Genomic DNA, 55,646 nt, shown 5'->3' with positions numbered 1-55,646 from the left:
AGCCAACGGCAAGCGTGCCTGGTTCGGCTGGCCGGAGGATGCCAAGCTCGAGCAGATGCGCGACGCCTTTGCGCGCGCGACCTCGCCTGAGGAGCAGAAGAAGCTCGCGATCGACATCCAGAAGGAAGCCTACGAGCAGGTGATCTTTATCCCGCTCGGCCAGTTCCGCTCGCCGAGCGCGTGGCGCAAATCGCTGACCGGGGTGCTGGAGGGCCCGGCGCCGCCGGTGTTCTGGAACGTCGACAAGACCGAATAGAAACGGACTCGTCCGCAGGGTCCCTGCACCTCTCCCGCTTGCGGGGGAGGTCGCATCGCAGATGCGATGCGGGTGGGGGCTCTCTCCACGATGTGACTCGCGGAAAGAGCCCCCACCCCGGCCCTCCCCCGCAAGCGGGAGAGGGAGCACACTTCCTTCGCGGCTGATACTCGCCGCACTATCGCAACGTCACTGACCGTTGGGCCTGCGCGCGGCCTTCGGCGCCTCGTCCTTCAGCTTCTCCAGCGCACCGGGCATCATCTGCCCGAACATCGAGCTCAGCATCGCGGTCGGGATCAGGCCCGCGTTGCTGCCCTCCTGCCCCTGCGTGCCGGACATCAGGAATTGCGGCACCAGCGGCTGATTGATCCGGGTCAGGGCGTCGGCGAATTTTGCAAAGTTCTGCTCGGCGAGCCTGAACTCCGGGCCGCCATAGGCATCGACCGACAGTTTGGTCGCCTGCGCATTCGCAGTACCGATCGCCAGCACCCGGTCGGCCTCGCCCTGGCCTTCGAGCCGCGACTGCTCGCCGACCGCGGCTGCCGTCACCTTGCGGCTCTCGGCATCCTTTTGCGCGCGGGCGAGCGCAGCGGCACCCTCGTTCTCGTTGACCCGGACCTGGATCAGCGATTGCGTCAGCGCCGACTGCGCCGCCGCCGTCGCCTTGGCCTCGTTGAGCGTGCGCTCCTGGACCGCGGCCTTCTCCTGCTCCTGATAGGTCTCGATCTGCTCGCGCGCGATCTGGCGCGAACGGAGCTGGATCAGGATGTTCTCGATCGTATGGTCGCCCGCCGCCGCCCGCGGCGTGCCGATCAAGACCTCCTGGAGGTCGAGCGAATAACCCTCGAACTTCGCCTTCATCTCGGCGGCGGATTCCTGCTGGATCGCGGCGCGGTTCTGCAGCAATTCGATCAGCGTCATCTTCTGCGCGATGTTCTTGAAAAACGCAGAGACCATCGGGTCGAGCGTCTGCTCGACCAGCTTCTTCACGTCGCCGAAGCGCTGGATGATCATCGGCGCCTTCTTGTAGTCGATATGCATGACGACCGAGAGCGGCAGCGTCGGCTCGAACGCGTCCTTTGTGATCAGCGAGATCTCCGACAGGTTCTCGTCGAGCTTCATCGACCCGACCTCGCCGCGCACCCATTTCAGGATGAAGTTGACGGTCGGGATGATCTCGATCTTGCCGGCATAGGTATTGAAGGCGTATTTGCCCGGCAACAGCGGGTCCTTCCAGACGCCGCGGCTGCCATTGAGCACGAGCTCGCCGTGGCGATACTGCTCACCCGACACATCGTCGGTGCGCGGGCCGGTGTAGAAGATGACGACGCCGACATTGCCGACCGGGATCACGGTTTTCGGCACCGCCTCGACGGTCGCGAACAGACGATTGATGTACCAGGTGCCTTCGACGATGACCTGTAGCTGCCGGCCGCGATAGCCTCCAGCCCTGAGGAATTTCTCTGGCTCCTGAAAATTGTTGTGAAAGCTCGCCCCGTCGCCGAGATCGGTCCCGACCTCGGGCGCAATGATTTCACCTGACGGCAGCGACGGACCGTCATGCACGGTCACGACACCGACCAGATCATGATCGGCCGCCAGCACGACCGGCGCAAAGCCCCAGCGTTCGGAGATCGTGAGCTGCATGCCCTCGAGCACGCCGCGCTCCTGCTGGCTCAGCGCGTGGCCAAAGACGCGATCGTCGGTGATGATGGCGAACTGCGTCGTGTTGATCGCATAGGTGCCCTCACGCAGGACTTTGCGCTGCGGGCCCTTCTGGCCGCCGCCGAGCAGGAAGCGACGCGCGTTTCCGAAGTCCGACTTGTCCTCGCTGTCGTTGGCAGCGAGCACCTGCGATGGCTCGAGCGGTGCACCGTCGCGCGCGAACACATAGGCGATCTTGCCCTGGCCGACGGTGACGAGATCCGATTTGTGGATCCGGTACATGAAGGGGAACAGCACGTGCAGGCCGCCGCGCAGCACTTCGGGCTCGTAACCGGCCTCGCCGTTCAGCGCGATGAAGCCACCTTCGATCGAGCCTTTGGTCGTCCACAGCTTTTCGACGATGCCGACCTGATTGTTCGGAATGTAACGAAATACGTTCGATATCCGCAGCAGGACGACAAACGCGACCGCTGCTGCGATCCAAATGGCCGGTTGAAGATAGCCAGAGCCATTAAGAAAACCAAGGAAGTCCATAGTCCATCTCCACAATTCGCAACCGGGCGGTTTGGGAAGCCAAACCGACATCCCAGAATTGCGGAGCGGAAATGTGGTGCGCGGCGATGGCCGTGCAAGCCGGTGTGCAGAGCGGATCGTGCCAATCTTTTTTTGATCACAGGATGAACCGCACAACGAATCGCGCGACGATCACGTTGCTGCAGTTGCGCATCATTCGCAAAGCGAATGCATGATTTCGGAATAATGGAAGAATACCGCTGAGTTGCCCGACGTGTCAAGTTGCCGTGTCAGCCGCCGGCTACTTTGCATGGGGTTGTTTTCGATATTTTGGCGGTGCGGCCCTGCGGCGGCAGCGCATCGATCACTTCGGATGCCACCAGCGGCCGCCGATCACGACGCCTTCGGACACGATCTTACGATCGCCCATCAGGTGCTCGCCGACGACGTCGACATAGTCGAACTGGCCTTCCTTGATCGAGATCAGCGTAGCGTCGCCGACGCAGCCCGGCTTGAGGCTGCCGAGCTCCGGGCGCCGCAACGCCATCGCGGCATTGACGGTTGACGCCGCGATCACATCAGGCAGCGACATCCCCATGCAGAGGAATTTCGACATTGTCGTCACCTGGTCGAAGACCGGGCCGTCGATGCACAGCAGATGGATGTCGGAGGAGATGGTGTCCGGATAGAAACCGTTGGCGAGCATCGCGCGCGCGGTCTTGAAGGCGAACGAGCCCTTTCCGTGACCAATGTCGAACAGCACGCCGCGCTCGCGCGCCTCCAGCACGACCTGCTTCACCGTGCCCTGCGCGGTCGCGGGCGTATTGGGGAACGGCCGGAACGCGTGCGTCAGCACGTCGCCCGGACGCAACCGCGACAGCACGTCCTCATAGCTCGGCGGCGGATGATCGATATGCGCCATCAAGGGCATGCCGACCTCTTCAGCGACCTCGAGCGCGATCTCGAGCGGCACGATCCCGGACTTGCCGGAGGCGTGGAGGCCGACCCGCACCTTGATGCCGACGATGAGGTCGCGGTTCTCGTCCGCGACGCGCGCGGCGTCGATCGGGTTCATCAGCCGCAGCTCCTCGCTCTCGCCGACCATCACCCGGTTGGAGAAGCCGTAGATGCCGGCATGCGAGACGTGCAGATAGGCGAGGATGCGGACCTGGCTCGGCTCGATCACGTGCTTGCGGAAGCCGGCAAAATTGCCGGGACCGGCGCTGCCGGTATCGACCGAGGTGGTGACGCCAGAAGCGCGGCAGAACTCCTCGGCATCGATGCCGAGCGAGGTGCCGCCCCAATAGACATGGGTGTGCAGGTCGATGATCCCCGGCGTGACGATGTATTTGGACACATCGCGGACCTCGGTCGCGGGATCGGCCTTCAGGCCCTGTCCGACTGCGGCCACCTTGCCGCTCGCAAACGCCACGTCGGTTACGGCGTCGAGTTTTTGCGACGGGTCGATCACCCGTCCGCCGCGCAGGATCAAGTCAAACGGCATCGTCATCTCCGAATATTGCGAAAGACGCTGTCGCCTGTAGCAAGTTTCTTGCCGGTTACGCAAATTGGCCGGGCAGCCGCGCCGCCGACGTCATGTCGACCGGCGCGGCGATGCCAGGCGCCTCATTTCGTCGGCTCGGTCGTCGACCACAGCACGGTATCGGCGCCCTTCTCGTAGGCCATGCCCTTGGGGTAGCTGATCAGCTCCATCTGCAGTCCCCACGGCGTCAGGAAATAAAGGATCGACTGGCCGGCCGCGGGACCCTCCTTGAGCGGAATCGGCCCCTGCATGGTCTTGACGTTCTTCGATTTCAGATAGGCCGCCGCGGTGTCGATGTCGTCGACGTAGAGCGCGATGTGGTGGCCGCCGAGATCGCTGTTCTTCGGCAGCGTCTTGGCCTGGTCGGGCGATTGATACTGGAACAGCTCGATGTTGGAGCCATAGCCGCAACGGACCATGCTGATCTCGTCGATGACCGCGCGCGGATTGACGTTGACGACGTCCTGCATGAACGTCCCCTTGTCATCCGAGAACGGCCCGAACGACATCGCGTGCTTGCAGCCGATCACATCGGTAAAGAAAGCCGTCGCCGCTTTCACATCCGGCACCGTGATGCCGGTGTGGTCATGCCCGCGGAGCCCCGGGATGGAATCGGCCGACGCCGGCAGTGCGGAGGCGCCGATAACACATGCGGTGAAGGCAAGCAGGACTCTGGACTTTGACATGGTCATTTCCTTTGGTGCGCGACAACTGAAAAATCCGGCAATCTCTTGATGCGTCCGGTCATGCGGCCGATCCCTGCAGGTGCTGAATCGACGCCGGGCCTGCGTCGTCCAGCCAGCCCGGCTCGACGTCAGGCAGCGGAATCGCGGCCAGCAGGCTGCGCGTGTACTCGTGCTGTGGCGAGCTGAAGATCCGCTCGACCGGCCCGGATTCGACGACCTCGCCAGCCTTTAGGATCGCGACGTCGTCGCAGAGCACGCGGACGACCGAGAGATCGTGGCTGATGAAGACCATGGTGAGGCCGAGCCGCGCGCGCAATTCCTTGAGCAGTAGCAGGACATGCGCCTGTGTCGAAACGTCGAGGCCGGACACGATCTCGTCGGCGACGATGAAATCCGGCTGCAGCGCCAGCGCACGCGCAATGCCGGCGCGCTGGCGCTGGCCGCCGGACAATTCATGCGGATAGCGATCGACGAAGCCGGTCGGCAGCCCGACCAGCTCGAGCAGATCAGCTGCGCGATCGCGGGCGTCCTGCCGTCCCTTCAGGCGACCGAACACCTTGAGCTGGCGCGTCAGCGTCACGCCGAGCCGCAGGCGTGGATTCAGCGAGGATTGCGGATCCTGGAAGATCATCTGGATGCGCGCACGCAACGGCCGCATCTCGACCTCACCGAGACGGCCGATCTCGGCGCCGTCGAACTGGATGCTGCCCGAGGTCGGTTGCAGCAAGCGAACCATCAGCCGGCCGAGCGTGGTCTTGCCGGAACCGGATTCACCCACAAGGCCGAGCACGGAGCCGCGCGGAACTGCGAGATCGACGTCCTTGACCACCTGCCGCATCGCCGGCCGGGCGAACGGCGACGAGCCGCGCTCCGGATAGGCGAAGCTCAGACCGGCGGTTCGCAGCAATATATCGCTCATGACGGCAACCCCGCGTCGGCGAGCCGGTCGAGCCGATGCGCCTCCGACCACAGGCTCTCGATCAGAGCTGGGGGCACCGGACGCAGCGCTTCCGCGGGGCGGTCGGCGCGCGGCGTCGCGGCGAGCAGCGCGCGGGTGTAGGGATGGCGCGGCCTGGCCAGCACGTCGGCGGTCATGCCGTCCTCGAGCACGCGGCCGGCGTGCAGCACGGTCATGGTCCGGCAGATCTTGGCAACCACGCCGAGATCGTGCGTGACGAACAGGATCGCCGCGCCGTGGCTTTGCCGCAGCCGCTCGACGAGCTGCAGGACCTGGCGCTGCACGGTGACGTCGAGCGCGGTGGTCGGCTCGTCCGCGATGATCAGGCTCGGATTGCAGGCGAACGCCATCGCGATCAGGACGCGCTGCCGCATGCCGCCGGAGATCTCGTGCGGGTAGAGATCGAGCACGCGCCCCGGCTCGCGAATGGCGACCTCGGCCAGCAGTTCGCCCGCCCGCGCGCGCGCCTGGCGCTTCGACAGCCCAAGGTGATGCGACAGCACGGCGGCGATCTGCGCGCCGACGCGCCGGACCGGGTTGAGCGAGGTCATCGGATCCTGCGGGATCAGCGCGATGCGGCGGCCGAGCAGCTTGCGCCGCTCCGGCTCCGGCATCGCCAGCAGATCGCGGCCTTCGAACGCGATGGTGCCCGCCGTGATGACCGCGTTGGCCGGCAGGAGGCCGAGGATCGCGCGACCCAGCATCGATTTTCCGGCGCCGGATTCGCCGACCAATCCCCTCACCTCGCCTGGTTCGACGTCGACGCTGGCGCCACGCAACACATTGGCGGCGTGGCCGCGCCGGCCGATTGCAACATGCAGATCGCGGACGGCAAGGATCGCGGTCATTGGCGGTGCACGGGGTCGAGCGCGGCACGCAGGCCGTCGCCGAGGAGATTGAAGCCGATCACGGTTGCTATCACCGAGACAATCGGCAGCGCCATGATCCACGGCGCCTGATAGACGATCTGCCGCCCCTCGACGATCATGCCACCCCAGGTCGGCGTGTCGCCGGCCACCGAAATGCCGACAAAGGACAGGATGACCTCGACGAGGACGGCTATTCCCATCTCGACCGCGATCAGCGTCACGATCAGTGGCACCAGATTGGGCAGGATCTCGAACCGCAGGATCTGGCCGCGCGTCAGGCCGAGCACGCGCGCCGCCGCAGCGTAGTCACGCTGCAATTGCGACAGCGTCTCGGCGCGCACCACGCGCGCAAAGCGGGTCCAGTCGACGACGACGATGGCGGCAACAACGGAGGTCAGTCCCGCACCGATCACCGCCGCCAGCACGATCGATAGCAGCACCGGAGGAAATGCCATCCAGACATCGATCAGGCGCGACACGCCTTGGTCGATCCAGCCGCCGAAACTTCCGGCGAGGAGACCGAATGCGATCCCGATCGCCGCCGCAAGCGAGGCCGCGATCGCCGCCACCTCGACGGCCGTCCGTGCCGCGAAGATCAGGCGTGACAGCACGCAGCGGCCGAGACTGTCAGTGCCGAGCGGATGGGCCCATTCGCCGCCCGTCATCCATGCCGGCGGCAATTGCGCCGACATCAGGTCCTGCTCGACGGGGTCGTGCGGGGCGAGCAGCGGGGCGAATATTGCGATCAGGAGCAGAACGGCAACCAGCGCGGCGCCGAGCCAGAGCCGCGCGCCGCCGCGGGCGCTCGCCAGACGCCAGCGCGAGGGGCGTTCGGTCACGCCGGTGAGCGCCAGATCAGCCATGACGCAGCCTCGGGTCGAGCAAGGTAACCAGCAGGTCGACCGCCAGATTGAGCGCGATGAAGAGGACGGCAAAGGTCAGGATCAGGCCCTGGATCAGCGGAAAGTCACGGTTGATCACCGCGTCGATCGCCATATTGCCGATCCCCTCGTAGGAGAAGATACGCTCGACCAGCACGGTGCCGCCAAGCAGCAGCGTGATCTGGACGCCGCCGAGCGCGACGGTCGGGATCAGCGCGTTTGGCAGCACGTCGCGCAGCAGGATCGCCGGGCGCGAAAACCCGCGGGCGCGTGCGACCTGCGCATAGTCCTGATCCTCGGCTTCCGCGAGTTGCGCCTTCAACAGCCGCGCCACCAGGGCGGCAAACGGCAGCGCGAGCGCCAGTGCAGGCAGGATCATGTGCTGCAGCAGCGCGGCCGCCACGTCGAGCCGTCCGGTCAGCAGGCTTTCGATCAGATAGAAGTTGGTCCCGAAGGCGATATCGAGCTGCGGATCGATGCGGCCTGAGATCGGCAAGACCGGCAATATCACGCCGAGCAGCAACAGCAAGATCAACGCCCAGAGGAAATCCGGAATGGCGAGCAACAGGCCGACGCCGCCGTCGATCGCCCATTCGGCACGCCGGCCGCGCAGATAGGCGCCGATCAGCGCCACGACTGTTCCGAGCAGCACGGCGATGACCGTCCCAAGCAGCGCCAATTCGAGCGTCGCCGGCAACCGCGCCAGCACCAACTCGAAGACGCGCTGATGCAGGCTGATCGAGCGGCCGAAATCACCCGTCAGCACCTGGCCGGACCAGACGACGAATTGTTGCAGGATCGGCTGATCGAGTCCGTACAGCGCGCGCAGCCGCGCGATATCGGCAGCCGAGGCACCCGGCGGGATCATCATGGCGATGGGATCGCCGGGCACGACGCGCAGCAGGACGAACACGATGAGGCCGACGCCGGCCAGCGTCGGTGGAATCAGCAGCACCCGCCTGATGATCTCGCCCCATCGCATGAAGGTTTCGCCTCGGCTTGAGCCTCACGCCGGGTGATGAGGCATGCGCCTCACACCGGGGTGATCAATTGCGGAAGGATCATGCCGTTCGACTGCGCCACGACCTTCAGCCCCTTCTTGTGGATGATCGGCTGCACATATTGGAACAGCGGAATCACCTCGCCCTCCTCGGCGATGTACTTGTCGACCGCCTTGTAGCCGGCGATCCGCTTGGCTTCGTCCTTCTCGCCCCACAGCGGGCCGATGCGCTCGATGAGGTCCTTGCCCTTCCAGGCGCAATGGGGCGATGGGCCGAACATCGCAAAGCCGGTCGAGGTCGAGGGATCGCCGATCGCATTGCCCCAATTGTAGAACGCCGCCGGCGCCAGTGCGTGACGTGCGCGCAGCTCGAAATGCTGCGCGATCTCGTACACCTCGATCGTCGCCTCGATTCCGACCTTTCGCCACATCCCGACGATCGCCTGGATCATCTCGTAATCCTTCGGCTTGAAGCCGCGCGTGGTCTGAATGGTGAACTTGACCGGCTTCTCCGGCGAGTAGCCGCTCTTGGCGAGCAGGCTCTTGGCCAACTCCGGATCGTAGGCGACCTTGATCGACGGATCGAAGGCGGCATAGCCCGGCGCTTCCAGGGTCGAGATCGGAACGCCGTAACCCTTCAGCAGACGATCGACGATCGCCTTCTTGTCGATGGCGTGGCTGGCGGCCAGCCTGACATTGCGATCGAGCATCGGATCGATGTCGGTGATGAAGATCATCGCGATGTCGGACACCGGCTTGGTCTGGCCGACCAGCCCCGGCTTGGCCTTCAGGCGATCGAACTCCTCATAGGGGATTTCGAAGGTGAGGTCCGATCCGCCGGATTCCATCTCGGCGACGCGGCTGGTCGGATCGGTGACGAACTTGAACACGACGGTCTCAAAGGCGGGCTTGCCGCCCCAATAGCCGGCATGTGCCTTCAACCGCAGGAAAGCGTTGCGCTCGAACGCGTCGATCTTGTAGGGGCCGGAGCCGATCGGCGCCTTCTCAAACCCATCCGCGCCAACCTTCTCATAGTAGGCCTTCGGCAGCACGTAGCCGGTGAGGAACGCCATCCACTTGAACAGGGTCGGCTCGAATTCCAGCACGTCGCCGGTGATGGTGTTGCCGTCGATCTTGTAGTTGCCGACCTTGGACCAGACGAACTGGATCGGATTGCCGCTGTGCGGATCGGCGGCTCGCTGCAACGACCACACCACGTCCTCCGGCGTCACCGGCGAACCATCGTGCCAGGTAGCGCCCTTGCGCAGCTCCAGCGTGACCTTGGTGCGGTCCTCGTTCCAGCCCCATTTGGTCAGCAGGCCGGGCTTGAAGGAGAGATCGGGCGCCTGAGCGATATAGGGATCGAAGATTGCCTGGTAGATCGACTGTATCGTCGGATTGACCGCCGACAGGCCGATCGTCGGATCGAAGGATGGCAGGTTGACGTTATAGGCGATGGTCAGCGTGCCTGCCGCCGCCGCCTGCGCGGCACCATCGCCGAGGAGACCGGATGCGAGCGGCAGCGCCGCGGCGCCGCCGGCGAGTTGCAGGATCGAACGACGAGACAGTGAGGACATGTTCATTACCCCTACCAGATGAGCCATGTACGAAAAGCAGCGTGCGAAAAGCGGATGCGAGAACGGCGCCGCGAGCGGCGCCGTCAACCAGTTCAGATCATGTGCCGGCGCTCTCGGACCAGCGCGCCATCAAACTGTTGGACGGCAGCTTTTCATCGACGAGTTTTTTCGCGGTCTCGATGCCCGCCACCGGGAATTTTGTCGGGTCGAGCAACCCGACCTGCACCAGCACCGAGGCCTGATCCCAGTAAATGTGCTCGTTGTAGAGCTTGTCGCCGCGGAAGCGGACGATCGCGATCAAGGGGATCTCGACATACTTGCCGGTCGGCGCCACGCCCGGCAGCATCCAGTCGATCTCGATGTCGTGGGTGAAGCAGAACAGCATCTCGTCGACGATGCGGTCGGCGCCGATGGTGCGCGAGATCGGCACCAGTTTGGTGTCCTGCGGCGTCTTCGGGATGAAGTGGTTTTTGTAGAACCGCAGCAGGTCGCGATAGCCGACGCCCCCGGTCATGGTCGGGATGTGGTTGACATAGGGCTCGGCGACCATCGTCGTCATAGTCAGCTCTGCCGAGCGCGTCCCGAACTCCAGCTCGGTATGCCGGTCCCACAGGGTGGAGAGGTCGTAATGCGGACCGAGCACCTTACGGAACAGCGCGATCGAGCGGCTATGCGCCATCAGGGTCGCCGGCTTGTCGAAGCTCGCGCGCTCCGGCGCGGCGAAGGCGTGGTCGCAGCCAGGATAGAGATAGAACTCGATCTCGGGGCGCCCGGCAAAGGCCGCCTTGATCTGCTCGCGGGCCGGTGCCGGCGCGAAGCGGTCGAGCTCGGCGAAGTGGAAGACCATCGGGCCCTTGACCTTGGCGGCTTCAGCCAGATCGGCCTCGATGCCGACGCCGTAATAGCTGACGGCGCAATCGACGTCGGTACGCGCGGCAACGAGATAGGCGAGCTTGCCGCCGAGACAGAAGCCGAGCGTGCCGACCTTGCCCTTGCATTCTGGGCGCGCACGCAGGACCTTCAGCGCATCGGCCGCATCCTTGATCGATTGGTCGGCATCGAAGCGCTGGTAATAGCCCATCGCCTTGCCGAAATCGGCTTCGCTGTAGCCGAGCTCGATTCCGGGCTCCATTCGCCAGAACAGGTCCGGCGCGAGCACGACGTAACCCTCTTCGGCATAATAGTCGGCCACTTCGCGCATCGATCTGTTGACGCCGAAGATCTCCTGCAGCAGCAGGATGCCGGGGCCCGAACCCGACGCGGGGACACTGAAATATCCCTTGAACGTGCCGCCGTCAGCTGCGGCAATGTCGATCCACTTGCCCGTCATCGCATCGACCTCCGTATCGGACGCCCCTTGTGAGCCCGGGGGCTTGCCGTTTTCATCATGTGTTCTTAATTGTATTTTTAATGTAAGAATCGAACTTGTAAATAGCAGAGATTGGGCAGAATTTGCCCAGAGCCTGGGCGCAGGCCTGATATGGAGAGCATTTTGAAGACGACCCGGAAGACCGCCGTGAGGCGAAGCGGTGCCGCCGCCAAGCCAAAGAAGCAGCCCAAGACGCGCCCAATGGCCGCCGAGCGACCGGGATCCTGGCATCTCGCACGCACCGAGACCGAGCGGCAGCTATCCGATTACGAATTCAGGCTGGAGCGGCTGGCGCAGGCCTATTATCGCTGGAAGGCCGCCTGCCTTGCCGCCGTCTGCGATGTGCCGCTGACCGGCGACGATGTTGCCGTGCTCAACGTGGTGCGGATGGGTGACGAGCCGAAGCGGCTGTCCGAGATCGGACAATTGCTCAACCGCGTCGATGTCCCCAATATGCAATACGCCACGCGAAAGCTGGTGCGCGCCGGTCTGATCGAGACCGAGGGCTCCTCGTCGCGCAAGGAGACGCGCTACCGCGCGACCGAGAGCGGGCACGAGGTCACCGAGGCCTATGCCGCACTGCGCGCCACAACCCTGCCGCCGATGCTCGACGCGCTCGACGGCGGTGCCGCGAACCTGGCCACGACCAGCATCCAGATGGATATGGTGACGAGTCTCTACGGCCAGGCGGCGCAGGTCGCAATCACGCGGCGTCACCAGCCCTGAGCGGGAAAGCGACACTCCCGGCCGCATTGGCCGACGCGATGATGGCCGCAACCGCCGGATGATGCGCGGCCTCCATTGCCGCGATCGACTCCCGGGCCCAGAGGTAGGACGATTCGAAGATCTCCCGATGACGGTCGAAATCCGTCACGTCGATGCCATCAGGCGTTGGCGGGCGCATCACCATATCGAGCGGCGAGGTCGGCAGGGTGTCGTAGCGCTGATGCGCGACGAGACTCCGCCACAAGACGTTGATGGCGCTGGGCGCGGCCGGGAGCAATGTCTTGCGGAACGGCAGCAGCATCGACGCAAGCAGTTCAAGACGCCCGGGCAGCGCGGCATAGTCGACGTCGAACATCTCGGTTGCCGGCTCGCCGAAATGGACCACCAGATTGGGACCGCTCTTCAGCAGCTGCATCGGCGCCAGCGGAACGTTGTCGACGAGGCATCCATCGACCAGCATCGCGCCCTCCTTTGTGTAGAACGGCGGCAGCAGGCCCGGGATCGCGCTCGATGCGCGCACCGCCTGCCAGAGCAGACCGGTTCGGATCAATTCGAGACTGTGCGTCGAAAGGTTCGTCGCAACCGCCGCGAACGGCCGCCAGCAATCCTCGATCCGGCAGTCGTGTCCGTATTGATCGGCAAGCGCGGAATCGAACGCCTTGTGGTCCAGCAGCGCGTAACGCGGCCAGGTCGGGCGGCGGAAGCTGCGGCTGGAGACAAAGATATCATGTGTGCCGCGCTCGAGATGCTCGGCATCGAAGTTCTTGGCAAAGCCGGCCGCCATCGCTGAGCCGACGCTGGTGCCGACAAAGATGTCGAACATCACGCCGCGCTCGCGAAAGGCCTTGTAGATTCCGACATGGGCGGTGCCGAGGCTGCCGCCGCCGCCGGCGACAAATCCAACGGCGCGACCGCAAAGAAAGCGGATCAGGCTGTCGATATCGATCTGATCCTCAAGCGCAATGTGATGGTGCATGAAGCAGGGCAGCCGCGCGAGCCACGCCGCGGTGCCGCTGACCTCGTGGCGTCTGTGGTCATGAACGCGAACGAGACGCCGCGCCGAGACGGGGTGGACCTTGCAGGCAAAGCTCTCGATGTCAGTCAGATCAGGCGCGGGCGCATCGCCACGGCAGACGAACACGACGAGGTCGGCCTGCCTGATAGCTTTGCGCGCCCATTCCGATGCGTCACGACCGCCGAAATAAGCCACCAGCGGCGCGTTGTATTCAAGCTGGTTGAGCCAGTCGGAGATCTCGGACGCGTCCAGCGTACGCCCGGGAAACATCGCCTGAAGGCGCGCGAGGTCGACGATCTCGGCGCCGACCGCAACCAGACCTTGGCGCAACCGCTGTTCAAAGACTGACGGCACCGGCTCGCCGCCGCCGTCGATCAGAGCCACGGTTCGCGCCTTTGGCGACGCGCGAGCGGGCAGCAGGCGCGCGGTTTCGCGGGCAAATCGCCGCGCAAGAGCGGCCAGCAGCGCCTCGACAATCGCCGGCGCTTCCTGCGCAAGCGTCGCGTAGGCCGCACGCGTCAACACCAGCACGCTGGTGTCTCTGATCGCAATCACATTGGCGGTGCGGGGGATGTTGGCAAAGAATCCGATCTCGCCGACCAGTTCGCCGGCGCGAAGCTCGCTGATCGGTTCAGGATGATCGGCCCGGTGCACTGCGAGCGCACCGTGCAGCACCAAGAACAAAGCGTCCGAGGGTCCGCCCTGCTCGACCAGCAGCTGGCCGCGCACGAGGTCCTGGCGGGTCATTGCACCGAAGGCCCTCAGGCGTTGCTCCGCGCTGAGCGTCTTGAACAGCGCGAAGTCCTCCGACACATTTCCCCACGCAAATGTCGTGCTCGTCGGCTGCGCGGGCGGCACCCGGTTCGATGACATGCCCGGATGTTAGCGCCGCGCAACCGCCCCGGCGAGTAATATAAGGGGCATCGCCGCAGCGACCCATTTTTGGACGCACTGCAACACGATTTGCCGCGCCACAGTCGATGGGATTCACTCCACCAATTCAGGCCACGGTACGATGGTCGACTTCACCGTCTTCATCGCCATTGCGTCCGCCACCGCCTGACCGACGCCCTCTTCCGTAAACGGATAGATCGTCTGCATGTCGAGCCAGGGATATTTGTTGCGGGTGCGGTAGAGCATGTCGACACCGAGCGGCAGGTCGTTGCCGGTAAAGCCCCAGGAGCCGAGCACGTTGAGGTCCTTGGTGCAGATACGATGCCATGACGTATTGATCGAGCCGGCATCGGTGAACTGGCCCATTTCGACATAGGTGCCGCCGTCACGCAGCATCTCGATGCCCTCAGGGCCTGCGCTCGGATGGCCCGAACAATCCATCACCAGATCGGCGCCGAAGCCGCCGACGATGTCGCGCACCGCCTTGATGCGCTCCTCCGGCGTATTGATCTGCTCGATGTCGACGGTCGCCTCGGCGCCGAACTTGCGCGCCAGCGCCAGCCGTGGCGTTTCCGGCGCGCCGACGCAGATCACGCGCCCTGCCCCCATCTCCTGCGCGGCGGCGACCGCGAGGATTCCGATCGGGCCCGAGCCCTGGATCACGACGGTGTCGCCCCACGTAAACCCGCCGGCGCGTGTCGCGCGGTTGAAGGCGCGGATGCAGGAGGTCAATGGCTCCGACAGCGCCCCTAACCGCAGCGACATGTCGTCGGGCAGCTTGTAGATCTTGGTGCCCGGCAGCATCTCGAGATCGACATAGACATATTCAGCCCAGCCGCCCCACATGTGCGGAGGTTTGTCGAAGCCGAGATAGCGGCCGTAATAGACCGGCGTCAGGCATTTGTTGGCGCTTTGCGGATAATGGATGCAGTAGTAGCAGCGGCCGCACGGCATCAGCGGCGGGATCATGACTTTCGATCCCACCTTGAGCGGCTTGCTCATAAAATCCTCGGTGAAATCAGGGCCGCATTCGACAATCACGCCGCCGAGTTCGTGGCCAAGCGTGAACGGCCATGGCAACGGCTTCGGCCAATGACCCTTGAGGATATGCAGGTCAGTGCCGCAGACGCCGCAGGCGCCGACCTTGATCAGCGCCGCCTTCCTGCCGACCTTCGGCCACGGCACGGTGCGGATCACGGGCTTGGCGCCGGGCCCCTCATGGGTGCATACGCGGATCTGCTGCATCGGTCTGTCCTCCCTGTTCTTATTCATTGCCTTCTTGTTGCTGATTGCGCCGATCATTTGTCCGCGGTCAGCGGCTTCGTCGCAATGATATCGACGTGATCGGAAATCACGAACGACATCAGGTCGCGCCCGATCACCAGCGGGCCCTGGTAGGTTGTGCGCGTTCGCGCCAGCAGCGTGTCCTCAGGCACATCCTGCGTCGGCGGCTGGGTTGCAAATACGATGTGCGAGTAGACCGCAAGCTTCGGCCTGGCATGGGCGAAGATCCTGCCGGCGTCCTCGGGCGAGGTATGGTGGTCTTCGATCGCACGATAATTCGGATAGGTCTTGAACAAATCAGGATCGATCACGGCGACTTCATGGATCAGGAGGTCGGCGCCCTCGGCGGCCTTCGCCACGCGATCGTCGGGCTTGGTGTCGCCCGACAGCACCACCTTCTTCCCGTCGTACTCGACGACATAGCCGAACGCCGGCTTGATTTTGTCGCCGTGATTGACCTCGATCGCGCTGACCTTGACGCCATTCTTCTCGTAGACGAGGCCCGGCTCGATATCCTTGGCCGCAAACGCGACGCCTTCAGGCGGATAGTCCTCGTCGGCGATGCGGATGCGGATGTCCTCGGAAAACGCCTTGGTGAGGTTTTCGGTCATCGCCACCGTGCCTTTCGGCCCGAAGATCAGCATCGGCGTCTTGCGCGAGCCGTATGGCGTGCCGATCCAACCGGTGAGCCACATGTCCGGCAGGCCAACGACGTGATCGGAATGCAGATGCGTGATGAAATGCGCCGTGATCGCGCCGATCGGAATCTTCCTCTGGAACAGCCGGATCGTCGAGCCGCGCCCGAAATCGAAGATCAGCTTCTCAGGTCCCGCTTCCACCAGGGTCGATGCGCTGAAGGCGGACAGCCGCGGCGTCGGCGTTCCCGTGCCGAGCAGCGTCACTCGCATCTCGGCGGCGGTTGCGCCACAGGCACTAAAAAGAGAGGTTGCGGCCAGGAGCGCAACCAGCTTCGAACCCACCATCCTGTCCTCCCGCCACCAGCCCTTGTTGATCTCGGCTGTTCGGCGAAGGCGAACTTAGGTGAAGGCCAAAGGGATGTCATGACCATCCGGCGACGCGTCAGACCGCATGCGGCGACACCACGGGTCGTGGGGTCGCGTGGCTTGCAACCCCCGCGTCGCTCAACCGCAGCGCCCTGCCCACTCTTCATGCACCCTATGCTAACGCCTCGTTAACCCTGTCAGCCTTAGGGTCATTCGAGCTCCGAAGGGCCGGTTGTCGGGTTGCAGTGATGTCGTTTGCACAGAAGAGAACTACGGTCGTCCCGGTTGCTGAGGAACGGCGGCGCTTCCAGCGCGTGAAGGTGCACCTGCTCGGCCGCTACATGCTGCCCGACCGGCGCGAGTTTCCCTGCCAGATTATCAACATGTCCCCGGGCGGGCTGGCCTTGCTGGCGCCGGGCATCGGCAATGTCGGCGACCGCGTGATCGCCTATCTCGACCATATCGGCCGGGTCGAGGGCCGCATTACCCGCATCATCGATAACGGCTTCGCGATGACGGTCGGCGCCACCGCCCGCAAGCGCGACAAGCTCGCCGCCCAGCTCACCTGGCTCGCCAACCGCGACATCCTCAATCTGCCCGAGGATCGCCGCCACGACCGAATCGTGCCGCGCAACCCGATCGCCCTGCTCACGCAGGAGGACGGCACGCGGATGACCTGCCGGATCATGGACCTTTCCCTTTCGGGCGCTGCGATTGCCGCCGAGAACCGCCCGCCGCTGAAGTCGCTGGTCATGCTCGGCAAGGTGCAGTCCCGCGTGGTGCGAAATCTCGAGGAAGGCTTCGCGCTCGAGTTCGTTCACGAGCAGTCCGCGGAAACGCTCGAAGAGAGCGTTACCGCGAGGTAAAGCGGCAGACCGCCCAAAACCCCTGATTTCCAGCCCTCAAAGGCGGCTTCCGGTACTCCGGACGCCGCCTTTGACGCATTTGGCGCACGCATTTCGCGGTTAACGGCGGGAACACTTGCGCGCGCAAACCGCGCTGGAGCAGCACTTGTCGCGTTAATGCATAAAATTTGAATCAATTGCAGTTGTTTCAAACTTTATGCGAATTTGAATCAAGTATAGATCGAATTCTCCGCAGCTTTTACCAGTATTCGCGTCAAATCTACTTCGCCTACTTAGCGGCGGTGCAAAACCTTTGTGGCAAAAGTGGTCCCAACAAGAAAAACGGGGGCCACAATGTTTGGTTTCAGGGGACAGGGGAAAGGTTTGGCGGTTGCCGCCATTCTGTTCGCGACTTGCGTCTCGGCGAAGGCCGGCGACGTGCTCTACGCCAGCCTGGGTGACACCACGCGTTCACCGATCGGCTGGGTCGAATTCTGCGCCGACAATCCGGGCGAGTGCCGCGGCGGCGCGACGCAACCACGCGACATCGTGTTGTCGCAGACCGCTTGGCGCGACCTCACGCGGGTCAACAAGTGGGTCAACGAGACGATCAAGCCGATGACCGACATGGATCATTGGGGCGTTGTCGAGAAATGGTCGTTGCCGACAGACGGCTACGGCGACTGCGAGGACTACGTGCTCCTGAAGCGCAAGATGCTGATGGATTCCGGCTGGCCGCGTGAGGCGCTGTTGATCACGGTCGTCCGCGACAAGAAGGGTGAGGGCCACGCCGTGCTGACGGTGAAGACCGACAAGGGCGAGTTCGTGCTCGATAACCAGAACGAGAACGTCGTCGCCTGGACCGAGACTGGCTACCGCTTCGTCAAGCGGCAGTCGCAGAGCGATCCCAATGTGTGGGTCTCGCTCGGTGACAACCGCCCGGCCGTTGCAACCGCAAGCTCACGCTGAGCAGACAAGGATTTTTCGAACCCGCGACCCGGTCACATCCCCACCCCTCCCCGTCCCAGACCGGTTCGCGCGCGGCCACCCTTCCCCCAAAGGGTGGCCGCAACTTTTTTTGAGGCAGGGAAGGCCTTGAACTTCCATATTTTGTAGTTACAGAATAATCGATGAAAATCATTTGGGACGAACGAAAGCGTCTCGCCAATCTGGCGAAGCACGGAATGGACTTCGCTGACCTGAATGAGACGTTCTTCGACACCGCTTTGGTTCTCGCAACCTACCGCAACAGATGGCGCGCGATCGGCGTGAACGTTCGCGGCGTCATCTCCGTTATTTGCCACGCGTGGCACCGAAGCGATCAGCATCGTCAGCATGCGTCCCGCCAGCAAGGATGAAAGGGTCCTCTATGAAGCGAACCGTCGCTAAGAAGGGCTATACCGCAAAGGATATCCGCGCCGTGAGCGACAATCCCGAGTGGACCAAGAACGATTTTGCGAAGGCAAAGCCGTTCAACGAGGTCTTCCCCGCCATGCGCAAAGGACGCGGCCCGAATAAGGCTCCGACCAAGACCTCGGTGACGCTGCGGCTTAGCCCTGCCGTGCTCGAACATTTCAAGGCGGCAGGACCAGGATGGCAAAGCCGGATCGATAAGGCCCTTGTCGGGATCGTCAAGCGCAAAGCTGGCTAGGATGTCGTAGATCCGACGCAACGCGCCGGCCGGGAGGCGTGTCCGCCTATTCGGCGGCCTGCGCGCGGTGTTCGTCCAGCGCCACCAGTTCAGCCGACGACGAATTCCGGTTCTTGTGCACCAGGCTGAAGACGACCGGCACGAACATCAAGGTCGCAATCGTCGAGAACATCAGGCCGCCGATCACGGCGCGCCCGAGCGGTGCGTTCTGCTCGCCGCCCTCGCCGAGGCCAAGCGCCATCGGCAGCATGCCGATGATCATCGCAAGCGCCGTCATCACAACGGGGCGGATGCGGACAAAGCCGGCCTCGAGCGCGGCCGCGACGGGATCGCCGAGTTCCTCATAGCGCTCGCGCGCGAAGCTGATCACAAGCACACTGTTGGCGGTGGCGACGCCCATGCACATGATGGCGCCGGTCAGCGCCGGCACCGAGAGCGTGGTCTGCGTCGTGAACAGCACCCAGACGATGCCGGCCAATGCTGCCGGCAAAGCCGTGATGATCACGAAGGGATCCGACCAGGACTGGAAGTTGACCACGATGAGCAGATAGATCAGCACGACCGCACCGAGCAGTCCGAACAGCAAGCCGGAGAACGCACTCTCCATGGTCTGCACCTGGCCGACCAGCGAAACCGTGCTGCCCTTCGGCAGCTCCTTGGCGGTCTCCGTCAATAATCCGCGAATATCAGCGGCGAGCGCGCCGAGGTCGCGCCCCTGCGGCGTGGCGTAGATCTGGATCATCGACTGGATGTCGTACTGCGACACCACGGCGTTGGACGTCGTCCGCGTGATGTTCGCGATACCGCCGAGTTGCACTGGGCCGACGGTCCCGGGCCCGGTCATCGGCAGATTTTCCAGCGAACCGAGCGAGTCGAGCTGATATTGCGGCGTCTGCATCACGATCGAATAGGACACGCCGTTGCCCGGATCGAGGAAGTATGTCGGCGCAACTTGCGAGCTGCCCGCCAAATTCACCACCATGCTGTTGGCGACGTCGCGCTCGGTCAGACCGACATATTGGGCACGCGTGCGGTCGACATCGACATTGAAGGTCGGGTTGCGCGCGGATTGCTGGATTCGGGCATCGGCAACACCGGGAATGTGGCGAAGCTTTTCGAGCAAGCCGTTGGCATAGGTGAAATTGCCGCCCAGGTTGGCGCCGCGAATTTCGATGTCGATCGGCGCCGGAGCACCGAAGTTGAGAATCTGGTTGACGATGTCGGCCGGCAGGAACGCGAAGGTCACGCCGGGGAACCGCCGCGGCAGCTCTTCCCGCAGCTGCTTGACGTAAGCATCGGTCGGTTCATGCCCCTCCTTCAGCTTGATCTGGATGTCGCCGTCCTGCGAGCCGATCACGCCGGTGTTGTTATAGGTCATGTTGATGCCCGAGATCGGCACGCCGATGTTGTCGGTCATGGTCTCGATCTCGCCGGAGGGAATCACCGTGCGAATGGCTTTCTGAATCTGGGCGAACTGATCGGCGGAGTCCTCGACCCTTGTGCCGACCTGGGTTCGCACATGCATCAGGATCTGGCCGGCATCGACCGAAGGGAAGAAGTTGCGGCCGAGATAGGGCACCAGCAGGAACGACATCGCGACAACGCAAATGAAGCCGGTGACGAAGGTCGGCCTGTGATCGAGCGCGAATGCGAGCAGGTCGCGGTAGCCGGCGCGAAGGCGCTCGAAGGAGGCCTCGAAACCGCGCTGAAACCGCACCAAGGGATTGCGCGAAGGCGGCGTCTCGCCGTGCTGATGCGGATGCAGCAGGTACTTCGCCATGGTCGGCACCAGCGTGCGCGACAGGATGAACGACCACACCATCGCGAACATCACCGCTTCCGCCATCGGCACGAACAGGAAGCGCGCCACACCCTGCAGGAAGAACATCGGCACGAACACGATGCAGATGCACAACAGCGAAACGAAAGCCGGCACCACGATCTGGTTGGCGCCATCGAGGATGGCGGGTTCGACCTCTTTGCCCTGTTCGAGATGGTAGTTGATGTTCTCGATCGTGACGGTTGCTTCGTCGACGAGAATGCCGACCGCGAGCGCAAGACCACCCAGCGTCATGATGTTCAGCGTTTCGCCGATCATCGACAGCATGATGATCGAGCCGAGCACGGCAAGCGGGATCGAGGTGGCGATGATGATGGTCGAACGCCAGCTGCCCAGGAACAAAAGGATCATCACGCTGGTCAACAACGCCGCGATGATGCCTTCGCGGGCGACGCCGGTGATGGCGCCGCGGACGAAGACCGATTGATCGCCGACGAAATCGATCTTCAGCGCTGCTGGCAGCGACGACTTGAACTCCTCGACCTTCTGCTTGATGCCGGCGATGATATCGAGCGTCGAGATCGAGCCCGCCTTCAGCACCATCATCAGCACCGAGCGGTTGCCGTTGACGTGAACGATGTTGGTCTGCGGCGGGTTGCCGTCGCGAATGGTGGCGACATCGCGCAGGTAGACCATCGCGCCATTGACGGCCTTGATCGGGAGATCGCCGAAATCCTGGATTTTCAGCGGCGAGTTGTTGAGCTGCAAGGTATATTCGAACTGGCCGATCTTTTCCGTGCCCACCGGCGTGATCAGGTTTTGCGCAGCCAGCGTGTTGGCGACGTCCTGGCCGGACAGGCCGAGCGCCTGCAGCGCGGTCGGATTGAGATCGATCTGGATCTGCCGCTGCTTGCCGCCATAGGGGTAAGGGATCGCAGCACCCGGCACCGTGACCAGCGGCGTACGCAACTGGTTGATGCCGATATCGGCAAGGTTTTGTTCGGTCAGCCCTTCGCCCGACAGCGCGAGCTGGATGATCGGAACGGTCGAGGCGTTGTAGTTCAGGATCAACGGCGGGGTGGCGCCGGGTGGCAGCTGCTTCAGCAGCGTCTGCGAGATGGCTGTGACCTGGGCGTTCGCGGTGCGGATATCGACATTGGGCTGGAAGAAGATCTTGACGATGCCGATGCCGTTATAGGAGTTCGCAACGATGTGCTCGACGTCGTTGACCGTAGTGGTCAGCGCGCGCTCGAACGGCGTCGTGATGCGACCGGACATCTGATCCGGCGGCAGACCGGTGTATTGCCAGACCACACCGATCACGGGAATGCGAATTTCCGGGAAGATGTCGGTCGGCGTCCGCATCGCGGCGAGCGGCCCGATGATCAGAATCAACAGGGCCAGCACCACAAACGTGTACGGCCGCGCCAAAGCAGTTCTGACAATCCCATTCATTCCTGAGCTTCTCGATCAATCGCGATGCTGGCTGTGCAATGCAAACCCCGCGCCACGCGCTTCTGGCATCGACCGAGACGATTTTCCAATCACTAAACTCTCATCCAACGCGTGATTTGAATCACTTTCCGGCAATGTTTCGGCGCGGAAATATTGGGGTGTGATTGCTTGCTCTTGCAGCGGCAACGGTCACGCGAAGCGCGCTAGAAGAAGCCATCCAAAAATGCTGTGGTCTCACCCGAGATGCCGACGATCTTGTTGGTGGCCTGGCGATAGAATTTGAAGTTGAGCTCGGTCTCGGGCCGGCCGTCATTCCAGTCCTTGAAGCGCTTGAGTTGATCCCGCCCCAACGGCCGCTTCGCCAGCGCAACGCGCCTGACACTGATGCTCACGCGCGGCGTTTGCCTGGCGATATTGGATTTTCGCGCGACCGGCTCGGCTGATGTGACGACCGCGCGCGCGATCAGGCCCAGGCCGCCCTCGTTCTCGCTGGCGAAAACGAACACGACGTCACCAGCGGCGATATGCCTGCCACCATACATGGTCTTTTGCGCTGAGAACGTGAACGCCTTCGCCCGCGCATCGGAAACCTCAGTCTTGATAGCGAACGCCATCGCCTGCCTCGGACCACCCCGGCCAGCCACACACCCTGCAAACAGTCCCATTTTGACCCAGGAATCGCGACTTTGCGGCAATTTTCGCTGCCTCTATCCCGATCTGCTTGAATCTCCGGGTTTTTCCCCCGCCAAGGTTGTGCTAAGCGGAACCTTTCCATTGATGTCCGGTTTTGGTCGCATGATCGAACTTGCTCCCCGGAATTCCGAACCCAGCAGCGTCCTGGGCGTGCAGCCGATCGCAATGGGTGCGGTGGCGCTGCTGCTGATCGTGTTCGGGGTCGGCTCGATCGCATTATGGCGCAGCTATACCGGCAACGCGCCCGAGTCGGATCGCGTCGTCGCCACGCGCCAGTTACAGGCGCGGACCGCCCAGGTCTCCGAGGCCTTGGTCGAGAAGACCAAGGGGCTCGAGACGACCCAGCAGGAATCGATCGATCAGTTGCAGGAGGTACAGGACCAACTCCAGACCATGCGCCGGCAAGTCGCGGCGCAACAGGCCGACACCAAGAAGCTCACCGATCAGATCGCGGCGCTCACCGAGGCGGTTGAGAGCCTGCGGCAGTCGTTCGCGAGCTCCCAGACCAGCGATCCCGCCGCGGAGCCGTCGCCGCGCAAGCGGTCGGACACGACGCGGACCACCCACCGCAGGCGCGGTAGATCACACGGCTGATCCGGCAGGTTCGGGCGGCGTAGTCCCGTGAAATCACGGGGTTAGAGGCCGTTTGATCCAACCCGAACGCCCGCTAACGTGAATTAATCCCGGACTATGTGAACTGGTTCACATATCGGCCTTCGAATCCGAGTCATCCTCCAGGCACCGGATGGCGTGAGCCGATTTCAATATCCGGGGCTGGCAAGGTCGTTGACGGTATACTACGTCGACGGCCTTGTTTTTTTGGCTCCTTCGCTCCCCTCGCAGGCAGGTGATTTGCCACCCACCGGCTTTGTTTGCTGAATGCGCCTCCTTGATCCCACAGGAGGACGTCGATGAGCGCCGAACCGATTCTGACCCAGGATGTCGTCGGACTGACCAAGCCCGCCCCGGTGTCGCGCCGCGGCTTCATGACGGCGTCGGCCGCCGTGGCCGCGGGCTACACACTGGCCGCGGGCCCCGTGCGGGCCGATGTGATCAAGACCGACACCAGCGGCCTCACTGCCGGCGATACCAAGATCAAGGTCGCCGACGGTGAAATGCCCGGCTATTTCGCGAAGCCCGCCGGCGTCACCAATCCGCCGGTCGTGCTGGTCGCGATGGAGATCTTCGGCCTGCACGAATACATCAAGGACGTAACACGGCGGCTCGCCAAGCTCGGCGCCTTGGCGGTCGCCCCGGATTACTATTTCCGCAAAGGCACCGACCTCACCAAGATCGCGGACATTCCGCAGTTGCTGCCAATCGTGAACGCAAAGCCCGATGCCGAGCTCTTGAGCGACCTCGACAGCACGGTGGCCTGGGCGAAATCGCAGGGCGGCGACACCTCCCGCCTCGGCATCATCGGTTTCTGCCGCGGCGGACGCACGGTGTGGGAATACGCCGCGCACTCTCCGGCGCTGAAAGCCGGCGTCGCATTTTACGGCCCGCCGGTCGATCCGCCGAACCCGCTCTGGCCGAAGAGCCCGATGCAGCTCGCGCCCGAGATGAAGGCCCCCGTGCTCGGCCTCTATGGCGAGGCAGATACCGGCATTCCGGTCGCAAGCGTCGAAGCGTTCAAGGAGGCGCTGGCTGCGAACAAGAAGACCGCCGAGTTCAAGATCTATCCCGGCGCGCCGCACGGCTTCCACGCCGACTACCGCGCCAGCTACCGCAAGGAAGCGGCCGAGGACGGCTGGAACAAGATGCAGGCGTGGCTGAAGACATACGGCGTGCTGGGCTGACGAGGCCCATCCAGTTGCACCGACACGAACGCGCGCGACGTCATCGTCGCGCGCGTTTGCTTGTTGGGTCGTCCAAGGACTTGGCCAAGAGCTTGGGCCGAGCATCCTGACGTTTGCAGGATGGTCTCAGTTGCAAACCTGCACAGGCCGGACCTGCCAGCCATACGGCGTCATGATGCGGTGGCGGACGATGTAGCAGCCGCCGTCGCCATAGCCGTACCCGTCATCGTAGCCAGCGCCCGCGTAGTAGGGGTCGCCATAGTAGCCGTCATAATAACCGTAGGCGCCGTAGCCCAATCCGAGGCCGATCGCGGCTGCGGCGAACGGATAGCCGCGATGGCGATAATAGCCGCCGTGCCATCCTCGGCCGGCGAACGCGCCACCGCCGATCGCGGCCGATCGGACGCCGCCGCCAAATCCTCCGGCCCGAAAGCCCGCTCCGCCGAAGCCGCCACCACCGCGAAAGCCTCCGCCGCCAAAACCGCCGCCACCATGGAAGCCGCCGCCACCACCGCCGTGGCCGCCTCCGCCGCCACCACCTCCGCGCGCCGACGCGGCGTCGACCGTGAGCAAGCCGACCGCGGCCGTCGCCATCAAGGCAATCATCGTTTTACGCAACATCACCCGTCACTCCTTCTCAAAAATACCTCCGACGCGTCCCGCGTCTGATCATGCTAACCCAATGTAGGACCGCAGCTTCCCGCGCGCGTGGCGTGGCGCGCTCACTTCTGCGCGACCCGCGTTCATCTAGCAGCCACGGCAGATGCCCTTCAGCCGACTGTCGATCGACTTGTTCTCGTTGGCAATCGCCTGGTCGGCGCTCTGGGTGGTTGCCGAGCCGGTCGTGACGCCCTCACCCGTGTTCAATCGGCCTCCCGCGGATTGCGCGGTGCCATTGGTGCCAGGCGGCGGCGCGAGTTGCGAAGACGTGGTGCGGCCTGACGAGGGGCTGCCGGTGCCTTGTCCGGCCCCTTGAGCAAAGGCGGCCGGAGACGCCAGCAGAATTGCGATTGTCGCCAGTGCGGCGGTGGCGGATAGTTTGCGCATAGAAATTCTCCCTTGCGGGCGTCAACAATCCCACAAGGCCGCAGTTCCGGCAGCATTGGAGCAATGCAATTTGCGCAAGCTGATTGAGTTTGACGATGATACGTTCGACAAGCTGAAGCAGCTTGGACGCGACCGGATGGGCACCTTGCAGGAGCTGGCCGACGAGGCCTTCGCCGACCTGCTGAAGAAGCACGGTATCCCGATCGACCTGAGGGACGCGCTGCGCAAGAGCGCAAGACTTCGGGACATACCGAAGCAAAATCCCGCAACGCCGAAGCGCACAAGCAAGCGCGGCCGGAAGACCTGAGGCCGCCTCAGCCGATCTTCTTCAGCCCGGCTTTGTATTGGGGGCCCCGGATGGCGTAGGACTTGGCCGGCCTCGTCATCACCTCGATCTGAGCCGCGTCCAGTGTGCGGATTACGCGTGCGGGCGCGCCGATGATCAGCGAGTATTCCGGAAATTCCTTGCCCTCGGTGATGACAGAACCGGCACCGACGACGCTGCCGCGCCTGATCCGCGCGCCGTTCATTACGATCGATCCCATCCCGATCAACACGCCGTCTTCCAGCGTGCAGCCATGCACGATCGCATTGTGGCCGATGGTGACGTCCTTGCCGATCACAAGCGGAAAACCAGGGTCGACGTGAAGCGTCGAATTGTCCTGGACGTTGGAGCCCTCACCGACCTCGATCCATTCATTGTCGCCGCGCAGCACGGCGCCGAACCAGACGCTCGCCTTCGGTAGCAAGCGCACCTTGCCGATCACAACGGCGGTGTCAGCGATGAAGTAATTGCCGTCAGCGGGAAGATCGGGCCCCTGCCCGTCGAGCTCGTAGATCGCCATGAAGGTCTCCCTAGAGCGTTTTCGAGCGAAGTGGATACCGGTTCGCGTGAAGAAAACGCGTCAAAACGAGAATCCAGAGCTTCGGTTCTGATTCAATCAGAACCGAAGCTCTAGTCGAGGCGCGACCTTGGCACGGCGGCTAACGTGGTTTCAAGCGAGGCAGATCAAGCCAGCACGCCGGCGGCGCGTAGCGTCATCACGAAGAAGGTGCCGGACATCAGGCTCCAGAAGCCCGCGATCACGGTCGCCATCATCACGAATTCGAAGCGGCGGCGCTCGATCCGTGCGCCACGCAGCGTGTTGCGCATGATGATGAAGGGCGCGGCGAAGACCAGGAACGGAACCGCCGCGAAGGTCTTCGGCACCGCCCCCTCCTGCAGCAACCCGAACCCGGCCGGGCGCTCAGCCATCACCTGATAGCCGTTGGCCAACGCGCCCGCGAAGGCAAAGCCAATGAAAAGCGAGAACAGGGAATTGAGGGTATCGGGCGACATGGGAACTTCCGCTCTACGCAACTAACCGCTGCCCTGCATCGCAAAATTACCGGCTCGCCGCCACATCATCCTTAAGAAAGGGTTAACCCACCGGGCCGGCCGCCTCGTTTGCGCATGGCTCGCGGGTTGCGGATTCCTTTGGAATCATACGGAAACCCGCCGCCGCGTGGCATATTCGGCGGATGATTCGATCACTTCTGCCCTGATCCGACACCTCGCCCATGACGCTCCTCTCGACCGCCCAGCATCTCGCACGCGACACCCGCCGCAACCCGCGCGCGCATCTGGTCCCGATCATCCTGTCGGCGGTCATCGCGGCCGGCGCGATCACGCTCGTCGCCTATCTGTTGTGGCCGACCTACACCACGGCTCCGCCGAGCGACCCGTCGCGGCTGCCGGTCAGCGTCGGGGGCACGCTGTTCAACGTGCCGACATTGGCGGTGCGGATGAAGATCCAACGCCATTCCGGGCCGCAGGAGCGCGTCGACCTCGACTTCCTCTATCCGTCGCTGGAGGCGCCCGCAGCGCCCAAGCACTACAGCGCCGAAACGATCGAGGACAAGGTGCAGCCGATCGACCGCATCTTCGTGTCGATCGCGGCTCACCACAATTCCCTCGCGCCCGAGATACGGCTGCGCACGATCTATCCGCGCTATCTCGAAGCGGCCGCGACGACCGACGATGGCCTGACGACGCGCGCCTTTCGCGACGGCTCGCCCTATGCCGGCGAGGACCTGGTCATCGCCGGCGAGCCGGCGCTGGCCGCGCGCTGCACCCGCGACGCCACCACGCCCGGCATGTGCCTGAGCGAGCGGCGCATCGAGGGTGCCGACCTGACGTTCCGTTTTCCACGAAGCTGGCTCGCGCAATGGCGCGACATCGCAAATGCGATGGATCGCCTGTCCGCGCAAATGCACAGCGCGAAGGGCTGAGATGATTTTGTGGGGTGGGCAAAGGCGCGCAGCGCCGTGCCCACCATTTTGATTCCGCCTGCGATGGTGGGCACGCTTGCGCTTTGCCCACCCGGCATCGTGCCTACGGTAATCTGCCGAGCGGCTACTCGCTCAGATCCGCCAGATCCTCTTCGAGGATCGCCATCTGGAACTGGAACGAGCGATCATCGTCCTCGTCATCGACAAACAAGACGCCGATGAATTCGTCGCCGATATAGACCTCGGCTGAGTCGTCCTTCTTCGGCCGCGGCGACACGCGGATCTTGGGATTGCCAAATACGCGCTTAAGATACGCGTCAAGCTTCCTGACTTCCAGAACGTCCACGGCACTCTCCAATCGGGTCGATGATTTTCCGGGAAGTTTTAGAACGAGACGGCAAGGATCGCCAGCGCCTTTTCAGGCTCTGGCAACACGATCCTTCCGTTAGCGTACCGCCGTCAGAAAGTGAACGAAATCAAAGCCCGATGGCGTTGATCATCTGGTCCATGGTGCGCGACGGCTCGGCACAGCCGGCCTCGCCGACGATCTTTGCGGGCACGCCTGCGACCGTGACGTTGTGCGGCACCGCCTTGACCACGACGGAGCCCGCCGCAATGCGCGCGCAATGGCCGATCTCGATATTGCCGAGAATCTTGGCACCCGCGCCGATCAGCACGCCATGGCGAATCTTCGGATGCCGGTCCTCGTTCTCCTTGCCGGTACCGCCGAGGGTCACACCGTGCAGGATCGAGACGTCGTCCTCGATCACGGCGGTCTCGCCGCAGACGAAGCCGGTGGCATGATCGAGGAAGATGCCGCGGCCGATCTTCGCGGCCGGGTTGATGTCGGTCTGGAACACCGCCGAGGAGCGGCTCTGCAGGTAATAGGCGAAATCCTTGCGGCCCTTCTGATAGAGCCAGTGCGCGAGACGATGGGTCTGCAGCGCGTGAAAGCCCTTAAAGTAGAGCAAGGGATCGATGAAGCGCGCGGTCGCGGGATCGCGATCATAGACGGCGACGAGATCGGCGCGGAACGCGTTGCCGAGATCGGGCGCATCGCGCAGCGCCTCGTCATAGGTCTGGCGGATCAGGTCGCCTGACAGCGCCGCGTGATCAAGCCGTTCGGCGATGCGATGCACCACCGAATCTTCCAGGCGCTCATGATGCAGCACGGTCCCATAGATGAAGGACGCAAGCTCGGGCTCGCGACGGACGATATCTTCGGCCTCGCCGCGGATGCGATCCCAGATCGGATCGAGCGCCGCAAGCTTCCCCCCCTGCGGGTTGACCTGATGAACTGCCATGGGCTGGTCTCGTAATTCAGTTGTTCGGTGGTGCATTATAGCACGGCGGATGGCACGCGTCCCGGAGCGGCTCGGTACGGTAAACCCCAACCGAACGCCCCCGGCGGGCGTCTATGGCAATTGGTCGGGATTTTGCCGAAATCAAGCCGTGCACCTGCAACTATTGACGAATTTCGTCCCGACGGTGGTTTTGGGCATGGCCAGCCCAAGACGGGGGCTCGCTGCAAACGTGACCAAGCTAGGGTCGCCGTGAGAGGAAGTCGGCAACGCCCGTCTTGTAGACCTTGTCGCCGACCGCACGCATATGATCCCGGTTCGGGATATCGAGCACTTCCGCGCCCGGAATGATTGCGCCAAGCGCGGATGCCGAGCCAGCGATCTCATCCTTGCTGCCGACCGCAATCAGGACCGGCACACGAATGAGGCTAGCCTCCTCGCGCGTCATCAGGCGCCGCGAACCGCGCAGGCAGGCGGCGAGCGCGCGGCGGTCGGAACGGGTCTGATCGGCAAAGGCACGGAAGGTGCGGCCGACCGGATCGGTGACGTCGTCGAGCGAGGCCGCCTCCAGCGCGTCGGCGACATTCTCGCCGGGCCCCCCGCCTTCGATCAATCCGATGCCGATGCCACCCAGGATCGCCGAGCGCAGCCGCTCAGGCGCTTCACGTGCCAGGACCGCCGTCATCCGCGAGCCCAGCGAGTAGCCCATGATGTCCGCGCGCGTGACTCTGAGGTGATCCATCAGCGCGACCACGTCGCTCGCCATGATCGCGATCTCGTATTGCGCGGGATCATAGAGCTTCGTGGAATCGCCGTGGCCGCGATCGTCGAGCGCGATGACGCGTCGGCCGGCCTTGACCAGGTCAGACACCCAGGTTGGATAGACCCAGTTGACGTTCTTGCTGGAGGCAAATCCATGCACGAGCACGATCGGCTCGCCCTCGCCCTCGTCGAGATAGGCAATTTCAACGTCGCCGTGATGAAAACTCGGCATCTTCAATTCCGTTGCTTCTGGGGAGATTTGGATTGGCGATCGAAAGGCGATCGCAAGCTTAGCCCTGCCCGGCAGGACCTGCCAGCGCAACCTCGGCCGCCATTTGCCGCTTCAGGCGTCGTGCCTTGCTTCGCGCGAGCCATGATGTGGTGGCCCGCTCGGCGGTCGCCTTGATCGATGACAGGAAGCCGAACAACGTGAGCAACGCGCCGAACAGCCATAGCGACAGGTTGAACGCCCCGGCCGCAAGCAACAGCGCGCCGCGGCCGAGCAGCTTCAGAATCGCGCGGGTCTGACCACCCTTCGCCTCCGCGATCCGGGCGGCGCGCGCAATCTCTTTCGGATTCTCCGCGACCTTCAGCGTATCCCGGGCGGCGCGAATACCGGCTGCCTCGCCAACGCGTCCGACGTCCTTGGCGACGCGAACCAGCGCACCGGCCTTGTCGGCACGGAACGCGGCGCGGATCGCACTTGCAGTCTCCGCCGGCCGAAACACCGAGCCGGCTGCAACAGCCTCTTGCAGGACGGGTCCGTCGACCACATCGCGCGTCGAGCGGCCGGCCCATTCGATCAGCCCTTCGCTGAGCCGTCCCGCCTTGCGCGTATCCTTGACCAGCGTCAGTCCGGCGCGCAGCGGCCCGGTGCTGCCGACCGAGACATAGGTCGCCGCGGTTATCGCGAGCCCCGCAGCCGCAAGTCCGAGCACCAGACGGTCGGTCTCCTCGCCCATCGCCAGGTGCTTGCCCTCGCGTACGACGTCCCTGACGTCACCGAACACGAACAGATCACCGGCAACCGTGCCCGACAGGCTGGCGACGTCGTCGGCATTGCCGGTCACCAGGCCGGTTGCGAAGCCTTTGGCAAAATGTGCGGTGGACGCCTGCTCGGTGACCGCGTCGTTGACGCGCTTTGCGAGGTCGTCACTGAGCGCGATGTCCCTCGCATGCGCGAGCGCCACAAAACTCTCCGCAAGATCGGCGTCACCAGAGGCAAGCGCCGCCTCGATATTGTCAGGTAGCAACGCAGGGTTGCTTCGCAGGACCGAATTCAGCCTGATATCGGCGAGATCAGCCGGATCGTCCCGCGCCGCCAGCACAATGCCGGCATCACGGGCGTGCGGCCAAACAGCCCCAGCCACGGCAGCGCTTGCTGCCATGCTGGCCACCGCGAGGCTGAGACGCACCCGGTTCATTCCGCGAAAACTCCAGTCTAATTCGCCCTTTTAATTTCACCTTGGAAATAGTGTGCCGTTTTTGAGACACAACGGCTGCGACCAAAGGAGGGCTTCTCTGGGACGACAACATTGTGTCGAATTTGCATGAGCAAATGCGCGGTCGGGGCTACTTGGAATCAATGGTTCCCGCCAGTATGGTGCGCGGCATTTCGCGATGCCGCGCTGCTGAATGCGTCCGCCCGTCGTTGCCATCCAAGGTGAGAATATGTCCGACCACGTCGTCCCGCACTTCCACAACGATGCCGGTGTCTCGGTGATCGAGATCGGCTCGCAGGAGTTCATGTGCGTGGGCGCCAACCCGCCGTTCGACCATCCGCACGTGTTCCTCGACCTTGGCAATGACAACGAAATCATCTGCCCGTATTGCTCGACGCTCTATCGCTTCGCGCCCGACCTCGGCGCCGGCGAGGCGCGCCCGCCGGAATGCGTCCTGAAAGACAAGGTCGCCTGACCGCTCCGTGGCGCTGACGCGAACCGTCGTCGTTGCGGGCGCCGGGATCGGAGGGCTGACCGCGTCGCTGGCGCTGGCAGCGCAAGGCTTTCGCGTCGTGGTGCTGGAGAAGGCCGAGCGGCTCGAGGAAGCCGGCGCCGGGATCCAGCTCTCCCCCAATGCCAGCCGGATCCTGGTCGAACTCGGCCTGAAGCCGCGGCTTGCGCCGCGGGCGGTGACGCCTGACTCCGTCAACATCATCAGCGCGCGGGCCGGCGGCGAGATCGCACGGATGCCGCTCGGCGAGGCCGCTGCGTTTCGGGCCGGTGCGCCCTATTGGGTGATCCACCGCGCCGACCTGCAGGCCGCGCTGCAGGCCGAGGTCAACGACCATCCCGACATCGATCTGCGCCTCGGCTGCCAGTTCGAGGACGTGGCCAAGCACGCCAAGGGGCTCACCGTGGTCCAGCGCCGCGGCACCACGCGGCAGCAGGAACTGGCGGTGGCGCTGATCGGCGCCGACGGCATCTGGTCGTCGGTGCGCGGGCACCTGTTCCCGGACGTGCAGCCGCAATTCTCCGGCCTGATCGCCTGGCGCGGCACGCTCGAGGCCAACGCGTTGCCGCGCGAATACACCGCGCCGCGGGTGCAGCTGTGGATGGGCCCGAATGCGCATCTGGTGGCCTACCCGATCTCGGCCGGGCGCCAGATCAACGTGGTCGCGATCGTACCCGGCACCTGGAACAGGCCGGGCTGGAGCGCGCCCGGCGACGCCAACGAGATCAAGGCCGCATTCGCGACGCCGAGTTGGCCCGCGACGGCGCGGATGCTGATCGGCGCGGTCGACGGCTGGCGCAAATGGGCGCTGTTCACCCTGCCCGATATCGGCGACTGGAACGCAGGCTCAGTCGCGCTGCTCGGCGATGCCGCGCATGCGATGCTGCCATTTGCCGCGCAGGGCGCCGGCATGGCGATCGAGGATGCGGCCGTGCTCGCAAAGGCCCTGAGTGACAGCACCGGCGAGAACACTGCCGGGATTCCCGCCGCGCTGAAGCGCTACACGCGGATGCGTCGCGCGCGCGTGCTGAAGGTGCAGCGCATGGCGCGGCAGCAGGGCCGCATCTACCACCTGACCGGACCGGCCGCGATCGCGCGCGATCTTGCCATCCGCGCGATCGGACCGCAACGCATGCTGGCGCGACAGGACTGGATCTACGACTGGCGGGTGTGAGCGCTTTGCGCCAGATAGCGCAACCGATCTTTAGTGAATCAGGGATCGCGGCTGCCGCGAGTCCTTCGGGCTGGGTGTGGGTGTGGCCGCCGGCACCGGGGCGGCGCTGGCCGGCGGCGTTTCATGGCACTTGTTGCGGCGCCAGGCTTCGTCCGCGAGCTTCTGCTGGGAACGGATCGAAATCAGCTCGTTGCGATAGGCCAGTTCGGAGACCACGGCGCCGCCGACGCCGGTTTGGGCCTTTGCCATCAAGCCCTCCTGTTCCGCGGCGCGGTTGGTGAGGCTCTTGCGCTCGGTCTCGATCTGCTTGCAATCGTAGAGCTCGTATTTGGCGGGATCGGAGAATGCCGACGGCACGCTCTCGCCGATCTGCGCGCAGCCTGATGCGCCCGCCGCCAATGCGAGCAGCGCAACGCCGAGGGCCGCGCGTAACGGGTTTCGGCGGCGTAAAAAACGAGCGGACATGCGGCTTTCTTAATCGGACAGTGTTGAGATTGCCTAAAGCAGCCGCCGGTGTCCGGATTGAGGCTTGATCGCGGCGGCACGCTGCCCTTATCCACGCCCCGCGGACAAATCAAACGATATTGTGGGCCGGTGCGCTAAACCATTGAAAGCGCAATTATTCGAGCGAAATATTGAGGATTCCACTTAACGACCAAACGCGCTAGATATCGGCGCGCCTGGCGAGATGCGGACGTGGCGGAACTGGTAGACGCAAGGGACTTAAAATCCCTCGATGGCAACGTCGTGTGGGTTCGAGTCCCACCGCCCGCACCAGCCTTCGCTCGCTTCGCGAGCTACGGCTGGGCAAGCCTGGAGACACCTTCGTCGCGCAGCGAGCGAAGGCTGCCACGCCGAAGCCCGACGGGCGCAGGCGAGCTCTCTGCGATAGCGACCTCTTCACTCGAACGTCAGTCCGAGCCGCCTCTCCTTTTTCCACACGATCCTGCACGGCCGCCGCTCGCCGTCGACGGCGAGGACGAAGCGGTCGGGAAACCACAAGGGAGAGTTGACCTCGATGGCGGCCCCCGAGGCCGAGAGGCTGCGGACCGTGCAGGGAATCGCTTCACTGCCGAACTCGATCGCTCCTGCCTTGAGGACCCGACGGCGCGGCGCCACCCGGTGCTCGTCGGTTGACGGCCGAGGCACGCCGATCGGCACGGGCTTGAAATCGTCGTCTGCCATAGAATCGTCGCGGTGCGCACGGACGCGGGCGGTTAAATTACGGCGCAAACCTGACCCGGAACTTACAATATACCCGCGACCTCTACCTGCGGCAAACGATCCCAGTCGAGGTTGCATGCCAGCCGTTTGCGCGAGGGATGCCGACAGCATAGTCCTCCCGCGCGCCAATCGCGGGCCCTCAATCACCGCCTCGTGTTGTCAGGTTGTGGCGTGGTTCACAGGCCGCGGCGGCCTCTCATCCTAATATCAGCACGCCGGAAGCTACGGCCGCATATTGCGCGGCTGCCACATCCCAGTCCCTGTTTTCACTTGGAGATGAGACCATGGCAATGACCGACCGAACCCAGATCGCGCGCAGCGACGCGCCTGATCACGATGCACTGATCGTGGTTGGCTACCTGATCGTCTCGATGATCTTGATGCTTGCACTGTATTGGGCGGCGATGTCGCCAGGCACTGCATCCGGCGATATCGCGTCGATGATCGTATTTCCGTAAGCCTCATTCCATCCAAGCAACGCACGGAGATCGTCATGAGCGATTACGGCGACGACGCAGGCCACTGCAGCAACGGATTGAACGCGCAGAAATTCCGCGATGCCACGCCGGAGGAGCGCACGACCTATCGGAGATGGATCCGCGGAACGGTTGTCGTGTACGCTGTCCTGGTGCTGGCGGCCGGCACGCTAGCCCTGATCAGCACCGCGCGCGTCGGTCCCGTCGAACTCAGCAGCCTGTCGACCCACGGCGCGGCCAGATCGACGGATGACAATTGGGCAAAGTCACACTTCTAGGCAAGGCAGACCTGTAGGCAAGGTAGACCTGCCGAATGCTCGCACGCATGCATAAAAATGGCCGGGACTGAGCCCGGCCATTTTCGCGTTGAGAACAGAGGTTCGCCGCTGCCTTACTCCGACTTGTCGATATTCCAGAAGATCGGCGTGGCCGGACCATCGAGCACGCCGGTCAGCGACTTCCGCCAAACGCTCGGTCCCTGATACTGGCCGAGCGGGACATAGATCACCTGATCGTAGGCTTCCTTCTGGATTTCGGTCGCGATCTTCTTCTGCTCGTCGAGCGACGTCGCATGAACGAAGGTATTCTTCAGCTCTTCGATCTTGGGGTCTTCCGCCCAGCCGAACCAGCCGCCATTCTTGCCCTGGCCGCCGATCGAGAGGTTGGTGATCGGGTTGGAGACGTCGGCGCTCACCCAGTTGGTGAAGAACATGTTCCAACCGCCGTCCTTCGGCGGCTTCTGGCTGGCGCGCCGGCTCACGACAGTCTGCCAATCGGTTGCCTGCAGGTCGACCTTGAAGCCGGCATCGCGCAGCTGCTGGGCAACGACGACCGGCTGCGCCTTCAGCGTGGTGACGTCGCCGGGCGCCATGATGACGACGGGCGTGCCATCGTAGCCGGACTCAGCGAGCGCCTTCTTGGCCGCGGCCATGTCGCCGCCCTTCAACAAGGTCTCTCCGCCGGCATCTGTCGCGAACGGCGTGTCGCAGATGAAGAAGGCGACGCAGACCTTGTAATATTTGGGATTGCCGACCAGCGCGTCGAGCACGTCCTTCTGGTTGATCGCCAGCAGCGCCGCGCGGCGAACCTTGATGTTGTCGAACGGCGGATAGAGGAAGTTCATGCGGCCGAGCGTCTGGAAGCCGAACTTGTTCAGCGTCTCGACCTTCAGGTCCTTGTCGCCTTCGAGGGTCGGCAACATGTCGAACGACGGATTCTCCAGGAAATCGATATCGCCGGACTGCAACGCATTCAGCGCGGTCTGCGCGTCGGCCATCGTGACCCATTCGACGCGATCGACCTTCACGACCTTGCCGCCCGCGGTCCAGCTCGCCGGCTCCTTGCGCGGCACATAATCCTTGTTCTTTTCATAGACCGCCTTCACGCCGGGCTGGAATTCGGCCTGTACGAACTTGAACGGGCCGGACCCGATCTGCTCCGGGATCGGCTTGTCCGGCGGCGTCTCGGCAAGACGCTTCGGCATCATGAAGGCCACGCGCGACGACGGCTTGCCGATCGAATCAAGCACCAGGCCGTAGGGCTCCTTCAGCTTCAGCGTGATGGTCTTGGCGTCGGTGGCCTCGATGCTGGCGGTGAAATCCATCAGCTTCTGGCCCATGCCGTCGACCTTGGCCCAGCGCTTGAGCGAGGCGACGCAATCCTCCGCCGTGACCGGCGTGCCGTCATGCCACTTCAGGCCGTCACGCAGCGTGAAGGTGTAGGTGAGCTTGTCGTCGGAGACTTTCCAGTCCGCCATCTGCGGCTGGATCTTGAAGTTGGCATCGGTCGCGATCAGCGTGTCATAGATCATGTAGCCGTGATCACGCGTGATGTAGGCGGTGGTCAGGATCGGATCGATGATACGCAGATCCGAATGCATCACCGCGGTGATGGTCTTGCCTGCGGCCAGCGCCTGCGGGACAAAAGATAATTCCTGCGGCGCAAACGACAGCGCGAGCGCCGACAACGCGGCCGCTATCGTGTGTTGCTTCCAACGCGACTTCTGGAACATTCAATCTCTCCTGACGTGAAACTGGTCAAAGCCGGCTTATTCGTTATGCATGCGGTTCGTTATTTGGGCGGACTAACATGCTCTACGGCTTGTGAAATCGAGACTTGCATCAAGCATGATGCGCGTCAATCCGGATTTGGTCGAGATCGGACGTATACAAATGAATGAGCCGGCACGACGCATTTGACTTTACAAAATCGCTGCCGCCGACTTTCGTAGGGCGCGCGATGCGAACAAACCAAGAGAGAAAATCCATGAACCCAGCCAATCTTCCCTTTGATTCCGAAGCGATGCTCCAGGGCCTGCGCGGCTGGGTGGAATGCGAAAGCCCGACCTGGGACGCGGTCGCCGTCGAGCGGATGCTCGGCCTCGCCGCGCGCGAGATGGCGATCATGGGCGCGACGATTGAGCGCATCGCTGGGCGCCAAGGTTTCGCCGGCTGCGTCCGCGCCCGCTTTCCCCACCCGAAGCAAGGCCAGCCCGGCATCCTGATCGCCGGACATCTGGACACCGTGCATCCGGTCGGCACCATCGAGAAGCTCACATGGCGGCGCGAGGGCAACAAATGTTTCGGCCCCGGCATCTTCGACATGAAGGGCGGCAACTATCTCTCGCTCGAAGCGATCCGGCAACTGGCGCGCGCGTCCTTCACGACGCCGCTGCCGATCACCGTGCTGTTTACGCCCGACGAGGAAGTCGGCACGCCGTCGACCCGCGACATCATCGAGGCGGAAGCCGCGCGCAACAAATACGTCCTGGTGCCGGAGCCTGGCCGGCTGAACAACGGCGTCGTCACCGGACGCTACGCGATCGCGCGCTTCAATCTTGAAGCAACCGGCAAGCCGAGCCATGCCGGCGCGACGCTATCGTCCGGCCGCTCCGCGATTCGCGAGATGGCACGGCAAATCGTCGCGATCGACGGTATGACCACGGAGGATTGCACGTTCTCGGTCGGCATCGTCCATGGCGGCCAATGGGTCAATTGCGTTGCCACAACCTGCACCGGCGAAGCGCTCAGCATGGCCAAGCGCCAGGCCGATCTCGACCGTGGCGTCGAGCGGATGCTGGCGCTGTCGGGCACGGCCAACGACGTGACGTTCAAGGTGACGCGCGGCGTCACCCGCCCGGTCTGGGAGCCTGATGCCGGCACCATGGCGCTGTATGAAAAGGCAAAAGGCCTCGCCAGCGAGATGGGCCTCGATCTGCCGCATGGCAGCGCCGGCGGTGGCTCCGACGGCAACTTCACCGGCGCGATGGGCATCCCCACCCTCGATGGGCTCGGGGTTCGCGGCGCTGACGCGCACACGCTCAATGAACATATCGAGGTCGACAGCCTCGCCGAGCGCGGCCGCCTGATGGCGGGACTGCTGGCGACCTTGAACTGACATCGATTTGCACTGCACAACGCGTTGGCACAGCCGGTCGAAATTTAGCCTTGTCCAATTTTGAGGCTTACCATAGGGTCCGGCCGTCCAACGCGATGATGCGGGAGAGACTGAAGCAAGAGCATTCGTGCTTTTGAGTTCGGCGCCGACGGAGCAACCGCCCCGGAAACTCTCAGGCAAAAGAACCGTGTCGTCAGGACGATCTGGAGAGAGGCGACACGGCCATACATCGTAGGCCGTGACGTCCACCGAAGGGGATAATTCGTTGTCGGGCCTCGGCCCGATGCGGATCAAGCTCTCAGGTACCGTGACAGATGGGGCGCCGCCACCGGTTTTCACCGGCGGATTGGCGACTCTAACGCACGGGAGCTAAGAGACCATCATGCCTCACATTGCCATTATCGGCGCCGGTATCACCGGCGCGACGACGGCCTATGCCCTGCTCGAACGCGGCTATCAGGTGACTGTCCTCGACAGGCATCGCTACGCCGGGATGGAGACCTCGTTCGCCAATGGCGGGCAACTCTCCGCCAGCAACGCCGAAGTCTGGAACAGCGCCGCAACCATCCTCAAGGGGTTGCGCTGGATGCTCAGGAGCGACGCGCCGCTGTTGATGAATCCGAAGCCGAGCTGGCACAAATATTCCTGGATCGGCGAGTTCGTCGGCAATATCGGCCGCTATCGCGCCAACACCATCGAGACCACGCGGCTCGCCATCGAAGCGCGGCAGCATCTGTTTTCCATTGCCGAGCGCGAGAACATCGCCTTCGATCTCGAGCGCCGCGGCATTCTCCATATCTATCAAAACAAGGCCGGCTTCGACGCGGGCCTGCGCGTCAACACGCTGCTCCAGCAAGGCGGCCTCGACCGCCGGCCGGTGACCCCGGACGAAATCCGCACCATCGAACCCGCACTGCAATCAACCAGCTATGGCGGCTTCTTCACACCGTCGGACGCCACCGGCGATATCCACAAGTTCACGCGCGGGCTGGCTGACGCCTGTGTCCGCCGCGGCGCAACCTTCATCCACGAAGCCGATGTCGATGCGATCTCCCGCACCGGCGAGGGCTTCCGTATCGGCTGGAACGACACCGCATCGCAGGATGCCGCGGCACCGACACGACACGACCTGCAGGTGGACGGCATCGTCATCTGCGCCGGCGTCGCGAGCCGCCACTTCGCCGCGATGCTCAATGAGCGCGTGAACGTCTATCCGGTGAAGGGTTATTCGATCACCGTGCAGCTCGATGCGCCGCAAAGCCGGGAGGCTGCGCCGACCGTCAGCCTGCTCGATGAGGCCGCCAAGATCGTCACCAGCCGGCTCGGCGCCGACCGCTTCCGCGTCGCCGGCACGGCCGAATTCAACGGCTTCAACCGCGATATTCGCGCCGACCGTATCCAGCCGCTGGTGGACTGGGTGCGACATCATTTCCCAGCGGTCGACACGTCGAAGGTCACGCCATGGGCGGGACTGCGCCCGATGATGCCGAACATGATGCCGGTGGCGCGCGCCGGACGGATTCGGGGCGTGTTCTACAACACCGGTCACGGCCATCTCGGCTGGACCCTGTCGGCCGCAACGGCGCAGATAATCGCCGAGGCCATTGATGGCTGGCGCGACCTCAGCGCGCCCTCAATGGTGCCGTCGCAGGTCGATACGACTGAGACCACCCACGCTGCTTTCCTCTAATTATCCGGCCAACGGAGAAGAATATGAGCGTACTTGGGTGTGGCCAAGTCGGAATTTGCCGAGAACCACCGCGTGACAAGGATTAGCTTTATGCTGGGGAGAAGCGAGCCATCTCAGGAGCGGACAATGCGCATTGCGCTGGCGCACGCGCATGACATGGCTGTCCATACAGAGATCGCCAAGCTTCCGTACAGGGCTCCAGAAAAGGCAAGACATGACAACTGAGACGTTGACCAAGTCGGATCAGATTGCCGGAGAACTGTGTGCGGCCGTCGACCGAAACTTCGACGATCAGATCGCGTTCCTGTCACGCATGGTGCAGTTCCGCAGCTTGCGCGGACAGGAAGCGCCGCAACAGCGATGGCTGGCCGAGCAATTCGCAAAACGCGGTTACGACGTCGATACGTTCAGCCTCGCCGACGTCAACCTGATGAGCCATCCGAAGGCGGCGCCGATGGACGGCATCGATCTTGCCGGATCGCAGCAGGTTGTCGCCACGACCGGCAGCAAAGGCAGCGGGCGCAGCCTGATCTTGCAAGGTCATATCGATGTGGTGCCGGAAGGCCCCGCCGACCTTTGGGACCAGCCGCCGTTCGCCGCCGACGTGCGCGACGGCTGGATGTTCGGGCGCGGCGCGCAGGACATGAAAGCCGGTGTCTCGGCCATGATCTTCGCGCTCGATGCGATCAGAGGCGCCGGATATGCGCCGAACGGGCGCGTCCATCTGCAGACCGTGACCGAGGAGGAGAGTACCGGCAACGGCGCATTGTCGACCCTGATGCGCGGCTATCGCGCCGATGCCTGCCTGATTCCCGAACCTACCGGACACACAATCACGCGCGCCCAGGTCGGCGCCATCTGGTTTCGCCTGCGCGTGCGCGGAACGCCGGTGCATGTCGCCTATTCAGAGGCCGGCACCAGCGCCATCCTGTCGGCCATGCATCTGGTGCGCGCGTTCCAGGATTACACCAAAACGCTCAATGCCCGGGCGCTCGACAACAGCCGGTTCCGTGGCGTCAAAAATCCGATCAAGTTCAACGTCGGCATCATCAAGGGCGGCGACTGGGCAAGCTCGACCGCGGCCTGGTGCGAACTCGATTGCCGGCTCGGTCTCCTGCCGGGCGAGACGCCGCGAGAGGCGATGCGTGGCATCGAGGAATGCCTGGTCGAGGCGCACAAGGCCGACGACTTCCTGTCCGACAATCCGGCCGAGCTCGTGTGGAGTGGTTTTCAGGCAGACCCAGCCGTGTGCGAGCCCGGAAGCGAGGCGGAAGCGGCTCTGTCCGCCGCCCATCAATCCGTCTTCCGGGCTCCGATGCAGGAGCGCCTGTCCACGGCCGTCAACGACACGCGTTACTATTGCGTCGACTACGGCATCCCTGCACTTTGTTATGGTCCTTACGGGATCGGCCCGCATGCGTTCAACGAACGTGTCGAGCTCGACAGCCTTCGCAAGACAACGCAGAGCATCGCGCTGTTCGTCGCCAACTGGTGCGGCGTGATGAGAATGTGAACGGACCTATCGTTTCAGGTCGATGGTCCAATACAGGATGTGCAATGCGAGAGCGCAGCTTCAGATCAGAGGGAGAACACGATTAGCACCCGTCGAGACGGCCTGGGTACGGGCGCCACCTCGCCCTCGCCGGGTTTCAAGCGGCCTGAACCGCACCTTGATATAACGCCGCCATTGGCACAGTATTTGCCTGCAAATTCATCACTTCCGCGCTCGGCTCCAGCGCAACGACGCAGAAGCGCATGACACACATCACGGGGACACCATGAGTATGATGCGGCCCAGCCTTCGCTTCGCAGCGTCTGTCGACAGGAGATAGCTCGATGCTCGGCTATCTCATTCGCCGTATTCTCGCTGCCATTCCCGTGATGGGCGTGGTGGCGCTGTTCGTGTTCCTCCTGTTGCGGCTGACGCCAGGCGATCCCGCCGCGATCCTCGCCGGTGACAATGCAACGCCCGAGCAACTCGAGCGTATCAGGACCTCGCTCGGGCTGAACGAGCCGATCTATGTCCAGTTCTACACCTGGGTCGCCAAACTGCTGCATGGCGATCTCGGCGTCTCGCTGATATCAAACGTGCCAGTGCTGAAGATGATCAGCCAGCGCGTCGAGCCCTCGATCTCGGTCGCGCTGACCACCATGGTGCTCTCGATCCTGGTCGCGGTGCCGCTTGGCGTGATCGCGGCATGGAAGCACGGCACCTGGATCGACCGCTTCGTGATGGGTCTGTCGGTGCTCGGCTTCTCCGTGCCGGTGTTCGTGATCGGCTACGTGCTGATCCAGGTCTTTGCGATCGATCTGCGCTGGGTGCCGGTACAGGGCTTCAAGAGCATCTCGGCCGGCTTCGGCCCGTTCTTCGAGCGCATCATCCTGCCGACCTGCACGCTCTCCTTCATCTATGTCGCGCTGATCGCGCGCATGACGCGAGCCTCGATGCTCGACGTGCTGGGCGAAGACTATGTGCGCACTGCCCGCGCCAAGGGCATCGGCGAGTCCGGCGTGCTGCTGCGCCACGCGCTGCGCAACGCGGCGGTGCCGGTCATCACCGTGATCGGCTCCGGCTTCGCGCTGCTGATCTCCGGCGTCGTCGTCACCGAGAGCGTGTTCAATTTGCCCGGCATCGGCCGCCTCACCGTCGACGCGGTGCTGGCGCGCGATTATCCCGTGATCCAGGCGATGATCCTGCTGACATCAGGTATCTATGTCGCGGTCAATCTCTTGATCGACCTCTCCTACGTCCTGCTCGATCCTCGTATCCGGTACTGATTGATGGCGATCGAAACCCTCCCCGAGTCCTCGATTCCGGTCACCCGTCCGTTCCGGGTGAAATTCGGTTTCCTCACGGCAACGCCGATCATCGCGGTTGCGACGGTCTGCCTCACCCTCGTCATCCTGATGGCGATCTTCGCGCCGCTGCTGGCACCGCACGATCCGCTGCTGCTAGCGCCGGCGCAGCGGCTGAAGCCCTCAAGCGCGCAATTCCTGCTCGGCACCGACGCCTATGGCCGCGACGTGCTGTCGCGCATCATCTACGGCGCGCGGATTTCGCTCCTGATCGGGCTCGGCAGCGCCGTCTGCTCGGTCGGCGTCGGACTCCTGATCGGCCTCGTCGCCGGTTTCTTCAGATGGGTCGACGCCGTGATGATGCGCGTGATGGACGGCTTGATGGCGATTCCCGCTGTCCTGCTTGCGATCGCCGTGGTGTCGCTGTCGGGTGCCAGCATCTGGACCGTGATGATCGCGATCACGATCCCCGAAATCCCGCGCGTGGCGCGGCTGGTGCGCTCGGTGGTGCTGACTGCGCGCGAGGAACCCTATGTCGAGGCCGCGATCTCGGTCGGCTCCAGCCTGCCCAAGATCATGTGGCGGCATCTGATGCCGAACACGATCGCGCCCCTGATCGTGCAGGGCACCTATGTTTGCGCGTCGGCGATCCTCACCGAGGCGATCCTGTCGTTCCTCGGCGCCGGCATTTCGCCGGAAACGCCGACCTGGGGCAACATCATGGCCGAAGGCCGCTCCTATTTTCAGATCAAGCCGTCGCTGATCTTCTGGCCAGGGCTACTGCTCTCGATCGCCATCCTCAGCATCAACCTGATCGGCGACGCCGCTCGCGACGCGCTCGATCCCCGTATGAAACAGCGTGAGGGCAAGTGACCGCAGCCGATCCGATGAACAACGTCGTCCTCGACATCAACAATCTCGTCGTCGGTCTCGGCAAGAGGTCGGGCAGTCCGCGCATCATCGACGATCTCTCGGTGCAGGTGCACGAAGGCGAGACGCTGTGCCTCGTCGGTGAAAGCGGATCGGGCAAATCCGTGACCTCGCTGACGGTGATGGGCTTGCTGCAGAAGGGCATGCTGGTGCCATCAGGCGGCAGCGTCAAACTGGTCGGCGAAGAACTGTTAGAGGCCAGCGACCGGCGGCTGCGCCAGTTGCGTGCCACACGGATGGCGATGATCTTCCAGGAGCCGATGACCGCGCTCAATCCGGTGGTGCCGGTCGGCCGCCAGATCGACGAGGTGTTGCGCACCCACACCGATCTCGATGCCCGCGCACGGCGGCAGAAGATCCTGGCAATGATGGAGCACGTCCGGCTGCCGGACGTGGAGCGCATCTTCTCCTCGTTCCCGCACCGCCTCTCGGGTGGGCAGCGCCAGCGCATCATGATTGCGATGGCGCTGGTGCTGGAGCCAAAGCTCCTGATCGCGGACGAACCGACCACGGCGCTCGACGTCACCACGCAGAAACAGATTCTCGCTCTGATCCGCGATCTGCAGCGCGACCACGGCACCGCGGTGCTGTTCATCACCCACGACATGGGCGTGGTCGCCGAGATCGCCGATCGCGTCGCGGTGATGCGGCATGGCCGGCTGGTCGAGACCGGCCGGCTCGACGATATCTTGCGCACGCCCCAGATGGATTACACCCGCAACCTGTTGTCCGCGGTGCCGAGCCTCGTGCCGCGCGCGCCGCGCGCAGCGACGAGCGAGCCGGTGGTGCTGGAGGCCAACGAGCTCGGCAAGGTCTACCGGGAGCGATCCCTGTTCGGCAAAGCCCGCGAGGTCGCCGCCGCGCAGAACGTCACCCTCACCCTGCGCAAGGGCCGCACGCTCGGCATCGTCGGCGAAAGCGGCTCCGGCAAATCGACCGTGGCGCGCTGCATCGTCCGCCTGATCGACCCGACCTCCGGCGGCGTGCGGCTGGTCGGCCGCGAGATCTCCGAATTGTCGCGGCGGCTGCTGCAGCCGCATCGCAAGAAGATCCAGATCATCTTCCAGGACCCCTACCGCTCCCTCAATCCCCGCGTCACGATCGGCGAGAGCATCGCGGAAGGCCCGATCAATTACGGCACGCCGCGCAAGGACGCACTTGCCAGGGCGCGCGAGCTGCTCGAGCTGGTCCACCTGCCGCCCGACGCCATCTCGCGCTTTCCGCACCAGTTCTCCGGCGGCCAACGCCAGCGCATCGCGATCGCCCGCGCCCTGGCGCTCGATCCGGACGTGCTGGTCGCGGACGAAGCGGTGTCCGCGCTCGACGTGTCGGTGCAGGCACAGGTGCTGGACCTGCTCGACGAAATCCAGAAGCGGCTCGGCATCGCGCTCTTGTTCATCACCCACGATCTGCGCGTCGCCGCGCAAATCTGCGACGAGGTCGTCGTGATGCAGCATGGCCGTGTCGTGGAACAGGGACCGGCGGCCGAGGTGCTGACCAATCCACAACAGGCCTACACCCGCGCACTTCTCGAAGCGGCCCCCGGACGCGGCTGGGACTTCGCGAATTTTCGCCCGGTTTCGCAAGGCATTGTGGCAACCGCCTAAGCCTTTAGCCTTAGCCATTCGAAGCCTTAGACCATTCGATACGCCCATGCGGCATGCAAATCCGGAAGTGCTCGATGGCTTGCGCTTGGCGCGACGACACGCTTAACGTCGCGCGCTAAGAAACACGTCGAGACCGACTTGATGACCCGCATCGCCGTTGGCGGCTTCCTGCACGAGACCAACACCTTCGCGCCGACGAAGGCGACCTATGACGATTTCGTGCATGGCGGCGGCTGGCCATCGATGACGCATGGCGCCGACGTGCTGAAGGTCATGCGCCGGATCAATGCCGGCCTCGCCGGTTTCGTCGAGGCCGCCGAGGCCAATGGCTGGGATCTCGTTCCGACGGTTGCGGCCGGCGCGACCCCGTCGGCGCATGTGACGAAGGACGCCTTCGAGCGGATCGTGAAGGAGATCGTCGACGGCATTGCCGCCGCCGGGCCGATCGATGCGGTCTATCTCGACCTGCACGGCGCGATGGTGACGGAGCACTTCAACGATGGCGAAGGCGAAATCCTCGCCCGCGTGCGCAAGGTGATCGGCAACGACGTTCCGCTGGTCGCAAGCCTCGACCTGCATGCCAATGTCTCGCCCGAGATGATCGCGCATGCCGATGCGCTGATTGCCTATCGGACCTATCCGCATGTCGACATGGCCGACACCGGCCGCGCCTGCGCGAGGCATCTGGCGTTGTTGCTGAAGACCAGGCAGCGCCTGGCAAAAGCCTTCCGGCAACTGCCGTTCCTGATCCCGATCAGCTGGCAATGCACCAACGACCAGCCAGCCAAGGAGATCTACCAGAAGCTTGCGGCGCTCGAGAGCGACGCGGTACCGACGCTTTCGTTTGCGTTCGGATTCCCGGCCGCCGATTTCCGGGATTGCGGGCCGAGCGTGTTCGCCTACGGCCGCACCCAGGCCGATGCTGATACCGCCGCCGACAAGGTCGTCGCGCTGGTCGAAAGCCATGAAGACGATTTCGATGGCCGGATTTATTCGCCCGACGAGGGCGTGCGGCTGGCGATGGAGCTGGCGAAATCGGCGACGAAGCCGGTCGTCATCGCCGACACCCAGGACAATCCCGGCGCCGGCGGCACGTCCGACACCACGGGCATGCTGCGGGCACTGGTGCGCAACAAGGCCAGCGCAGCCACCGGCGTGATCTTCGATCCGCAATCGGCGAAGGCGGCGCATGTGGCCGGCGTCGGCGCCACCGTCACGCTCGACCTCGGCGGCAAGTCCGGCATTGCCGGCGACGCGCCGTACCGGGAAACCTTCGTCGTCGAACAGCTTTCGGACGGCAAGTTCCTTGCGCCGGGTCCGTTTTACGGCGGGCGCGACATGGACATGGGGCCATCAGCCTGCCTGCGCATCGGCGATGTGCGCGTCGTCGTCGGCTCCTACAAGGCCCAGCTCGCCGATCAGGCGATGTATCGTTACGTCGGCATCGAGCCCACGACTGAGAAAATCCTCGTCAACAAGAGTTCGGTGCATTTCCGCGCCGATTTCGAGCCGATCGCGGCAAAGCTCCTGATCTGTGCCGCACCCGGCGCGATGCCGGCGGATACCGCCTCGCTGCCGTGGAAACATTTGCGGCCCGGCATCCGTATAAAGCCCAACGGCCCCGTATTCACGCCCACCTCCCCATCACGCACAAACGGATAGAGACCATGCCAACCATTGACCGCATCGACGGCTTTGCTGACGAACTCACCGCCATCAGACGGGACCTGCATGCGCATCCGGAGATCGGGTTTGAGGAGGTTCGTACCTCGGGCATCGTCGCCGACAAGCTGACGAGCTGGGGCATCGAGGTGCATCGCGGTCTCGGCCGCACCGGCGTGGTCGGCGTTCTGAAGGGCCAGGGCAACGGCACCAAGCGGATCGGCCTGCGCGCCGACATGGACGCGCTGCCGATGGAGGAGAACACCAATCTGAAGTGGCGTTCGACCATTCCGGGCCGCTTCCATGGCTGTGGCCATGACGGCCACACCACAATGTTGCTCGGCACCGCGCGCTATCTCGCCGAGACGCGCAACTTCGACGGCACCGTGCATTTCATCTTCCAGCCGGCCGAGGAAGGCCTCGGCGGCGCGCGCGAGATGATCAAGGACGGCCTGTTCGAGAAATTCCCCTGCGATGAGGTCTATGGCCTGCACAATGCCCCCGACCTCAATCACGGCGAGATCGCGATCCTGCCCGGCCCGGCGATGGCCGCCGCCGACTTCTTCGATATCAAGATTCACGGCTATGGCGCGCATGGCGCGATGCCGGAGCGCTCCAAGGACGCGGTTGTGATCGCGACCACCGTCGCCCAAGCACTGCAGACCATCGTCAGCCGCAACGTCGATCCGCTGCAGGCGGCGGTGCTGTCAATCACGCAGATCCACTCCGGCTCGGCCTATAACGTCATTCCCGGCGAAGCCTGGCTGTGCGGCACCGTGCGCACCTTCTCAGACGATATCCGCAAGCTGATCGCCAAGCGGATGCGTACAGTCTGCGCCGGCATCGCCGCGACCTTCGACGTCGAGATCGAGGTCGACATCCGCGATACGTTCAGCGTGCTGGTGAACCAGGAAGAGCAGTCCCGCGTGGTCGAGGAAGTCGCGCGCACCGTCGTCGATCCCGCCAAGGTGATGACCCGCACCACCCCGAAGATGGGCAGCGAGGATTTTGCGGACATGATGCAGGCGATTCCCGGCGCCTATTTCTGGGTCGGTCATGACGGCTCGGTTCCCGTGCACAATCCCGGTTACGTTCTCGACGACAAGATCCTGCCGATCGGCGCCAGCATGTTCGCCCGCATCATCGAGAAACGTATGCCGGTGGGTGCCCATGCATAAACCGAAACGGGACACCATTACCTCGCTGCACGATCTCTCCGCCGTCGACCTGCTCGCCGGCTATCGAGCCAAGCAGTTCTCGCCATCGGAAGTCCTGGAAGAGGTCATCGCCCATGTTGCGGCGTGGGAGCCGCACATCAAGGCGCTGTATCTCTACGACCCCGACGGGGCGCGCAAGGTCGCCAAGGCCTCGACCGAGCGCTGGCAGCAAAGCGAGCCGGTGGGGACGCTCGACGGCGTTCCCGTCACCATCAAGGACAACGTCGCGACCAAGGACCAGCCGGTGCCACTGGGCGCGGCGAGCGTCACACTCGCGCCGGCGGCGAAGGACGCACCACCCGCCGCGCGGTTGCGCGAAGCCGGCAGCGTGATCTTCTCCAAGACCACGATGCCGGACTACGGCATGCTGTCGTCGGGGCTATCGTCGTTCCACGCGCTCGCGCGCAATCCCTGGGATGTCAGCAAGAACCCCGGCGGATCGAGTTCCGGCGCGGGCGCTGCCGGCGCGGCCGGCTACGGCCCGCTGCATCTCGGCACCGATATCGGCGGCTCGGTGCGGCTGCCGGCCTGCTGGTGCGGCCTCGTTGCGTTGAAGCCGAGTCTCGGCCGCGTTCCGATCGAGCCGGCCTATGTCGGCCGTGTCGCCGGCCCGATGACCCGCACGATCGACGACGCCGCGCTGATGATGAGCGTGCTGTCGCGTCCCGACCGCCGCGACGGCATGAGCCTGCCCGCGATCGAGGTCAACTGGAAGGCGCTGGAGAAGTCGCCGCGCAAGTTGCGCATCGGCCTGATGCTCGATGCTGGCGCCGGCCAGAAACTCGAGAAGGACGTGCGCGACGTCGTGGTCAAGGCGGCGAAGGCGTTCGAATCCGCAGGCGCTGTCATCACCGAGACCGACGGCATCCTGACCCAGGAGATGCTGGAGGGTCTCGACAATTTCTGGCGCGCCCGAATGTGGGACGATCTCTCGAAGCTGCCGGCTGCGACCCGCGAAAAGACCTTGCCCTATATCCTCAAATGGGGCGAATCCGGTGCGAAGCTGTCGGGCGTCGACGTCGTGCGTGGCTTTAACGTGACGATGGCGCTCCGTGCGGCGGCGGCAAAACTGTTCTGCGAGTTCGACTATGTGATCTCGCCGGTGTCGCCGGTGGTGAATTTCCCGGCGGAGTTCGCCTCACCCCTCAATGACCCGGCAAAGCCGTTCGAGCACATCGGCTTTACCGTGCCGTGGAATATGTCGGAGAACCCGGCGCTTTCGATCAATGGTGGCTATGACAAACGCGGATTTCCGATCGGCGTGCAGATCGTCGGCCGCCGCTTCGACGACATCGGCGTGCTCGGCATGGGCAAGGCGTTCGAAGGCCTGCGCGGTGCGCAGAAGCCCTGGCCGGCGCCGCCGAAGAAGTAGCGCCTCAACGCAAGTCGGATGCGCGGGACCGCTCCGCGCATCCGACTTCTTCCCAAGGGATGCATTGCCGGGTTATCTGGATGAAGATGCGCGTCGCGCTCTTCAGACAAGAAACCCGAGAGGAAATCATCCCCATGGCGTATGAGACGATCAAGTACGAGGTCGCCGAGCAGATCCTCACCATCACGCTGAACCGGCCCGACAAGCTCAACGCCTTCAACGCCACGATGCAGCAGGAGCTGATCGCCGCGTTCGACGTGGCCGACAAGGACGACGATGTCAGGGCGATCATCGTCACCGGCGCAGGCCGCGGCTTCTGCGCCGGCGCCGATCTGTCGTCGGGCGCCAACACCTTCGATCGCGACGCGCGGCGTGGCCCGGTGAAGCGGCTCGCAGACGGCAAGGTCGACTACAGCGATCCGCAGGTGCGTGACGGCGGCGGCCAGGTGACGCTCCGCATCTTCAAATGCCTGAAGCCGGTGATCGCTGCCGTGAACGGCCCCGCGGTCGGCATCGGCGTCACCATGCAGCTTGCGATGGACATCCGCATCGCGTCCGAAGCTGCGCGCTTCGGCTTCGTGTTCTCCCAGCGCGGCATCGTGCCGGAAGCCGCCTCGAGCTGGTTCCTGCCGCGCATCGTCGGCATCTCGCAGGCGCTGGAATGGTGCTACACCGGCCGCGTCTTCCCGGCGCAGGAAGCGCTCGCCGGCCGGCTGGTCAGCAAGGTGGTGCCGCCGGATGATTTGTTGCCGACCGCACGCGCGCTCGCCAAGGAGATCGCCGCCAAGACCGCGCCGGTGTCAGTGGCGCTGATCCGCCAGATGATGTGGCGCATGATGGGGGCCGACGATCCGATGGAGGCGCACAAGGTCGACAGCCGCGGCATCTATGCTCGCGGCCGCTCCGACGACGTCAAGGAAGGCGTGGTGTCGTTCCTAGAAAAGCGCCCGGCGCAGTTCAAGAACAAGGTGTCATCAGACATGCCCGACTATTTCCCGTGGTGGCACGAGCGCGACTATCAGTGAGCGAACGGCGTCCCGCGACGTCGACACCTGACGGCGTCGTCCTGCTGCACGGCATCAGCAGGACGGCGCGCTCGTTCCGCAAGATGGAGCTGGCGCTGCAGACCAACGGTTTTGCCACGTTCAATCTCGATTACGAGAGCCGACGGAAGGCGCTCGACGCGCTGGCCGAGGATATCCATCCCGCGGTCGATCTGTTCGCGAGTGGCCTCGACGGCTCCGTCCATTTCGTCTGCCACTCCATGGGCGGGCTGCTTGCCCGCGCCTATGTTGCAAGACATCGTCCACTGCGGCTCGGCCGCGTCGTGATGCTGGGCACGCCGAACGGCGGCAGTGAGATCGCCGACCGCCTGAAGAACCTCTCGGCCTTCCGCGCCTTCTTCGGCCCCGCCGGTCAGCAGCTCGTCACCCGTCGCGACGCCGCCACCAATGCGACGTTGCCTGCGGTCGATTATCCCGTCGGTATCATCGCGGGCAACCGCTCGATTTATCCGGTGGGTGCAGCGTTGCTACCGCGGCCGCATGATGGGCGCGTGTCGGTTGCGAATACGAAACTCGACGGCATGGCCGACCACATCGTCATCGGCACCACCCATCCATGGCTCGTGCGAAACGATCTGGCAATCGAACAGACGATTGCGTTTCTAAAGGGCGGCCGGTTTGGCAGAACGAACTTGGCGTAGCCTCGGGAGGATGAAATGAAAGCATTCGATTGGCACAGCGACCCAATCACCCATCAAACCCACATTACTGAAACCTACCGCAACACCCAGAACGTAAGACGTTTCTTCACCGCCGAATGCGGCGATCACTTCAAGTTCGATCGCGCATTCATGGCGTGGCTGAAAGGCGGGAAGAAGAAGACCATGGGGGATGCCGTGAAGGAGTGGCTGCGCCGGGAGCAAGCCGGCCGCCGGTCGCAACGCTAAGAGCCGCCCGACAATCCTTCATCTCGTGATCAACGCCACGCGCCCGATCGCCCTGCGCTCGATCAACAGCCGCATTGCCTTCGCATAATCCTCCAACGGCAGGCGATGTGAGATGTTCGGCCGCACCCGGCCCTCTTCCGCCCACGCACTCAGCGCCTTGATCCTGACTTCGCCGAGCGCGGGGTTCTTCCGTACCGCCTCACCGGCGCGAACGCCGAGCACGCTGGCGCCCTTGATCATCAGGAGATTGGTCCGGGCAAGCCCGATGCCGCCGGTGAAGCCGACCACAAGGATGCGCGCGCCCCAATTGATGCAGCGCATCGAGTTCTCGAACACCTCACCGCCGACGGGATCGAACACCACATCGGCGCCGCGTCCGTCGGTGAGGCGTTTGACGACATCGCGGAACGGCTCGCGTTCGTACAGCACGAGATGGTCGGCGCCGCGCTTTTTGGCAATCGCGAGCTTCTCCTCGCTTGAGGCTGCCGCGATCACGGTAGCGCCAAGCAGCTTGCCGATCTCGACTGCGGCAAGGCCAACACCGCCGCCGGCGCCGTGGACCAGCAGCACCTCACCCGGTTTGATCTGCCCGCGGTCGATCAGCGCATGATGCGCGGTGCCGTGCGCGGCAAGGAACGTGGCACCCTCCGCATAGTCGAAGGTCGACGGCAGCGGCACGAGTTGCGACGGCACCGCCACCGTCTCGTCGCAATAGGCGCCAAAGCGCATCTTGACGATCATCTTGTCGCCGACCGCGACGCCCTTGGCATCGTTGACCTCGACGACATCGCCGGCGGCTTCCGAGCCCGGCGTGAACGGCAGCGGCGGCTTGAGCTGATACTCTCCGGCGGCCATCAGAATGTCAGGAAAGTTGATCCCGGCGGCACGGATCGCAACACGAGCCTCGCCCGGCTTCAGCGGCGCCGAGGCAAAGCTTTCCAGCTGCAAACGCTCGGGCGGCCCGAGCTCGCGGCAGACAACGGCTTTCGGCATCAGGCGGCCCGCGCCTTGAGGCGCGCCAGCGCTTCGCGGATCAGCGGCAAACGGTCGTTGCCGAAATACATGTCGGTCTTGCCAATGAAGATAGTCGGCGAGCCGAAGCCGCCGCGCGCCATCACCTCCTCGGTGTTGGCCTTGAGCTGGTCCTTGATCGCCTGCTCGCCGATGCCGGCAAGGAATTTTGCCGGATCGATGCCGACCTTGCCGCAGATCTCGCTCAGCACCGCATCCTGCGAGATATCCTTGTCGTCGCCCCAATAGGCCTCAAACGCGGCGCGCGCGAACGGCACCATGTTGTCGTTGGCGAGCCAGATGCAGCCGCGCATCGCCTTCACAGAGTTCACCGGGAACACCGTTGGCGGCATCTTGATCGCAAGTCCCGCCGAACGCGCCCAGTCGGCGAGATCCTTCTTCATGTAGCGTGCCTTCAGCGGTACCGGCGTTTCACGCTGGGCATAGACCGACGGATTGACGGTGTTGAAGATGCCGCCGACCAGGATCGGCCGCCATGCGATCTCGGCACCGAACTCCTTCGCCAATGGCTGGATGTTGTGCCAGGCGAGATAGGTCCAGGGGCTCGAACAGTCGAAGAAGAATTCGATCATGGCGTTTCCTTTGTTGTTGTTGAATTACTCTATCTTCCGTCATTGCGAGCGAAGCGAAGCAATCCATCGCGCCGCTTGGGGAAGCGTGGATTGCTTCGTCGCTAACGCTCCTCGCAATGACGACTTGGTGGTGTCTTACCGTTTCTCCACGAGTTCTCTCGCCTTCGCGCCGAACATGTTCTTGCGCGCCTCCTCATCGAACGGCTCCTTGACGAATTTTCCGATCGCCAGCCCCGCCTGCACCTGCGGGCGGGCGCGCACGGCTGCGTACCAGCGCGTGATGTTCGCGTAGTCGTCGAGCGTAAAGCCCTGCGCCTTGTGCGTCATGGTCCAGGGGAAGCAGGCGATGTCGGCAATCGAATAGTCGTCGCCGGCGATGTAGGCGCCGGTCTTGCCAAGCTGGCGGTCGAGCACGCCGTAGAGCCGCGCCGCCTCATCGCGATAGCGCTCGATCGCATAGGGAATCTTCTCCGCCGCATAGAGCGCGAAATGGCCGTGCTGGCCGAGCATCGGACCGAGGCCGCCCATCTGCCACATCACCCACTGGATGACGGTCGACCGCGCACGCAGCTGCTGCGACAAAAAGCGGCCGGTCTTGTCGGCGAGATAGATCAGGATCGCGCCGGTCTCGAACACCGAGAAGGGCCCGCCGCCATCGGCCGGCGCATGATCGACGATCGCGGGGATGCGATTGTTGGGGCTGATCGCCAGGAATTCGGGGCGGAACTGCTCGCCGGCGCGGATGTTCACCGGGATGACCTGATAGGGCAGCCCCAGCTCCTCCAGCATGATCGAGATTTTCCAGCCGTTCGGCGTCGGCGCGTAGTGCAGGTCGATCATTGGTTTCCTTGTTCCCCGTCACAAAGACTTTTGTTGTTCTGTACCTCCACCATAAGACATGGCAGACAGGCGCTCAATCCGAACCGACCGGGAGGCTCCCATGCTATTTCCAACCACGATCGCAGGCTCCCTGCCCAAGCCCGAATGGCTGGCCGAGCCGAACGTCCTGTGGGCGCCCTGGAAGTTGCAAGGCGCCGAACTCGCCCGCGCCAAGCGCGACGCCACCATGCTGGCGGTCAAGCTCCAGGAGGATGCCGGCGTCGACATCGTCACCGAGGGCGAGCAGGCGCGGCAGCATTTCGTGCACGGCTTCCTGGAGAAGATCGAGGGCATCGATTTCGCCCACAAGGTCGAGATCGCCATCCGCAAGGACCGCTACAAAGCGATGGTCCCGCAGGTGGTCGCGCCGCTCAGGCTCAAGGGCCGAGTCCACGACGGCGAAGCCCGGGTCGCCCGCGCGCACACGAAGAACAAATTGAAGTTCACCCTGCCCGGCCCGATGACCATCATCGACACCATCGCCGATCAATATTACGGCGACCGCGTCAAGATGGCGTTCGCCTTTGCCGAGCTGTTGAACGAGGAAGCGAAGGCGCTGCAGGCCGACGGCGTCGACATGATCCAGTTCGACGAGCCCGCCTTCAACGTCTACATGGACGAGGTCCGCGACTGGGGCATCAAGGCGCTGGAGCGCGCGGCCGAGGGCCTAACCTGCGCTACCGCGGTGCACATTTGCTACGGCTACGGCATCAAGGCCAACACAGACTGGAAGCAGACGCTCGGCGGCGAGTGGCGGCAATATGAAGACACGTTCCCCGTCATCGACAAGAGCGCGATCCAGCAGGTCGCGATCGAATGCCGCAATTCGAAGGTACCTCTCGAACTGCTGGCGCTGCTGCCGGGCAAGATCGTGCAGGCCGGCGTGATCGATGTCGCCAGCGACGAGGTCGAGACCGCGGAGGACGTCGTCAAGGTGATCGAGGCGGTGTCGAAATTCGTGCCGAAGGGCAACATCGTCGCAACAACCAATTGCGGCATGGCACCGATGCGGCGGGACATCGCGGAAGCCAAGCTGGTTGCACTCGGCGCCGGCGCAAAACTGGCACGGCAGCGGTTGGGCTAAGTGACAGCCCTTCGTATCACCGGGGTGGCAGCATTGCTCGCCGCGACGTGGCCTGCATATGGCGGCGAGCGCGACCAGCTCAATGCGTGCCGGGACATGGTCGCGCGCGCGGCGCAAGCGTCCGTGACGCAGGACACGCCTGACATCGCGCGCTGTCGCCGGATCATCAAGGAATGGACGCTGCGGGATTCCCGCATGAGCGTCGACGAGCAGGGCAAGCCGCTGCGCTGACAGCGCTCGCGACTAGCTTGTGCTCGGATGCAGCATCGGCCGATAACCCGCCTGAAACGCGCGGATCGTCGACGGCGGTGTGAGCAGCATCACCGGACCGGTAACATTGGCGCGGAGATAGCCGGCCAATGACCAGCGCAGCGTCGTGCCACCGGCGACGAGATAGCTCTCGCCGTTCGCCTGCACCATCGCGCCGTCGGGCAGCTCGTGCAGTGGTATCGATAGCGGATGCAGCCGCTTCTTGCCGTGATCGAGGCGCTCGGCGTGCAGCACCGTATCCATCGCCTTGGCGCTGAGGCCGGCGACGCCGTTGCCTTCCTCCCAGCAGCTGCGAAAACGCTTGGCGTCGTCGCGGCGGCAGAAGAAGCAGGGCCGATGGCCGGCGGCGAACGCGGTGGCTTCATCGAGGAAGAACAGTTCGGTCCAGCTCCGCCGGCTCATCACCTTGCGCCGCCATCCCCTGAACTCGCAGACGCAGGTGATCCATGCCGGTGTCGACCAGCGCTTGTTCAACAGCGTCCGTGTCGCGGGATCATGGATGATGCCGCGATTGCCG

57 protein-coding genes, 1 tRNA gene and 2 riboswitches (1 of these 60 running past the window's edge) are annotated in these 55,646 nt (G+C 63.9%); of the genes, 29 read left to right on the top strand and 29 right to left on the bottom strand.

The features are described from left to right. Positions 1–256 carry the final stretch of an ABC transporter substrate-binding protein gene (locus UP09_RS26665; RefSeq protein WP_044541310.1) on the top strand. 1,355 nt of this gene lie to the left of the window's left edge, so only the last 256 of its 1,611 coding nucleotides appear in the window; its start codon lies off the left edge, out of view; it ends in the stop codon at positions 254–256. 189 nt (positions 257–445) lie between these two features. On the opposite strand, the gene UP09_RS26660 is transcribed toward UP09_RS26665, so the two are convergent. From UP09_RS26660 to UP09_RS26620, 9 genes are all read right to left on the bottom strand, one after another. After that, positions 446–2,455 (bottom strand): SPFH domain-containing protein, encoded by a 2,010-nt coding sequence (locus tag UP09_RS26660; RefSeq protein WP_044541309.1) that lies wholly within the window; start codon positions 2,453–2,455, stop codon positions 446–448. Between the two features lie 343 nt (positions 2,456–2,798). Next, positions 2,799–3,938 carry an amidohydrolase/deacetylase family metallohydrolase gene (locus UP09_RS26655; protein ID WP_044541392.1) on the bottom strand — a complete coding sequence of 380 codons (1,140 nt, stop codon included), beginning with the start codon at positions 3,936–3,938 and terminating at the stop codon, positions 2,799–2,801. 122 nt (positions 3,939–4,060) lie between these two features. Next, on the bottom strand, positions 4,061–4,663 hold the full coding sequence (locus UP09_RS26650; RefSeq protein WP_156164793.1) for a VOC family protein: 603 nt from the start codon (positions 4,661–4,663) through the stop codon (positions 4,061–4,063). A gap of 58 nt (positions 4,664–4,721) precedes the next feature. Further along, the gene (locus tag UP09_RS26645) at positions 4,722–5,582 is read right to left on the bottom strand and encodes an ATP-binding cassette domain-containing protein (protein ID WP_044541307.1); all 861 of its coding nucleotides are present in this window, start codon (positions 5,580–5,582) and stop codon (positions 4,722–4,724) included. Continuing rightward, a complete protein-coding gene (locus tag UP09_RS26640; protein WP_044541306.1) occupies positions 5,579–6,469 on the bottom strand; it encodes an ABC transporter ATP-binding protein in 891 nt (296 codons plus the stop codon). Before UP09_RS26640 ends, UP09_RS26645 begins: the two co-directional genes overlap by 4 nt. Then, on the bottom strand, positions 6,466–7,353 hold the full coding sequence (locus tag UP09_RS26635) for an ABC transporter permease (RefSeq protein WP_044541305.1): 888 nt from the start codon (positions 7,351–7,353) through the stop codon (positions 6,466–6,468). The genes UP09_RS26640 and UP09_RS26635 overlap by 4 nt, the downstream gene beginning before the upstream one ends. Next, entirely contained in the window at positions 7,346–8,353 is a 1,008-nt protein-coding gene (locus tag UP09_RS26630; RefSeq protein ID WP_044541304.1) for an ABC transporter permease, read from the bottom strand. The genes UP09_RS26635 and UP09_RS26630 overlap by 8 nt, the downstream gene beginning before the upstream one ends. 50 nt (positions 8,354–8,403) lie before the next feature. Further along, positions 8,404–9,948 carry an ABC transporter substrate-binding protein gene (locus UP09_RS26625; RefSeq protein WP_156164792.1) on the bottom strand — a complete coding sequence of 515 codons (1,545 nt, stop codon included), beginning with the start codon at positions 9,946–9,948 and terminating at the stop codon, positions 8,404–8,406. A 97-nt stretch (positions 9,949–10,045) separates the two neighbouring features. After that, positions 10,046–11,278, bottom strand: a complete 1,233-nt coding sequence (locus UP09_RS26620; RefSeq protein ID WP_044541302.1) for a dienelactone hydrolase family protein — start codon at positions 11,276–11,278, stop codon at positions 10,046–10,048. Between the two features lie 162 nt (positions 11,279–11,440). Here UP09_RS26620 and UP09_RS26615 point away from each other — a divergent pair, with 162 nt between their 5' ends. Beyond that, positions 11,441–12,043 carry a helix-turn-helix domain-containing protein gene (locus UP09_RS26615; protein WP_245302227.1) on the top strand — a complete coding sequence of 201 codons (603 nt, stop codon included), beginning with the start codon at positions 11,441–11,443 and terminating at the stop codon, positions 12,041–12,043. Here the strand turns inward: UP09_RS26615 and UP09_RS26610 are convergent. From UP09_RS26610 to UP09_RS26600, 3 genes are all read right to left on the bottom strand, one after another. Next, positions 12,021–13,931 carry a cyclic nucleotide-binding and patatin-like phospholipase domain-containing protein gene (locus UP09_RS26610; RefSeq protein WP_044541300.1) on the bottom strand — a complete coding sequence of 637 codons (1,911 nt, stop codon included), beginning with the start codon at positions 13,929–13,931 and terminating at the stop codon, positions 12,021–12,023. The genes UP09_RS26615 and UP09_RS26610 overlap by 23 nt on opposite strands. Positions 13,932–14,045: 114 nt before the next feature. Further along, complete coding sequence (locus UP09_RS26605; RefSeq protein WP_044541391.1) at positions 14,046–15,197, bottom strand: zinc-binding dehydrogenase; 1,152 nt, start codon at positions 15,195–15,197, stop codon at positions 14,046–14,048. Between the two features lie 53 nt (positions 15,198–15,250). Beyond that, complete coding sequence (locus UP09_RS26600; protein WP_044541299.1) at positions 15,251–16,219, bottom strand: MBL fold metallo-hydrolase; 969 nt, start codon at positions 16,217–16,219, stop codon at positions 15,251–15,253. A 269-nt stretch (positions 16,220–16,488) separates the two neighbouring features. Here UP09_RS26600 and UP09_RS26595 point away from each other — a divergent pair, with 269 nt between their 5' ends. From UP09_RS26595 to UP09_RS26580, 4 genes are all read left to right on the top strand, one after another. After that, positions 16,489–17,106, top strand: coding sequence for a PilZ domain-containing protein (locus UP09_RS26595; RefSeq protein ID WP_044541298.1), 618 nt, complete (start codon positions 16,489–16,491; stop codon positions 17,104–17,106). A gap of 333 nt (positions 17,107–17,439) precedes the next feature. Further along, positions 17,440–18,054: a transglutaminase-like cysteine peptidase gene (locus UP09_RS26590; RefSeq protein WP_044541297.1), complete on the top strand. Its 615-nt coding sequence runs from the start codon at positions 17,440–17,442 to the stop codon at positions 18,052–18,054. 161 nt (positions 18,055–18,215) lie between these two features. Then, on the top strand, positions 18,216–18,443 hold the full coding sequence (locus tag UP09_RS26585; RefSeq protein ID WP_502689086.1) for a BrnT family toxin: 228 nt from the start codon (positions 18,216–18,218) through the stop codon (positions 18,441–18,443). 11 nt (positions 18,444–18,454) lie between these two features. Then, positions 18,455–18,736, top strand: a complete 282-nt coding sequence (locus UP09_RS26580) for a BrnA antitoxin family protein (protein ID WP_044541296.1) — start codon at positions 18,455–18,457, stop codon at positions 18,734–18,736. Between the two features lie 46 nt (positions 18,737–18,782). Here UP09_RS26580 and UP09_RS26575 read toward each other — a convergent pair whose 3' ends face one another. Beyond that, the gene (locus UP09_RS26575) at positions 18,783–21,971 is read right to left on the bottom strand and encodes an efflux RND transporter permease subunit (protein ID WP_044541295.1); all 3,189 of its coding nucleotides are present in this window, start codon (positions 21,969–21,971) and stop codon (positions 18,783–18,785) included. 203 nt (positions 21,972–22,174) lie between these two features. After that, the gene (locus UP09_RS26570) at positions 22,175–22,585 is read right to left on the bottom strand and encodes a hypothetical protein (RefSeq protein WP_044541294.1); all 411 of its coding nucleotides are present in this window, start codon (positions 22,583–22,585) and stop codon (positions 22,175–22,177) included. Positions 22,586–22,766: 181 nt separating this feature from the next. On the opposite strand from UP09_RS26570, the gene UP09_RS26565 reads away from it, so the two are divergent. After that, positions 22,767–23,258, top strand: coding sequence for a hypothetical protein (locus UP09_RS26565; protein WP_044541293.1), 492 nt, complete (start codon positions 22,767–22,769; stop codon positions 23,256–23,258). Positions 23,259–23,650: 392 nt separating this feature from the next. Beyond that, positions 23,651–24,463 (top strand): dienelactone hydrolase family protein, encoded by an 813-nt coding sequence (locus tag UP09_RS26560; protein ID WP_502689088.1) that lies wholly within the window; start codon positions 23,651–23,653, stop codon positions 24,461–24,463. A gap of 126 nt (positions 24,464–24,589) precedes the next feature. On the opposite strand, the gene UP09_RS26555 is transcribed toward UP09_RS26560, so the two are convergent. Beyond that, positions 24,590–25,084 carry a hypothetical protein gene (locus UP09_RS26555; protein WP_052833221.1) on the bottom strand — a complete coding sequence of 165 codons (495 nt, stop codon included), beginning with the start codon at positions 25,082–25,084 and terminating at the stop codon, positions 24,590–24,592. A gap of 126 nt (positions 25,085–25,210) precedes the next feature. Continuing rightward, the gene (locus UP09_RS26550) at positions 25,211–25,510 is read right to left on the bottom strand and encodes a hypothetical protein (protein ID WP_044541291.1); all 300 of its coding nucleotides are present in this window, start codon (positions 25,508–25,510) and stop codon (positions 25,211–25,213) included. Between the two features lie 70 nt (positions 25,511–25,580). Between UP09_RS26550 and UP09_RS26545 the strand changes: the two genes are divergently transcribed. Continuing rightward, positions 25,581–25,817, top strand: a complete 237-nt coding sequence (locus UP09_RS26545) for a hypothetical protein (RefSeq protein WP_044541389.1) — start codon at positions 25,581–25,583, stop codon at positions 25,815–25,817. A 7-nt stretch (positions 25,818–25,824) separates the two neighbouring features. Here UP09_RS26545 and UP09_RS26540 read toward each other — a convergent pair whose 3' ends face one another. Then, complete coding sequence (locus UP09_RS26540; RefSeq protein ID WP_044541290.1) at positions 25,825–26,355, bottom strand: gamma carbonic anhydrase family protein; 531 nt, start codon at positions 26,353–26,355, stop codon at positions 25,825–25,827. Between the two features lie 164 nt (positions 26,356–26,519). Continuing rightward, complete coding sequence (locus UP09_RS26535) at positions 26,520–26,849, bottom strand: DUF6949 family protein (RefSeq protein WP_044541289.1); 330 nt, start codon at positions 26,847–26,849, stop codon at positions 26,520–26,522. 221 nt (positions 26,850–27,070) lie between these two features. Between UP09_RS26535 and UP09_RS26530 the strand changes: the two genes are divergently transcribed. After that, positions 27,071–27,781, top strand: a complete 711-nt coding sequence (locus UP09_RS26530; RefSeq protein ID WP_044541287.1) for a hypothetical protein — start codon at positions 27,071–27,073, stop codon at positions 27,779–27,781. Between the two features lie 124 nt (positions 27,782–27,905). Here UP09_RS26530 and UP09_RS26525 read toward each other — a convergent pair whose 3' ends face one another. The 4 genes from UP09_RS26525 to UP09_RS26510 form a co-directional block, all read right to left on the bottom strand. Further along, on the bottom strand, positions 27,906–28,127 hold the full coding sequence (locus UP09_RS26525) for a DUF3126 family protein (protein WP_044541286.1): 222 nt from the start codon (positions 28,125–28,127) through the stop codon (positions 27,906–27,908). Between the two features lie 130 nt (positions 28,128–28,257). Continuing rightward, the gene (gene cysE, locus UP09_RS26520) at positions 28,258–29,085 is read right to left on the bottom strand and encodes a serine O-acetyltransferase (RefSeq protein WP_044541285.1); all 828 of its coding nucleotides are present in this window, start codon (positions 29,083–29,085) and stop codon (positions 28,258–28,260) included. A gap of 238 nt (positions 29,086–29,323) precedes the next feature. Then, the gene (locus tag UP09_RS26515; protein WP_044541388.1) at positions 29,324–30,076 is read right to left on the bottom strand and encodes an alpha/beta fold hydrolase; all 753 of its coding nucleotides are present in this window, start codon (positions 30,074–30,076) and stop codon (positions 29,324–29,326) included. A gap of 58 nt (positions 30,077–30,134) precedes the next feature. Continuing rightward, a complete protein-coding gene (locus tag UP09_RS26510; protein WP_044541284.1) occupies positions 30,135–31,268 on the bottom strand; it encodes a hypothetical protein in 1,134 nt (377 codons plus the stop codon). A 247-nt stretch (positions 31,269–31,515) separates the two neighbouring features. On the opposite strand from UP09_RS26510, the gene UP09_RS26505 reads away from it, so the two are divergent. Next, positions 31,516–31,761 (top strand): zinc-finger domain-containing protein, encoded by a 246-nt coding sequence (locus UP09_RS26505; protein ID WP_044541387.1) that lies wholly within the window; start codon positions 31,516–31,518, stop codon positions 31,759–31,761. A gap of 7 nt (positions 31,762–31,768) precedes the next feature. Beyond that, positions 31,769–32,971: an FAD-dependent monooxygenase gene (locus UP09_RS26500; RefSeq protein ID WP_044541283.1), complete on the top strand. Its 1,203-nt coding sequence runs from the start codon at positions 31,769–31,771 to the stop codon at positions 32,969–32,971. 30 nt (positions 32,972–33,001) lie between these two features. On the opposite strand, the gene UP09_RS26495 is transcribed toward UP09_RS26500, so the two are convergent. Beyond that, positions 33,002–33,436: a hypothetical protein gene (locus UP09_RS26495; protein ID WP_044541282.1), complete on the bottom strand. Its 435-nt coding sequence runs from the start codon at positions 33,434–33,436 to the stop codon at positions 33,002–33,004. A 225-nt stretch (positions 33,437–33,661) separates the two neighbouring features. Here UP09_RS26495 and UP09_RS26490 point away from each other — a divergent pair. Further along, a tRNA-Leu gene (locus UP09_RS26490) sits at positions 33,662–33,748 on the top strand. Between the two features lie 123 nt (positions 33,749–33,871). Here the strand turns inward: UP09_RS26490 and UP09_RS26485 are convergent. Next, entirely contained in the window at positions 33,872–34,156 is a 285-nt protein-coding gene (locus UP09_RS26485; protein WP_044541281.1) for a PilZ domain-containing protein, read from the bottom strand. A 323-nt stretch (positions 34,157–34,479) separates the two neighbouring features. Here UP09_RS26485 and UP09_RS37775 point away from each other — a divergent pair, with 323 nt between their 5' ends. Both UP09_RS37775 and UP09_RS26480 read left to right on the top strand, forming a co-directional pair. Further along, positions 34,480–34,653 carry a hypothetical protein gene (locus UP09_RS37775; RefSeq protein ID WP_156164791.1) on the top strand — a complete coding sequence of 58 codons (174 nt, stop codon included), beginning with the start codon at positions 34,480–34,482 and terminating at the stop codon, positions 34,651–34,653. Between the two features lie 35 nt (positions 34,654–34,688). Next, positions 34,689–34,949, top strand: coding sequence for a hypothetical protein (locus UP09_RS26480; protein WP_044541280.1), 261 nt, complete (start codon positions 34,689–34,691; stop codon positions 34,947–34,949). A gap of 113 nt (positions 34,950–35,062) precedes the next feature. Here UP09_RS26480 and UP09_RS26475 read toward each other — a convergent pair whose 3' ends face one another. Next, positions 35,063–36,682: an ABC transporter substrate-binding protein gene (locus UP09_RS26475; RefSeq protein ID WP_082070297.1), complete on the bottom strand. Its 1,620-nt coding sequence runs from the start codon at positions 36,680–36,682 to the stop codon at positions 35,063–35,065. 254 nt (positions 36,683–36,936) lie between these two features. On the opposite strand from UP09_RS26475, the gene UP09_RS26470 reads away from it, so the two are divergent. From UP09_RS26470 to UP09_RS26415, 12 genes are all read left to right on the top strand, one after another. Continuing rightward, positions 36,937–38,067 carry a M20/M25/M40 family metallo-hydrolase gene (locus UP09_RS26470; protein WP_044541279.1) on the top strand — a complete coding sequence of 377 codons (1,131 nt, stop codon included), beginning with the start codon at positions 36,937–36,939 and terminating at the stop codon, positions 38,065–38,067. A 91-nt stretch (positions 38,068–38,158) separates the two neighbouring features. After that, positions 38,159–38,265: riboswitch (glycine riboswitch) on the top strand. A 3-nt stretch (positions 38,266–38,268) separates the two neighbouring features. After that, positions 38,269–38,383, top strand: a riboswitch (glycine riboswitch). A gap of 66 nt (positions 38,384–38,449) precedes the next feature. Continuing rightward, positions 38,450–39,757 carry a D-amino acid dehydrogenase gene (locus UP09_RS26465; protein WP_044541278.1) on the top strand — a complete coding sequence of 436 codons (1,308 nt, stop codon included), beginning with the start codon at positions 38,450–38,452 and terminating at the stop codon, positions 39,755–39,757. A 214-nt stretch (positions 39,758–39,971) separates the two neighbouring features. Beyond that, positions 39,972–41,270: an ArgE/DapE family deacylase gene (locus UP09_RS26460; RefSeq protein ID WP_044541277.1), complete on the top strand. Its 1,299-nt coding sequence runs from the start codon at positions 39,972–39,974 to the stop codon at positions 41,268–41,270. A gap of 323 nt (positions 41,271–41,593) precedes the next feature. After that, entirely contained in the window at positions 41,594–42,535 is a 942-nt protein-coding gene (locus UP09_RS26455) for an ABC transporter permease (protein ID WP_044541276.1), read from the top strand. A gap of 3 nt (positions 42,536–42,538) precedes the next feature. Then, on the top strand, positions 42,539–43,426 hold the full coding sequence (locus tag UP09_RS26450) for an ABC transporter permease (RefSeq protein ID WP_044541275.1): 888 nt from the start codon (positions 42,539–42,541) through the stop codon (positions 43,424–43,426). A gap of 14 nt (positions 43,427–43,440) precedes the next feature. Further along, on the top strand, positions 43,441–45,090 hold the full coding sequence (locus UP09_RS26445; protein ID WP_044541385.1) for an ABC transporter ATP-binding protein: 1,650 nt from the start codon (positions 43,441–43,443) through the stop codon (positions 45,088–45,090). Between the two features lie 141 nt (positions 45,091–45,231). Further along, the gene (locus tag UP09_RS26440) at positions 45,232–46,752 is read left to right on the top strand and encodes a M81 family metallopeptidase (protein WP_044541274.1); all 1,521 of its coding nucleotides are present in this window, start codon (positions 45,232–45,234) and stop codon (positions 46,750–46,752) included. A gap of 5 nt (positions 46,753–46,757) precedes the next feature. After that, positions 46,758–47,930, top strand: a complete 1,173-nt coding sequence (locus tag UP09_RS26435) for a M20 aminoacylase family protein (protein WP_044541273.1) — start codon at positions 46,758–46,760, stop codon at positions 47,928–47,930. Beyond that, a complete protein-coding gene (locus UP09_RS26430; protein ID WP_044541272.1) occupies positions 47,923–49,341 on the top strand; it encodes an amidase in 1,419 nt (472 codons plus the stop codon). The genes UP09_RS26435 and UP09_RS26430 overlap by 8 nt, the downstream gene beginning before the upstream one ends. Positions 49,342–49,475: 134 nt before the next feature. Next, complete coding sequence (locus UP09_RS26425) at positions 49,476–50,366, top strand: crotonase/enoyl-CoA hydratase family protein (RefSeq protein ID WP_044541384.1); 891 nt, start codon at positions 49,476–49,478, stop codon at positions 50,364–50,366. Continuing rightward, positions 50,363–51,046, top strand: coding sequence for an esterase/lipase family protein (locus UP09_RS26420; protein WP_044541271.1), 684 nt, complete (start codon positions 50,363–50,365; stop codon positions 51,044–51,046). The genes UP09_RS26425 and UP09_RS26420 overlap by 4 nt, the downstream gene beginning before the upstream one ends. 15 nt (positions 51,047–51,061) lie before the next feature. Next, a complete protein-coding gene (locus tag UP09_RS26415) occupies positions 51,062–51,292 on the top strand; it encodes a DUF6434 domain-containing protein (protein ID WP_044541270.1) in 231 nt (76 codons plus the stop codon). A gap of 18 nt (positions 51,293–51,310) precedes the next feature. Here the strand turns inward: UP09_RS26415 and UP09_RS26410 are convergent, their stop codons facing one another. The 3 genes from UP09_RS26410 to UP09_RS26400 form a co-directional block, all read right to left on the bottom strand. Then, positions 51,311–52,285 carry an NADPH:quinone oxidoreductase family protein gene (locus UP09_RS26410; RefSeq protein WP_044541269.1) on the bottom strand — a complete coding sequence of 325 codons (975 nt, stop codon included), beginning with the start codon at positions 52,283–52,285 and terminating at the stop codon, positions 51,311–51,313. Continuing rightward, entirely contained in the window at positions 52,285–52,896 is a 612-nt protein-coding gene (locus UP09_RS26405) for a 2-hydroxychromene-2-carboxylate isomerase (protein ID WP_044541268.1), read from the bottom strand. Before UP09_RS26405 ends, UP09_RS26410 begins: the two co-directional genes overlap by 1 nt. Positions 52,897–53,031: 135 nt before the next feature. Next, a complete protein-coding gene (locus tag UP09_RS26400; protein ID WP_044541267.1) occupies positions 53,032–53,736 on the bottom strand; it encodes a glutathione S-transferase N-terminal domain-containing protein in 705 nt (234 codons plus the stop codon). 100 nt (positions 53,737–53,836) lie between these two features. On the opposite strand from UP09_RS26400, the gene UP09_RS26395 reads away from it, so the two are divergent. Further along, a complete protein-coding gene (locus UP09_RS26395) occupies positions 53,837–54,859 on the top strand; it encodes a methionine synthase (protein WP_044541266.1) in 1,023 nt (340 codons plus the stop codon). Beyond that, entirely contained in the window at positions 54,860–55,090 is a 231-nt protein-coding gene (locus tag UP09_RS26390) for a hypothetical protein (protein ID WP_052833220.1), read from the top strand. 12 nt (positions 55,091–55,102) lie between these two features. Here the strand turns inward: UP09_RS26390 and UP09_RS38195 are convergent. Beyond that, a partial coding sequence (locus UP09_RS38195) for a hypothetical protein (RefSeq protein WP_044541265.1) occupies positions 55,103–55,646 on the bottom strand: 544 nt, incomplete at its 5' end.

This window comes from Bradyrhizobium sp. LTSP885 (assembly GCF_000938305.1).
Classification (GTDB): Bacteria; Pseudomonadota; Alphaproteobacteria; order Rhizobiales; family Xanthobacteraceae; genus Bradyrhizobium.
Note: the sequence above shows the minus strand (reverse complement) of the source record. Positions and strands in the feature narration are given on the sequence as shown.

Excerpts from the sequence above, each read along its gene's own strand:
- cysE (WP_044541285.1), bottom strand. The coding sequence starts at position 29,085 with ATGGCAGTTCATCAGGTCAACCCGCAGGGGGGGAAGCTTGCGGCGCTC.
- UP09_RS26475 (WP_082070297.1), bottom strand. The coding sequence starts at position 36,682 with ATGTTCCAGAAGTCGCGTTGGAAGCAACACACGATAGCGGCCGCGTTG.
- UP09_RS26535 (WP_044541289.1), bottom strand. The coding sequence starts at position 26,849 with ATGTCGCCCGATACCCTCAATTCCCTGTTCTCGCTTTTCATTGGCTTT.
- UP09_RS26620 (WP_044541302.1), bottom strand. The coding sequence starts at position 11,278 with ATGACGGGCAAGTGGATCGACATTGCCGCAGCTGACGGCGGCACGTTC.
- UP09_RS26610 (WP_044541300.1), bottom strand. The coding sequence starts at position 13,931 with ATGTCATCGAACCGGGTGCCGCCCGCGCAGCCGACGAGCACGACATTT.
- UP09_RS26550 (WP_044541291.1), bottom strand. The coding sequence starts at position 25,510 with ATGCGCAAACTATCCGCCACCGCCGCACTGGCGACAATCGCAATTCTG.
- UP09_RS26485 (WP_044541281.1), bottom strand. The coding sequence starts at position 34,156 with ATGGCAGACGACGATTTCAAGCCCGTGCCGATCGGCGTGCCTCGGCCG.
- UP09_RS26445 (WP_044541385.1), top strand. The coding sequence starts at position 43,441 with ATGAACAACGTCGTCCTCGACATCAACAATCTCGTCGTCGGTCTCGGC.
- UP09_RS26415 (WP_044541270.1), top strand. The coding sequence starts at position 51,062 with ATGAAAGCATTCGATTGGCACAGCGACCCAATCACCCATCAAACCCAC.
- UP09_RS26400 (WP_044541267.1), bottom strand. The coding sequence starts at position 53,736 with ATGATCGACCTGCACTACGCGCCGACGCCGAACGGCTGGAAAATCTCG.
- UP09_RS26645 (WP_044541307.1), bottom strand. The coding sequence starts at position 5,582 with ATGAGCGATATATTGCTGCGAACCGCCGGTCTGAGCTTCGCCTATCCG.
- UP09_RS26560 (WP_502689088.1), top strand. The coding sequence starts at position 23,651 with ATGACGGCGTCGGCCGCCGTGGCCGCGGGCTACACACTGGCCGCGGGC.
- UP09_RS26495 (WP_044541282.1), bottom strand. The coding sequence starts at position 33,436 with ATGTCCGCTCGTTTTTTACGCCGCCGAAACCCGTTACGCGCGGCCCTC.
- UP09_RS26605 (WP_044541391.1), bottom strand. The coding sequence starts at position 15,197 with ATGCAGCAGATCCGCGTATGCACCCATGAGGGGCCCGGCGCCAAGCCC.
- UP09_RS26655 (WP_044541392.1), bottom strand. The coding sequence starts at position 3,938 with ATGCCGTTTGACTTGATCCTGCGCGGCGGACGGGTGATCGACCCGTCG.
- UP09_RS26660 (WP_044541309.1), bottom strand. The coding sequence starts at position 2,455 with ATGGACTTCCTTGGTTTTCTTAATGGCTCTGGCTATCTTCAACCGGCC.
- UP09_RS26530 (WP_044541287.1), top strand. The coding sequence starts at position 27,071 with ATGACGCTCCTCTCGACCGCCCAGCATCTCGCACGCGACACCCGCCGC.
- UP09_RS26515 (WP_044541388.1), bottom strand. The coding sequence starts at position 30,076 with ATGCCGAGTTTTCATCACGGCGACGTTGAAATTGCCTATCTCGACGAG.
- UP09_RS26625 (WP_156164792.1), bottom strand. The coding sequence starts at position 9,948 with ATGTCCTCACTGTCTCGTCGTTCGATCCTGCAACTCGCCGGCGGCGCC.
- UP09_RS26575 (WP_044541295.1), bottom strand. The coding sequence starts at position 21,971 with ATGAATGGGATTGTCAGAACTGCTTTGGCGCGGCCGTACACGTTTGTG.
- UP09_RS26435 (WP_044541273.1), top strand. The coding sequence starts at position 46,758 with ATGCCAACCATTGACCGCATCGACGGCTTTGCTGACGAACTCACCGCC.
- UP09_RS37775 (WP_156164791.1), top strand. The coding sequence starts at position 34,480 with ATGGCAATGACCGACCGAACCCAGATCGCGCGCAGCGACGCGCCTGAT.
- UP09_RS26405 (WP_044541268.1), bottom strand. The coding sequence starts at position 52,896 with ATGATCGAATTCTTCTTCGACTGTTCGAGCCCCTGGACCTATCTCGCC.
- UP09_RS26465 (WP_044541278.1), top strand. The coding sequence starts at position 38,450 with ATGCCTCACATTGCCATTATCGGCGCCGGTATCACCGGCGCGACGACG.
- UP09_RS26470 (WP_044541279.1), top strand. The coding sequence starts at position 36,937 with ATGAACCCAGCCAATCTTCCCTTTGATTCCGAAGCGATGCTCCAGGGC.
- UP09_RS26505 (WP_044541387.1), top strand. The coding sequence starts at position 31,516 with ATGTCCGACCACGTCGTCCCGCACTTCCACAACGATGCCGGTGTCTCG.
- UP09_RS26555 (WP_052833221.1), bottom strand. The coding sequence starts at position 25,084 with ATGTTGCGTAAAACGATGATTGCCTTGATGGCGACGGCCGCGGTCGGC.
- UP09_RS26440 (WP_044541274.1), top strand. The coding sequence starts at position 45,232 with ATGACCCGCATCGCCGTTGGCGGCTTCCTGCACGAGACCAACACCTTC.
- UP09_RS26430 (WP_044541272.1), top strand. The coding sequence starts at position 47,923 with ATGCATAAACCGAAACGGGACACCATTACCTCGCTGCACGATCTCTCC.
- UP09_RS26590 (WP_044541297.1), top strand. The coding sequence starts at position 17,440 with ATGTTTGGTTTCAGGGGACAGGGGAAAGGTTTGGCGGTTGCCGCCATT.
- UP09_RS26600 (WP_044541299.1), bottom strand. The coding sequence starts at position 16,219 with ATGGTGGGTTCGAAGCTGGTTGCGCTCCTGGCCGCAACCTCTCTTTTT.
- UP09_RS26425 (WP_044541384.1), top strand. The coding sequence starts at position 49,476 with ATGGCGTATGAGACGATCAAGTACGAGGTCGCCGAGCAGATCCTCACC.
- UP09_RS26480 (WP_044541280.1), top strand. The coding sequence starts at position 34,689 with ATGAGCGATTACGGCGACGACGCAGGCCACTGCAGCAACGGATTGAAC.
- UP09_RS26630 (WP_044541304.1), bottom strand. The coding sequence starts at position 8,353 with ATGCGATGGGGCGAGATCATCAGGCGGGTGCTGCTGATTCCACCGACG.
- UP09_RS26635 (WP_044541305.1), bottom strand. The coding sequence starts at position 7,353 with ATGGCTGATCTGGCGCTCACCGGCGTGACCGAACGCCCCTCGCGCTGG.
- UP09_RS26570 (WP_044541294.1), bottom strand. The coding sequence starts at position 22,585 with ATGGCGTTCGCTATCAAGACTGAGGTTTCCGATGCGCGGGCGAAGGCG.
- UP09_RS26650 (WP_156164793.1), bottom strand. The coding sequence starts at position 4,663 with ATGTCAAAGTCCAGAGTCCTGCTTGCCTTCACCGCATGTGTTATCGGC.
- UP09_RS26460 (WP_044541277.1), top strand. The coding sequence starts at position 39,972 with ATGACAACTGAGACGTTGACCAAGTCGGATCAGATTGCCGGAGAACTG.
- UP09_RS26565 (WP_044541293.1), top strand. The coding sequence starts at position 22,767 with ATGATCGAACTTGCTCCCCGGAATTCCGAACCCAGCAGCGTCCTGGGC.
- UP09_RS26640 (WP_044541306.1), bottom strand. The coding sequence starts at position 6,469 with ATGACCGCGATCCTTGCCGTCCGCGATCTGCATGTTGCAATCGGCCGG.
- UP09_RS26410 (WP_044541269.1), bottom strand. The coding sequence starts at position 52,285 with ATGCCGAAAGCCGTTGTCTGCCGCGAGCTCGGGCCGCCCGAGCGTTTG.
- UP09_RS26585 (WP_502689086.1), top strand. The coding sequence starts at position 18,216 with ATGAAAATCATTTGGGACGAACGAAAGCGTCTCGCCAATCTGGCGAAG.
- UP09_RS26395 (WP_044541266.1), top strand. The coding sequence starts at position 53,837 with ATGCTATTTCCAACCACGATCGCAGGCTCCCTGCCCAAGCCCGAATGG.
- UP09_RS26455 (WP_044541276.1), top strand. The coding sequence starts at position 41,594 with ATGCTCGGCTATCTCATTCGCCGTATTCTCGCTGCCATTCCCGTGATG.
- UP09_RS26510 (WP_044541284.1), bottom strand. The coding sequence starts at position 31,268 with ATGAACCGGGTGCGTCTCAGCCTCGCGGTGGCCAGCATGGCAGCAAGC.
- UP09_RS26580 (WP_044541296.1), top strand. The coding sequence starts at position 18,455 with ATGAAGCGAACCGTCGCTAAGAAGGGCTATACCGCAAAGGATATCCGC.
- UP09_RS26540 (WP_044541290.1), bottom strand. The coding sequence starts at position 26,355 with ATGGCGATCTACGAGCTCGACGGGCAGGGGCCCGATCTTCCCGCTGAC.
- UP09_RS26450 (WP_044541275.1), top strand. The coding sequence starts at position 42,539 with ATGGCGATCGAAACCCTCCCCGAGTCCTCGATTCCGGTCACCCGTCCG.
- UP09_RS26595 (WP_044541298.1), top strand. The coding sequence starts at position 16,489 with ATGTCGTTTGCACAGAAGAGAACTACGGTCGTCCCGGTTGCTGAGGAA.